Source organism: Actinomadura sp. NBRC 104425, from assembly GCF_030269545.1.
GTDB lineage: Bacteria > Actinomycetota > Actinomycetes > Streptosporangiales > Streptosporangiaceae > Spirillospora > Spirillospora keratinilytica.
In genome coordinates, this window is the sequence record NZ_BSTN01000019.1 from 1 (window position 1) to 56305 (window position 56305).

55 protein-coding genes and 1 pseudogene (1 of these 56 cut by a window edge) are annotated in these 56305 nt (G+C 73.5%); 21 read left to right on the forward strand and 35 right to left on the reverse strand.

The window, feature by feature from the left end:
• The first annotated feature begins 163 nt into the window (after positions 1 to 163).
• A complete protein-coding gene (locus QSK22_RS24265; protein WP_285496650.1) occupies positions 164 to 391 on the forward strand; it encodes a type II toxin-antitoxin system HicA family toxin in 228 nt (75 codons plus the stop codon).
• 366 nt (positions 392 to 757) lie between these two features.
• On the opposite strand, the gene QSK22_RS24270 is transcribed toward QSK22_RS24265, so the two are convergent.
• Entirely contained in the window at positions 758 to 1138 is a 381-nt protein-coding gene (locus QSK22_RS24270) for a helix-turn-helix domain-containing protein (protein WP_285496651.1), read from the reverse strand.
• Positions 1139 to 1294: 156 nt separating this feature from the next.
• Between QSK22_RS24270 and QSK22_RS24275 the strand changes: the two genes are divergently transcribed.
• Together QSK22_RS24275 and QSK22_RS24280 are read left to right on the forward strand one after the other, a co-directional pair.
• Entirely contained in the window at positions 1295 to 1591 is a 297-nt protein-coding gene (locus QSK22_RS24275; protein ID WP_285496652.1) for a GYD domain-containing protein, read from the forward strand.
• A 99-nt stretch (positions 1592 to 1690) separates the two neighbouring features.
• Complete coding sequence (locus QSK22_RS24280) at positions 1691 to 2650, forward strand: S1C family serine protease (protein ID WP_285496653.1); 960 nt, start codon at positions 1691 to 1693, stop codon at positions 2648 to 2650.
• Between the two features lie 103 nt (positions 2651 to 2753).
• Here the strand turns inward: QSK22_RS24280 and QSK22_RS24285 are convergent, their stop codons facing one another.
• The 4 genes from QSK22_RS24285 to hutH are packed head-to-tail and all read right to left on the reverse strand — an operon-like array spanning position 2754 to position 8566.
• The gene (locus tag QSK22_RS24285) at positions 2754 to 4103 is read right to left on the reverse strand and encodes a formimidoylglutamate deiminase (RefSeq protein ID WP_285496654.1); all 1350 of its coding nucleotides are present in this window, start codon (positions 4101 to 4103) and stop codon (positions 2754 to 2756) included.
• Positions 4104 to 4113: 10 nt separating this feature from the next.
• Complete coding sequence (locus QSK22_RS24290; protein WP_285496655.1) at positions 4114 to 5310, reverse strand: allantoate amidohydrolase; 1197 nt, start codon at positions 5308 to 5310, stop codon at positions 4114 to 4116.
• A gap of 4 nt (positions 5311 to 5314) precedes the next feature.
• Entirely contained in the window at positions 5315 to 6991 is a 1677-nt protein-coding gene (gene hutU, locus QSK22_RS24295) for a urocanate hydratase (RefSeq protein WP_285496656.1), read from the reverse strand.
• Positions 6992 to 7021: 30 nt separating this feature from the next.
• Entirely contained in the window at positions 7022 to 8566 is a 1545-nt protein-coding gene (gene hutH / locus QSK22_RS24300) for a histidine ammonia-lyase (RefSeq protein ID WP_285496657.1), read from the reverse strand.
• A 130-nt stretch (positions 8567 to 8696) separates the two neighbouring features.
• Between hutH and QSK22_RS24305 the strand changes: the two genes are divergently transcribed.
• Positions 8697 to 9470, forward strand: a complete 774-nt coding sequence (locus tag QSK22_RS24305) for an IclR family transcriptional regulator (RefSeq protein WP_285496658.1) — start codon at positions 8697 to 8699, stop codon at positions 9468 to 9470.
• 21 nt (positions 9471 to 9491) lie between these two features.
• Here the strand turns inward: QSK22_RS24305 and QSK22_RS24310 are convergent, their stop codons facing one another.
• From QSK22_RS24310 to QSK22_RS24330, 5 genes and pseudogenes are all read right to left on the reverse strand, one after another.
• Positions 9492 to 10349 carry a DUF2510 domain-containing protein gene (locus tag QSK22_RS24310; RefSeq protein ID WP_285496659.1) on the reverse strand — a complete coding sequence of 286 codons (858 nt, stop codon included), beginning with the start codon at positions 10347 to 10349 and terminating at the stop codon, positions 9492 to 9494.
• 196 nt (positions 10350 to 10545) lie between these two features.
• Positions 10546 to 11460 carry an ABC transporter substrate-binding protein gene (locus QSK22_RS24315; RefSeq protein ID WP_285496660.1) on the reverse strand — a complete coding sequence of 305 codons (915 nt, stop codon included), beginning with the start codon at positions 11458 to 11460 and terminating at the stop codon, positions 10546 to 10548.
• On the reverse strand, positions 11457 to 12224 hold the full coding sequence (locus tag QSK22_RS24320) for an ABC transporter permease (RefSeq protein ID WP_285496661.1): 768 nt from the start codon (positions 12222 to 12224) through the stop codon (positions 11457 to 11459). The genes QSK22_RS24315 and QSK22_RS24320 overlap by 4 nt, the downstream gene beginning before the upstream one ends.
• Positions 12221 to 12964: an ABC transporter permease gene (locus QSK22_RS24325; protein ID WP_285496662.1), complete on the reverse strand. Its 744-nt coding sequence runs from the start codon at positions 12962 to 12964 to the stop codon at positions 12221 to 12223. The genes QSK22_RS24320 and QSK22_RS24325 overlap by 4 nt, the downstream gene beginning before the upstream one ends.
• Before the next feature lie 80 nt (positions 12965 to 13044).
• A pseudogene (locus QSK22_RS24330) lies at positions 13045 to 13791 on the reverse strand (ABC transporter ATP-binding protein); the annotation flags it as partial.
• A 212-nt stretch (positions 13792 to 14003) separates the two neighbouring features.
• On the opposite strand from QSK22_RS24330, the gene QSK22_RS24335 reads away from it, so the two are divergent.
• Positions 14004 to 15551, forward strand: coding sequence for an aromatic amino acid ammonia-lyase (locus tag QSK22_RS24335; protein WP_285496664.1), 1548 nt, complete (start codon positions 14004 to 14006; stop codon positions 15549 to 15551).
• Positions 15552 to 15667: 116 nt separating this feature from the next.
• On the opposite strand, the gene QSK22_RS24340 is transcribed toward QSK22_RS24335, so the two are convergent.
• Positions 15668 to 16639 carry a LacI family DNA-binding transcriptional regulator gene (locus tag QSK22_RS24340; RefSeq protein WP_285496665.1) on the reverse strand — a complete coding sequence of 324 codons (972 nt, stop codon included), beginning with the start codon at positions 16637 to 16639 and terminating at the stop codon, positions 15668 to 15670.
• Between the two features lie 166 nt (positions 16640 to 16805).
• On the opposite strand from QSK22_RS24340, the gene QSK22_RS24345 reads away from it, so the two are divergent.
• Both QSK22_RS24345 and QSK22_RS24350 read left to right on the forward strand, forming a co-directional pair.
• Complete coding sequence (locus QSK22_RS24345; protein ID WP_285496666.1) at positions 16806 to 17714, forward strand: amidohydrolase family protein; 909 nt, start codon at positions 16806 to 16808, stop codon at positions 17712 to 17714.
• A complete protein-coding gene (locus QSK22_RS24350) occupies positions 17704 to 18246 on the forward strand; it encodes a cysteine dioxygenase (RefSeq protein ID WP_285496667.1) in 543 nt (180 codons plus the stop codon). The genes QSK22_RS24345 and QSK22_RS24350 overlap by 11 nt, the downstream gene beginning before the upstream one ends.
• Before the next feature lie 118 nt (positions 18247 to 18364).
• Here QSK22_RS24350 and QSK22_RS24355 read toward each other — a convergent pair whose 3' ends face one another.
• Positions 18365 to 19546 carry an acyltransferase family protein gene (locus QSK22_RS24355; protein ID WP_285496668.1) on the reverse strand — a complete coding sequence of 394 codons (1182 nt, stop codon included), beginning with the start codon at positions 19544 to 19546 and terminating at the stop codon, positions 18365 to 18367.
• Between the two features lie 147 nt (positions 19547 to 19693).
• Here QSK22_RS24355 and QSK22_RS24360 point away from each other — a divergent pair, with 147 nt between their 5' ends.
• Positions 19694 to 20458: an SGNH/GDSL hydrolase family protein gene (locus QSK22_RS24360; RefSeq protein WP_285496669.1), complete on the forward strand. Its 765-nt coding sequence runs from the start codon at positions 19694 to 19696 to the stop codon at positions 20456 to 20458.
• A gap of 67 nt (positions 20459 to 20525) precedes the next feature.
• Here QSK22_RS24360 and egtD read toward each other — a convergent pair whose 3' ends face one another.
• Genes egtD through egtA form a run of 4 tightly spaced genes read right to left on the reverse strand, consistent with a single transcriptional unit; the run spans position 20526 to position 24779 of the window.
• Entirely contained in the window at positions 20526 to 21476 is a 951-nt protein-coding gene (egtD, locus tag QSK22_RS24365; protein ID WP_285496670.1) for an L-histidine N(alpha)-methyltransferase, read from the reverse strand.
• A gap of 12 nt (positions 21477 to 21488) precedes the next feature.
• Positions 21489 to 22220 (reverse strand): ergothioneine biosynthesis protein EgtC, encoded by a 732-nt coding sequence (gene egtC / locus QSK22_RS24370; RefSeq protein ID WP_285496671.1) that lies wholly within the window; start codon positions 22218 to 22220, stop codon positions 21489 to 21491.
• The gene (gene egtB, locus QSK22_RS24375; RefSeq protein ID WP_285496672.1) at positions 22220 to 23551 is read right to left on the reverse strand and encodes an ergothioneine biosynthesis protein EgtB; all 1332 of its coding nucleotides are present in this window, start codon (positions 23549 to 23551) and stop codon (positions 22220 to 22222) included. The genes egtC and egtB overlap by 1 nt, the downstream gene beginning before the upstream one ends.
• Positions 23529 to 24779 (reverse strand): ergothioneine biosynthesis glutamate--cysteine ligase EgtA, encoded by a 1251-nt coding sequence (gene egtA / locus QSK22_RS24380; protein WP_285496673.1) that lies wholly within the window; start codon positions 24777 to 24779, stop codon positions 23529 to 23531. The genes egtB and egtA overlap by 23 nt, the downstream gene beginning before the upstream one ends.
• A gap of 201 nt (positions 24780 to 24980) precedes the next feature.
• Here egtA and QSK22_RS24385 point away from each other — a divergent pair, with 201 nt between their 5' ends.
• Positions 24981 to 26255 (forward strand): hypothetical protein, encoded by a 1275-nt coding sequence (locus QSK22_RS24385; protein WP_285496674.1) that lies wholly within the window; start codon positions 24981 to 24983, stop codon positions 26253 to 26255.
• A 19-nt stretch (positions 26256 to 26274) separates the two neighbouring features.
• Here QSK22_RS24385 and QSK22_RS24390 read toward each other — a convergent pair whose 3' ends face one another.
• Positions 26275 to 26550, reverse strand: a complete 276-nt coding sequence (locus QSK22_RS24390) for a hypothetical protein (protein ID WP_285496675.1) — start codon at positions 26548 to 26550, stop codon at positions 26275 to 26277.
• Positions 26551 to 26807: 257 nt separating this feature from the next.
• Here QSK22_RS24390 and QSK22_RS24395 point away from each other — a divergent pair, with 257 nt between their 5' ends.
• Positions 26808 to 27491 (forward strand): TetR family transcriptional regulator, encoded by a 684-nt coding sequence (locus tag QSK22_RS24395; protein ID WP_285496676.1) that lies wholly within the window; start codon positions 26808 to 26810, stop codon positions 27489 to 27491.
• Between the two features lie 7 nt (positions 27492 to 27498).
• On the opposite strand, the gene QSK22_RS24400 is transcribed toward QSK22_RS24395, so the two are convergent.
• Genes QSK22_RS24400 through QSK22_RS24420 form a run of 5 tightly spaced genes read right to left on the reverse strand, consistent with a single transcriptional unit; the run spans position 27499 to position 33957 of the window.
• Entirely contained in the window at positions 27499 to 28665 is a 1167-nt protein-coding gene (locus QSK22_RS24400) for a lipid-transfer protein (RefSeq protein ID WP_285496677.1), read from the reverse strand.
• Positions 28662 to 29963, reverse strand: coding sequence for an OB-fold domain-containing protein (locus QSK22_RS24405; RefSeq protein WP_285496679.1), 1302 nt, complete (start codon positions 29961 to 29963; stop codon positions 28662 to 28664). Before QSK22_RS24405 ends, QSK22_RS24400 begins: the two co-directional genes overlap by 4 nt.
• 11 nt (positions 29964 to 29974) lie before the next feature.
• Positions 29975 to 31147: an acyl-CoA dehydrogenase family protein gene (locus QSK22_RS24410; protein ID WP_285496680.1), complete on the reverse strand. Its 1173-nt coding sequence runs from the start codon at positions 31145 to 31147 to the stop codon at positions 29975 to 29977.
• A 13-nt stretch (positions 31148 to 31160) separates the two neighbouring features.
• Positions 31161 to 32288, reverse strand: a complete 1128-nt coding sequence (locus tag QSK22_RS24415; protein ID WP_285496681.1) for an acyl-CoA dehydrogenase family protein — start codon at positions 32286 to 32288, stop codon at positions 31161 to 31163.
• 1 nt (position 32289) lies between these two features.
• Positions 32290 to 33957, reverse strand: coding sequence for an AMP-binding protein (locus QSK22_RS24420; protein ID WP_285496682.1), 1668 nt, complete (start codon positions 33955 to 33957; stop codon positions 32290 to 32292).
• Positions 33958 to 34177: 220 nt separating this feature from the next.
• On the opposite strand from QSK22_RS24420, the gene QSK22_RS24425 reads away from it, so the two are divergent.
• Complete coding sequence (locus QSK22_RS24425; RefSeq protein WP_285496683.1) at positions 34178 to 34798, forward strand: TetR family transcriptional regulator; 621 nt, start codon at positions 34178 to 34180, stop codon at positions 34796 to 34798.
• Between the two features lie 12 nt (positions 34799 to 34810).
• On the opposite strand, the gene QSK22_RS24430 is transcribed toward QSK22_RS24425, so the two are convergent.
• Positions 34811 to 35164 (reverse strand): hypothetical protein, encoded by a 354-nt coding sequence (locus tag QSK22_RS24430; RefSeq protein WP_285496684.1) that lies wholly within the window; start codon positions 35162 to 35164, stop codon positions 34811 to 34813.
• Positions 35161 to 35457, reverse strand: coding sequence for a hypothetical protein (locus QSK22_RS24435; protein ID WP_285496685.1), 297 nt, complete (start codon positions 35455 to 35457; stop codon positions 35161 to 35163). Before QSK22_RS24435 ends, QSK22_RS24430 begins: the two co-directional genes overlap by 4 nt.
• A gap of 202 nt (positions 35458 to 35659) precedes the next feature.
• On the opposite strand from QSK22_RS24435, the gene QSK22_RS24440 reads away from it, so the two are divergent.
• The 4 genes from QSK22_RS24440 (at position 35660) to QSK22_RS24455 (ending at position 38894) form a co-directional block, all read left to right on the forward strand.
• Positions 35660 to 37033: an NsdA family TPR-like regulatory protein gene (locus tag QSK22_RS24440; protein WP_285496686.1), complete on the forward strand. Its 1374-nt coding sequence runs from the start codon at positions 35660 to 35662 to the stop codon at positions 37031 to 37033.
• Positions 37014 to 38156, forward strand: a complete 1143-nt coding sequence (locus tag QSK22_RS24445) for an NsdA family TPR-like regulatory protein (RefSeq protein ID WP_502872360.1) — start codon at positions 37014 to 37016, stop codon at positions 38154 to 38156. The genes QSK22_RS24440 and QSK22_RS24445 overlap by 20 nt, the downstream gene beginning before the upstream one ends.
• Before the next feature lie 2 nt (positions 38157 to 38158).
• The gene (locus QSK22_RS24450; protein WP_285496688.1) at positions 38159 to 38506 is read left to right on the forward strand and encodes an ASCH domain-containing protein; all 348 of its coding nucleotides are present in this window, start codon (positions 38159 to 38161) and stop codon (positions 38504 to 38506) included.
• 139 nt (positions 38507 to 38645) lie between these two features.
• The gene (locus tag QSK22_RS24455; RefSeq protein WP_285496689.1) at positions 38646 to 38894 is read left to right on the forward strand and encodes a DUF397 domain-containing protein; all 249 of its coding nucleotides are present in this window, start codon (positions 38646 to 38648) and stop codon (positions 38892 to 38894) included.
• Here the strand turns inward: QSK22_RS24455 and QSK22_RS24460 are convergent.
• The 10 genes from QSK22_RS24460 to QSK22_RS24505 form a co-directional block, all read right to left on the reverse strand.
• Complete coding sequence (locus tag QSK22_RS24460; RefSeq protein ID WP_285496690.1) at positions 38891 to 41035, reverse strand: bifunctional serine/threonine-protein kinase/ABC transporter substrate-binding protein; 2145 nt, start codon at positions 41033 to 41035, stop codon at positions 38891 to 38893. The genes QSK22_RS24455 and QSK22_RS24460 overlap by 4 nt on opposite strands.
• A gap of 56 nt (positions 41036 to 41091) precedes the next feature.
• Positions 41092 to 42126, reverse strand: coding sequence for an allantoicase (gene alc, locus QSK22_RS24465; RefSeq protein ID WP_285496691.1), 1035 nt, complete (start codon positions 42124 to 42126; stop codon positions 41092 to 41094).
• Complete coding sequence (gene allB / locus QSK22_RS24470; protein WP_285496692.1) at positions 42123 to 43466, reverse strand: allantoinase AllB; 1344 nt, start codon at positions 43464 to 43466, stop codon at positions 42123 to 42125. Before allB ends, alc begins: the two co-directional genes overlap by 4 nt.
• On the reverse strand, positions 43463 to 45790 hold the full coding sequence (gene pucD, locus QSK22_RS24475; RefSeq protein WP_285496693.1) for a xanthine dehydrogenase subunit D: 2328 nt from the start codon (positions 45788 to 45790) through the stop codon (positions 43463 to 43465). The genes allB and pucD overlap by 4 nt, the downstream gene beginning before the upstream one ends.
• Complete coding sequence (locus QSK22_RS24480; protein WP_285496696.1) at positions 45790 to 47139, reverse strand: 8-oxoguanine deaminase; 1350 nt, start codon at positions 47137 to 47139, stop codon at positions 45790 to 45792. Before QSK22_RS24480 ends, pucD begins: the two co-directional genes overlap by 1 nt.
• A complete protein-coding gene (locus QSK22_RS24485; protein WP_285496766.1) occupies positions 47136 to 47615 on the reverse strand; it encodes a (2Fe-2S)-binding protein in 480 nt (159 codons plus the stop codon). The genes QSK22_RS24480 and QSK22_RS24485 overlap by 4 nt, the downstream gene beginning before the upstream one ends.
• Positions 47615 to 48487 carry an FAD binding domain-containing protein gene (locus QSK22_RS24490; RefSeq protein ID WP_285496698.1) on the reverse strand — a complete coding sequence of 291 codons (873 nt, stop codon included), beginning with the start codon at positions 48485 to 48487 and terminating at the stop codon, positions 47615 to 47617. The genes QSK22_RS24485 and QSK22_RS24490 overlap by 1 nt, the downstream gene beginning before the upstream one ends.
• Before the next feature lie 9 nt (positions 48488 to 48496).
• Complete coding sequence (pucL, locus tag QSK22_RS24495) at positions 48497 to 49360, reverse strand: factor-independent urate hydroxylase (RefSeq protein WP_285496699.1); 864 nt, start codon at positions 49358 to 49360, stop codon at positions 48497 to 48499.
• Positions 49361 to 49364: 4 nt separating this feature from the next.
• Positions 49365 to 49871 (reverse strand): 2-oxo-4-hydroxy-4-carboxy-5-ureidoimidazoline decarboxylase, encoded by a 507-nt coding sequence (gene uraD, locus QSK22_RS24500; RefSeq protein WP_285496700.1) that lies wholly within the window; start codon positions 49869 to 49871, stop codon positions 49365 to 49367.
• A 232-nt stretch (positions 49872 to 50103) separates the two neighbouring features.
• Entirely contained in the window at positions 50104 to 50397 is a 294-nt protein-coding gene (locus QSK22_RS24505; RefSeq protein ID WP_285496702.1) for an FAD-dependent oxidoreductase, read from the reverse strand.
• A 107-nt stretch (positions 50398 to 50504) separates the two neighbouring features.
• Here QSK22_RS24505 and QSK22_RS24510 point away from each other — a divergent pair, with 107 nt between their 5' ends.
• On the forward strand, positions 50505 to 51665 hold the full coding sequence (locus QSK22_RS24510; RefSeq protein WP_285496704.1) for a steroid 3-ketoacyl-CoA thiolase: 1161 nt from the start codon (positions 50505 to 50507) through the stop codon (positions 51663 to 51665).
• A gap of 84 nt (positions 51666 to 51749) precedes the next feature.
• Here QSK22_RS24510 and QSK22_RS24515 read toward each other — a convergent pair whose 3' ends face one another.
• Positions 51750 to 51920: a hypothetical protein gene (locus QSK22_RS24515; RefSeq protein WP_285496705.1), complete on the reverse strand. Its 171-nt coding sequence runs from the start codon at positions 51918 to 51920 to the stop codon at positions 51750 to 51752.
• A gap of 83 nt (positions 51921 to 52003) precedes the next feature.
• On the opposite strand from QSK22_RS24515, the gene QSK22_RS24520 reads away from it, so the two are divergent.
• The 5 genes from QSK22_RS24520 to QSK22_RS24540 form a co-directional block, all read left to right on the forward strand.
• The gene (locus QSK22_RS24520) at positions 52004 to 52183 is read left to right on the forward strand and encodes a hypothetical protein (protein WP_285496707.1); all 180 of its coding nucleotides are present in this window, start codon (positions 52004 to 52006) and stop codon (positions 52181 to 52183) included.
• Between the two features lie 213 nt (positions 52184 to 52396).
• Positions 52397 to 53632, forward strand: coding sequence for a cytochrome P450 (locus tag QSK22_RS24525; protein WP_285496708.1), 1236 nt, complete (start codon positions 52397 to 52399; stop codon positions 53630 to 53632).
• A gap of 347 nt (positions 53633 to 53979) precedes the next feature.
• Positions 53980 to 55299, forward strand: coding sequence for a glycosyltransferase family 4 protein (locus QSK22_RS24530; protein WP_285496709.1), 1320 nt, complete (start codon positions 53980 to 53982; stop codon positions 55297 to 55299).
• Positions 55300 to 55373: 74 nt separating this feature from the next.
• Complete coding sequence (locus tag QSK22_RS24535; RefSeq protein ID WP_285496767.1) at positions 55374 to 56177, forward strand: class I SAM-dependent methyltransferase; 804 nt, start codon at positions 55374 to 55376, stop codon at positions 56175 to 56177.
• Positions 56167 to 56305, forward strand: partial view of a prenyltransferase gene (locus QSK22_RS24540; RefSeq protein WP_285496711.1) — the start only. 962 nt of this gene lie beyond the right edge of the window; the window shows 139 of its 1101 coding nt (coding positions 1-139); its start codon is at positions 56167 to 56169; its stop codon lies off the right edge, out of view. The genes QSK22_RS24535 and QSK22_RS24540 overlap by 11 nt, the downstream gene beginning before the upstream one ends.

The following is a 56305-nucleotide window of genomic DNA, read 5'->3' on the forward strand; positions in this document are numbered from 1 at the left end:
CCATCGCGTCCTCTCCTTCGATCTTGGTTTTCGGCTTCTCGAAGGATCACGCGATGGCCGTCTCATTTCACGACGCCACGCCCTCTGACCTGCATCAACTCGTACACCACCTCCGTGGACGCAACCCAGATCTCGTCCCGGTGAACGCACCTGACGCCGCCTGATGCCACCGGTTCCGACGCTACCGGGCGTTCAGGTGGTCAAAGCCCTGGAGCGGGCCGGGTTCGACCTGGTCAGAGTGACGGGGAGCCACCACCGTATGAGCCATCCCGACGGTCGGCATGTCACAGTGCCGGTCCATCGGGGCCGGGACATGCCGCGTGGTACTTTGCGGGCCATTATCCGAGATGCCGGAATGACGGTGGAGCAGTTTCTCTCGCTCGTCGAGTAGAAGGACTGTAGCTGCCGGACACCTCATCCTCTGTCGCCGGACGTCGCGTGCGTAGGGCCACACAGCAGGGTGCCCGATGGGCACAAAGTGGGTGCGGCGTTGAACGGAGAGCGGTTCGGCCGGAGTACTCACTTGTGAGAGTGAGGAGCCGCATGAGTCACCCACCGCACACAGATCGGCAGTACGGGCTGGGTACGGGCACCGCACGCAACGGCGTCCCGTACGGAGCGTTCGAGTCGGACCGGCCTCGCTTCCCGTCTCCCCCATCTACGTGGCCCCAGGACGATCCGTTCACAGATTCCGCGCCGCCGGACCCGTGGGCTTACGGCGAGTCCCGGCGTTCCCGCAGCGGGGTCGGGCTGCTGGTCATCGCGGCGGTGCTGGCGGCGCTGGTGGTCGGGGGGCTGGCCGGGGGCGTGGCCGGGCGGATGTTGGCGCAGGTGCCGGCGCCCACGGTGCCGCAGGCCGCGGCCGCGCCGGATGCCCGGGGCCGCGGAACATGCTGGTGGGCAGCGGCCGCCCGCCCGTGAGTTGCGCGATGTCGCGCAGCCGCAGGGCTTCGGCGAGGCTGAGCACGGTCGGCAGCTTGAGTTCCCTGATCTCCCCGCGCTCCACCGCCTTCACCCAGCGGGCGCTCTTGCCGACCAGCCCGCCGAGAATCTCGCGGCTCATGCCGCGCCGCCGCCGGAAGTACCGGACCCGCTGCCCCACCGACAGCTCCGGGTCGGCCGGATCGATGTCACGCATGAGCCCGCACCTTTCGAAGACCCGCCGCCTTCAGGCTACGAGCCGCCCCGCCCGCGCGTCAGGCCCTCACCACGCGGATCCGCACGCGGGGCTTGCTTGGTCGGGGGCGGGGTAGGAGCGGGTGGGCGAGCCGTCGTCCCTGGGGGGTGAGACGAGGTGCCGACTTATATTTCGCTGCTGAACTGGACCGATCAGGGGATTCGGGCCTACGAGGACACCGTGCAGCGGGCGGAGCTCTTCGCCGCGGCGCTGGAGGAGATGGGCGCCAGGCTCGTGGACCTCTACTGGACCGTGGGCCAGTACGACTTGGTGACGATCATCGAGGCCCCGGACGACGAAACGGCCGCCGCGGCGCTGCTGCGGAACGGCGGGGCGGGCAACGTCCGCAGCACGACTTTGCGGGCGTTCGGCCGGGACGAGGTGAACCGGGTCATCGCGAAGGCGAAGGGGTAGAACAGACCAGTTCCGGCGCATGGCGGCAGACGGGCGTCCGCCTCCGTTGAACGGAGAGCGGTTCGGCCGGAGTACTCACTTGTGAGAGTGAGGAGCCGCATGAGTCACCCACCGCACACAGATCGGCAGTACGGGCTGGGTACGGGCACCGCACGCAACGGCGTCCCGTACGGAGCGTTCGAGTCGGACCTGCCTCGCTTCCCGTCTCCCCCATCTACGTGGCCTCAGGACGATCCGTTCACAGATTCCGCGCCGCCGGACCCGTGGGAGTACGGCGAGTCGCAGCGTGCCAGGGGCGGGGTCGGGCTGCTGGTCGTCGCGGCGGTGCTGGCGGCGCTGGTGGTCGGGGGGCTGGCCGGGGGCGTGGCCGGGCGGATGTTGGCGCAGGTGCCGACGCCCACGGTGCCGCAGGCCGCGGCCGCGCCGGAGGGCGGTGCGGGCAGCGCGGGCGGTGATCTCAGTGCCGTGGCGGCGCGAGTCCAGGGCAGCGTGACGTCGATCGAGGTGCGGTCCGGCGGCAGGCTGAGCACCGGGTCCGGGTTCGTCATCGACCGGCAGGGGCGCGTGCTGACCAACGCGCACGTCGTCGAGGGCGGCGGCCGGGTCACCGTGGTGCTGGCCGACGGCCGCCGCGTCGCGGCGCGCGTGGTGGGGTCCGACCGCGCCCGCGACCTGGCGGTGCTGGCGATCCCCGCGGAGCAGAGCCCGGCGCCGCTGCCGTTCGGCCGCTCGTCGCAGGTGCGGGTCGGTGAGCCGGTGCTGGCGCTCGGCTCGCCGCTGGGCCTGCAGGGGACGGTCACCAGCGGCATCGTCAGCGCGTTGGACCGGGAGGTGCGCCTGGGCGAGGGCGGGGCCGCCGGAACCGCGCTGCAGACCGACGCCTCCATCAACCCCGGCAACTCCGGCGGTCCGCTGGTCAACGCGCGCGGCGAGGTCATCGGCGTGAACACCGCGATCGCGACGCTGATGCGGGACGGGACCGGCGGTTCCATCGGCATCGGGTTCGCGATCCCCGCCGACCGGGCCCGCGAGGGGGCGCAGCGCCTCATCGCCGGCTGACGGTTCGGGTGGTTCCGTGGGCATTTGAATCTTGCGGGGGCGACCCACCGCCGGATCGAGGCTCCGGCGCAGCGGTTCGGGCGGACGGTGGCGGCGCGCGGGGTCAGGCCCGCCGCGTGACGGCGGCGATGGCTGCGTCCAGGGCGGCGGCGACGTTCCCGACCAGCAGGTGGCGGCCGTCGCGGACGATCTCGCGGCCCGACACGACGACATGGCGGACGTCGGCGGCGGTGGCGGCGAAGACGGCGGCCTCGGCCAGGTGGGCGGGGCCGGCGCCGGCGGTGCGGGGCGAGTCGAGCGCGACCGTGACCAGGTCGGCGTACGAGCCGGGTTCCAGCCGCCCCGCCTCGGGCCAGCCGAGCCCGTAGTGGCCGTTCCAGGTGGCGGCGGCCAGCAGCGACCCGGCGGTCCAGTGGCCGCGTTCGCGGGTGCGCAGCCGTTCGTCCAGTTCGACGGCGCGGGCCTCTTCGAACAGGTCGATGACGGCGTGCTGGTCGGACCCGAGGCAGATCGGCGATCCGGCGTCGGCCAGGTCGCGGGCCGGGCCGATGCCGTCGGCCAGGTCGCGTTCGGTGGTGGGGCACATGCACACGCCGGTCGTGGTGGCGCCGAGCAGGCCGATGTCCTCGCCGGTGAGGTGGGTGGCGTGCACGGCGACGGTGCGGGCGCCGAGCGCGCCGCACTCGGCGAGCAGCCGGGTGGGGGTCATGCCGTAGGCGTCGCGGCACTCGGCGTTCTCGGCGGGCTGCTCGGACAGGTGGACGTGCAGCGGCGCCCGGTGCCGCCGCGCCCAGTCCGCCACGGCGCCGATCTGCTCGCGGGGCACGGCGCGCACCGAGTGCACGGCGGCGCCGACCCGGGCGTGCGCGCTGCCGGCCTTGCCGGTGTGGTCGTGCAGGCTGTCGACGCGGCGCGCCCAGTCGCCCGCGGTGCCGTCGCCGAAGCGCAGTTGGGCGCCCTGCAGCGGCCGGCCGATCCCGCCGGTCAGGTAGCAGGTGTCGAGGAGGGTGATGCGGATGCCCGCGTCGGCCGCGGCCGCGATGAGGGCCTCCCCCATGGCGTTGGGGTCGTCGTAGGGTTCCCCGCCGGGCCGGTGGTGCAGGTAGTGGAACTCGCCGACGCAGCTCACCCCGGCCAGCGCCATCTCGGCGTACACGGCGGTGGCCAGGGCGCGGTAGGTGCCCGGGTCGAGCCGTTCGGCGACCGCGTACATCCGCTCCCGCCAGGTCCAGAAGGTGCCGCGGCCGCCCTGGGCGCGGGCGCGCAGGGCGCGGTGGAAGGCGTGGGAGTGGGCGTTGGCCAGGCCCGGAAGCGTCAGACCGGGCAGGCGGCGGGCGTCCGGCGGGGCGGGGACGCCGGGTGTGATGCGGGTGAACCGTTCGCCGTCGGCCTCGAGGAGCACGTCGGCGGCGATGTGGTCACCGAGCCAGGCGAACTCGGCATGCCAGTACATAACAAATTCACTACCCGCGGGTGAGGTCGGCCAGTACCGCGGCGAGGGCCTCCACTCCGGCCAGGCAGTCGGACGTCTCGGCGTGTTCGGCGGGCGCGTGCGACACCCCGGTCGGGTTGCGGACGAACAGCATGGCGGCCGGCATTCGCGCGGCCAGGATGCCCGCGTCGTGCCCGGCTCCCGTGGGCAGCACCGGCACCCCGCCGAGGGCGGTGACGATCCGGTCGCGCAGTGCGGTGTCGAACCCGACGGTGTCGGTGTAGGACTCCTGTGACAGCCGGACGGCGACGCCGTGGGACGCGGCGGCGGCGCGGGCGGCGTCGTGCACGTCGGCGACGGTGCGGCGGACGGCGTCGTCGGACGGGCCGCGGGCGTCCAGCCACGCCGCGACCGACGAGGCGATGGCGTTCACCCCGCCCGGTGTCACGTCCACCTTGCCGACGGTGGCGACGGCGTCGTGGCGTTCGGCGGCCTCGCGGGCGGCCAGCACCATCCGCGCGAACGGCAGCATGGGGTCGCGGCGGTCGGCCAGGCGGGTGGTGCCGGCGTGATTGCCCTCGCTGGTGAAGTCGAACCGCCAGCGCCCGTGCGGGACGATCGCGCTCGCCGCGCCGACCGGCGCGTCCAGGGCCCGGCCCTGTTCGACGTGCAGTTCGACGAAGCAGCCGACGCGGCCGAGCAGGTCGTCGTCGCGGCCGATCGCGTCCGGGTCGAGGCCGTGGGCGGCGAGCACGTCGGCGAACGCTCGGCCGTCGCGGTCGCGCAGGGCGCGGGCACGGGCCGGGTCGATGGCGCCGGTGAGCAGCCGCGATCCCAGGCAGGCGACGCCGAAGCGCGCACCCTCCTCTTCGGCGAACACGGCCACGCCGACGGGTCGGCGAATACGCACGCCGCGTTCGCGCAGCAGGTCGACGGCGGCCAGCGCGGACACCACGCCGAGCGGCCCGTCGAACGCGCCGCCGCCGGGCACCGAGTCCAGGTGGCTGCCGGTCAGGACGGCCGGTCCTGCGGCGCCGTCGGGGCGCCACCAGGCGAACAGGTTGCCGTTGCGGTCGTGTTCGACGTCCAGGCCGCGGCGACGCGCCTGGTCCAGGAACCAGGCGCGGCACTCCAGTTCCGGCGGCGTCCAGGCGAACCGGTGGTATCCGCCGCCGTCCGGGTCGCGGCCGACCGGCAGCAGATCCGACCACATCTCCTCGAAGCCCACGCCGTCAGCCCTCGTTCCCGGGGGTCTCGTTCATGGGGATGCGGACGCCGCGTTCGGCGGCCACCTGGCGGGCGCGTTCATATCCGGCGTCGGCGTGCCGCATGACGCCGGTGCCGGGGTCGTTGGTGAGGACGCGTTCCAGTTTGCGGGCGGCCAGATCGGTGCCGTCGGCCACGCACACCTGTCCGGCGTGGATGGAGCGGCCGATGCCGACGCCGCCGCCGTGGTGCAGGGAGACCCAGGTGGCGCCGGAGGAGGTGTTGAGCAGGGCGTTCAGCAGCGGCCAGTCGGCGATGGCGTCGGAGCCGTCGGCCATGCCCTCGGTCTCCCGGTAGGGGGAGGCGACCGAGCCGCAGTCCAGGTGGTCGCGGCCGAGGACGATCGGGGCGCTGATCTCGCCGCGGGCCACCAGGTCGTTGAACACCGCCCCAGCCTTGTCGCGTTCGCCGTAGCCGAGCCAGCAGATCCGCGACGGCAGGCCCTGGTAGTGCACCTTCTCCCCCGCCATGCGAATCCAGCGGGTCAGCGGTTCGTTGTCGGGGAACAGGTCGCAGATCGCCTGGTCGGTGCGGGCGATGTCGCGGGGGTCGCCCGACAGCGCGGCCCACCGGAACGGGCCCTTGCCCTCGCAGAACAGCGGGCGGATGTAGGCGGGCACGAATCCGGGGAAGTCGAACGCGCGGGCGTATCCGGCGAGGCGGGCCTCGCCGCGGATGGCGTTGCCGTAGTCGAAGACCTCGGCGCCGGCGTCCTGGAATCCGACCATGGCCTCGACGTGCGCGGCCATCGACTCGCGGGCGCGGGCGATGAAGCCGTCGCGGTCCTTGTCGCGTTCGGCGGCCCAGTCGTCGAACGCCACGCCGCGCGGCAGGTACTTCAGCGGGTCGTGGGCGCTGGTCTGGTCGGTGACGATGTCGATGGGCGCGCCGCGGCGCAGCAGTTCGGGCACGATGTCGGCGGCGTTGCCGAGCACGCCGATCGACAGCGGTTCGCGCCGGTCGCGGGCCTGCTCGGCGCGGCGCAGCGCCTCGTCCAGGTCGTCCACGCGCACGTCGCAGTAGCGGTGCGCGACGCGGCGGTCGATGCGGGACGGGTCGCACTCGACGCAGATGGCCACGCCGCCGTTCATGGTGACGGCCAGGGGCTGGGCGCCGCCCATGCCGCCGAGCCCGGCGGTCAGCGTGATCGTCCCGGCCAGGGAGCCGCCGAACCGCTTGGCGGCGACGGCGGCGAACGTCTCGTAGGTGCCCTGCAGGATGCCCTGGGTGCCGATGTAGATCCAGGACCCGGCGGTCATCTGCCCGAACATGGTGAGGCCGAGCGCCTCCAGCCGGCGGAACTCCTCCCAGGTGGCCCACTGCGGCACCAGGTTGGAGTTGGCGATCAGCACGCGCGGCGCCCACTCGTGGGTGCGGAAGATCCCGACCGGTTTGCCGGACTGCACCAGCAGCGTCTCGTCGCCCTCCAGCGAGGCCAGCGACCGGACGATGGCGTCGAAGCAGTCCCAGTCGCGGGCGGCCTTGCCGGAACCGCCGTAGACGACCAGCTCGTCGGGGTGCTCGGCGACCTCCGGGTCGAGGTTGTTCATGAGCATGCGCAGGGCCGCCTCCTGGGGCCAGCCCTTGGCGGCGGTGAGCGAGGTGCCGCGCGGTGCGCGCACGGGCCGGGGACCAGCGGACATGGTGATCGCTCCTTGAGGAGTGGGGCCGGATCAGGCGAGGGGGCCGGTGACGGTTTCGGCGGCGGCGACGAGGGTGCCGTCGCGGACCAGTTCGGTCGCGGCGGCGATCTCGGGGGCGAGGTGGCGGTCGGGTCCGGGCGGCGGGACGCGGCGGCGCAGCGCGGCCACGGCGGCGCCGGTGGCGGGCCCGGGGCGCAGCGGGGTGCGCAGGTCCAGGGCGCGCGCGGCGGTGAGGATCTCGACGGCGACGACCTGCGCCAGGCCGTCCAGGGCGCGGCGCAGCTTGCGGGCGGCGTTCCAGCCCATGGACACGTGGTCCTCCTGCATGGCCGAGCTGGGGATGGAGTCGGCGCTGGCGGGCGCGGCGAGCCGTTTGAGCTCGGACACGATCCCGGCCTGCGTGTACTGGGCGATCATGTGGCCGGAGTCGACGCCGGGGTCGTCGGCCAGGAACGCCGGAAGCCCGCCGGAGCGGCCGCGGTCGAGCATGCGGTCGGTGCGCCGCTCGGACATCGACGCCACGTCCGCGACGGGGATGGCCAGGAAGTCCAGGACGTAGGCGATGGGCGCGCCGTGGAAGTTGCCGTTGGACTCCACCCGCCCGTCCGGCAGCACCACCGGGTTGTCGATGGCGGCGGCCAGTTCGCGGGAGGCGACCAGTTCGGCATGGGCGAGGGTGTCGCGGGCGGCGCCGTGCACCTGCGGGGAGCAGCGCAGCGAGTAGGCGTCCTGGACGCGGGTGCAGTCGGGGCCGCGATGCGACTCCATGATCTGCGAGTCGGCGAGCAGGGCGCGCAGGTTGGCGGCGGACACCGCCTGCCCCGGGTGCGGCCGCAGTTCCTGCAGGTCGGCGGCGAACACGCGGTCGGTGCCGAGCAGCGCCTCGACGCTCATCGCGGCGGCCAGGTCGGCGGCGGTCAGCAGGCGGCGCAGGTCGGTGATGGCCAGGACGAGCATGCCGAGCATCCCGTCGGTGCCGTTGATCAGCGCCAGGCCCTCCTTGGCGCCGAGCACGGCGGGTTGGATGCCCGCGTCCGCGAGCGCCTCGGCGGCCGGGCGGATGTCGCCGGACGCGTCCCGCACGGTGCCCTCGCCGATCAGCGCGAGCGCGACGTGCGCCAGCGGCGCCAGGTCGCCGGAGCAGCCGAGGCTGCCGTGCTCGTGCACGACCGGGGTGATGCCCGCGTTGAGCAGGGCGGCCAGGGTCTGCGCGGTGCGGGGCTGCACGCCGGTGCGGCCGCTGGCCAGGGTGCGCAGCCGCAGCAGCATCATGGCCCGCACGACCTCGCGCTCCACCTTGGGGCCCGATCCGGCGGCGTGCGATCGGACGACGTTGACCTGCAGTTTCTCGCGCAGCCCGGGTTCGATGTGCCGGGTCGCCATGGCCCCGAAGCCGGTGGACACCCCGTACACGGGGGTGGGGAGGGCGGCCAGTTCCTCGATGTGGGCGCGGGAGTCGGCCATCAGTTTCAGCGCCTCGTCCGACAGCGCCACCGCAGCCCCGTTCCGCGCGACGGCCACCACCTGGTCGAAGTCCAGCGGTTCCGGGCCGACCTCGACGACTGCGTCCCCCATGCCGAAATCCATACCCACCATTGGAGCGCGCCGCGCCCCGCCGCCCCAGAGCCGGGACGCCGCCTGTGTCTGGCATGCGAGACAATGGCGCCGTCCGGACGCCGCCGCCGCGTCCGGGAGGGGAGGCGCGATGGGCGAGCAGGTGCCGGCGGCGCGGCGGGCGATGGCGGTGCTGCGGCTGCTGGCGGCGTCCGCCGGTCCGCTCCCGGCGTCGGCGATCGCGCGCCACCTGGACGTGCCGCGGTCCAGCACCTACCACCTGCTGGCGGCGATGGCCGAAGACGGGTTCGTGACGTACCTGCCCGAGGAGCGGCGCTGGGGCCTGGGGGTGGCGGCGTTCGAGATCGGTTCGGCCTATCTGCGGCACGGGCCGCTGGAGCGGCTCGCCCGCCCGCTGCTGCGCCGCCTGGTCGACCGGGTCGGGGAGATCGCCCAGCTCGGCGTCCTGCACGGGGCGGAGACGCTGTACCTGCTGAAGGAGCAGCCGCCGCGGCACGAGACCCTGGTGACGGACGTGGGCGTGCGCATGCCCGCGCAGCTCACCGCCAGCGGCCGGTCGATGCTGGCGCACCTGCCCGCCGCGCAGGTGCGGGCGCTGTTCCCGGGGCCGGCGCCGTTCGTGCACCGGACGGGGCGGGGCCCGGCGTCGCTGCGCGAGCTGCGCCGGGTGCTCGCCGACGACGCGCGGCGCGGCTGGTCGTACGAGGACGGCTGGATCACCGAGGGCCTGGCGAGCATCGCCGCCTGCGCGTTCGACCACACCGGCCACCCCGCGGCGGCGGTCGCGGTGACGTTCCGCCGGGAGCGCCGCCCCGAGGAGTCGTGGCCGTGGCTGGCCGAACGCGTCCGCGCCACCGCCGCCGACCTCACCACCCGCCTCGGCGGCCGCCCGCACACCCGCTAGCGGGCCCTGCCGGAGAACCGGTCACCAGGTGACGGACATGATGGCGGCGACCTCTTTCCCAGGCGAGAACTCCATCTCCTTCCAGCCCAGCGGGTTGGCCCCCAGCCGAACCCGGTAGTAGGTGCGGGGCTCGGCGAATACCGCGCAGCACGGCTTGACGTCCCGTTTGCCGAGCACGGTGACCTGCACGTTCTTGAGCTGCTCCAGCTCCTGCGCGTCGGTCTGGCGGGCGATCTCCTGGAATGCTCCGAAGCAACTGGCGTACCCGGTGCGCTCCTGCAGCGCGCCCTGCAGTTCGCCCGGCATCTCCGAGCACAGGTCCTCGTCGCCCCTGCCCGCGGCCACCAGGACCTTGCGCGCCTCGGCGACCACGTCGTAGCTCGGCGCGGGCTTGGGTTCGGAGTCGGAGCCGTTGTCGCCGCGGAAGCCGCCCACCGTGGAGATGAGCAGCACAAACCAGATGATCGCCCCCACGGCGCGGTTGACGAGCCTGGGCTTGCCGGTGATCCGCCGCACGGCCCAGACGGCGGTCACGACGACGAGGAGAACCAGCAGCTCCCACCGGTGGGCCTGGATCTGCTGCTTGTAGGCCCACCACAGCACCCTGGGCAGGAGCACCAGGGCGAAGCCGCCGACGATGCAGCCGGGCAACCCGGCGGGCACGATCGGGAACGGGTTCACGGCGGGGTCGTCGGGGGCCGTGGGCACCGCCCGCGGCGGGCCCTCCCGCCAGAACTCCCCTGGAGGGGAGCCGGAGGGCACGTTGGGGTCGTGGGCGTATCCCCCCGCCGGGGTGCGGACCTTGTCCGTCCAGTACTGCCCGTTCCAATACCGGATGTTGCCCTGACCGTCGGGGTAGTCTCCGGCGGGCTGCGGCATCGTCCCTCCTTGACCTGGCGAGGACCGTCCGTGTCAGCGCGGTGACCGGACGCGTTGATCATCCTCCCCCTAAGATGACTCGCCCCGGGGACGAGTTCGGTAACGGATCGGCCGACGCGCCGACGCCCCGTGACACGCGAGAACCTCCTCGCCGGCCGTGCGGCGAGGAGGTCCTGTCAGCGGTGCCGGACGGCTGTCAGCCGAGGCCGTTCTTGGCGAGCCAGTCCTTGGCGACGGTGGCCGGGTCGGTCTTGTTCTCCGACATCTCGGCGTTCATCTGCAGCAGCCCGTCCGTGGTGAGCTTGGCCGACACCGCGTTCAGCGTGCTGCGGACGGTGTCGTTCACCTTGGACTTGTAGACGAGCGGCACGACGTTCTGCGCGCCGAACACGTTCTTGGTGTCCTGCAGCGCGACGAACCCGTTCTTCTTGATGGCCGCGTCGGTGGAGAACAGGTTGGCCACCTGCACCTGTCCCTTGCTCAGGTTGGACACGGTGATCGGGCCCGCGGTGTCCAGGGACTTGAACTCCTTGAATTTCAACCCGTACACCTGCTCCAGGCCGATCACGCCCTGCTTGCGGGTCTTGAACTCCGGCGGGCCGCCGAGCACCATGTCCCCGGCGACCGGCTTGAGGTCCTCGATCGTCTTGAGGTTGTGCTTGGCGGCGGTGTCACCGGTGACCACCAGGCTGTCCTTGTCCTCGGCGGGCGCCGGGTCGAGGATCTCCAGCTCCGGCGGCAGCTTCTGCTTGAGCGCGGCGTCCACCTCCTGGCCGGTGCCGGCCGGGTCGTCCTTGTCGACGTAGGCCAGCAGCGCCCCGTTGTACTCGGGGAAGACCTGGATCGCGCCGCTCTTGACCTGGTTGTAGTAGACCTCGCGGGAGCCGATGCCGAACTTGCGCTCGACCTTGACGCCCTTGGCCTCCAGGGCCTGCGCGTAGATCTCGCCGATCAGGCCGCTCTCGGGGAAGTCGGCGCTGCCGACGGTGATGGTGGTCCCGTCGCCTCCGCCGCCGCTCAGCGGGTTCTCGTCACCGCCTCCGCCGCCGCAGGCCGACAGGGCGAGCACGGCGGCGGCCAGCAGCGCCGCCCCGCGGATCATCCGGGTCATGGGAGGGTTTCCTTCCTCGCGGGCGGTGCGCTCGGCGCGCGCCGCTTCGTTCCTGGACGCTCTGGGCGGGGGCGGGGGGCCTGCGGGCGCACGCCCGGCGAGACCACGGCGCGGTACAGGGCGGCGAAGACCAGCTGGGTGGCGATCGCCAGCGCGATCACCAGGATCGCGCCGCCGGCCATGCTGTCGTAGTCCTGCCGGGAGTAGCCGTCGACGATGTAGCGGCCGAGCCCGCCGAGCCCCACGTAGGCGGCGATGGTGGCGGTGGAGATGATCTGAATGAGCGCGGTGCGCAGGCCCAGCAGGACCAGCGGCAGCGCCACCGGCAGCTCCACCCGCGCCAGAACCTGCCGTCCGGTCATCCCCATGCCCTCGGCCGCGTCCCGCAGCCCCGCGTCCACCTGCTGGACACCGGCGTAGGTGTTGACCAGCACCGGCGGAATGGCCAGCGCGACCAGCGGGATCAGGATCGGCACCAGGTCCCCGGCGGTCGTGACGATCACCGCGAGGATCAGCAGGCCCAGGGTGGGCAGGGCGCGCGCCGCGTTCGCCGACGACATCACCAGGAATCCGGCGACCGCGGCGGTCCGGCCGCGGCGCAGGTGGCCCAGTACCAGGCCCAGCGGCAGCGCGATCGCCACGGTGATGCCGAAGGCGAGCAGCGAGTACCACAGGTGCTCCAGCAGCCGCGTGGGGATGCCGTCGGGGCCCGACCAGCGGCCGGCCTCGCCGAACCAGCCCAGGGAGTTCCAGATGACGTTCACGCGGCGCCACCGCCCTTCGCCGCGGCCGCGCGGCGTGCGGCGCGTCCCCCGCCGCGCCCGGCCCGCGCCCAGGGGGTGAGCAGCCGCTGGACGAGCAGCAGGAGCAGGTCGGCGACCAGCGCCAGCAGGATGATCAGCACGATCGCCACGACGATCGGGGTGGTGAACCCGCCGCCGGGCCATTTCATCCCGGTGACCATGAGCTGGCCGAGGCCGCCGATGCCGATGAGGGCGCCCACGCTGACCAGGCTGATGTTGGCGACCGTGGCGACCCGCAGCCCGGCCATCACCACCGGCAGTGCGATCGGCAGCTCCACCCCGAGCAGCCGGCGCAGCGGCCGGTAGCCCATGGCCTCGGCGGACTGGCGGACGTGGTCGGGGACGGACCGCAGCCCGTCCACCACGCTCGGCACCAGCACCGACAGCGTGTACAGCGCCAGCGGGACGATCACCGTGGTGTAGGTCAGCTGGGTGAACGCCACGAAGATCACGAACAGGCCGATGGCGGGCACCGCGTACAGCACGCTGGTGGCGGCCAGCACCACCGGGTAGAGCCGCGACCAGCGCGCGCACGCCAGCCCGAGCGGCAGCGCGATCAGCAGGCCGAGCAGCACCGGGGTGAACGACAGCACCAGGTGCTCGCGGAACGCCTCGGCGATGGACCCGTCGAGGTTGCGGGAGATCCAGTCCCAGCGGACGAGCGGCTCGCCGTCGGCGGCGGCCGCACTGAGCGCGGTCACCGCCCCGCCGCCGCGGTCCGACCGCCTTCGTCCTCGCCGGCGGCGTCCCCGGCGGTGGCGGCCTCGGCGTCGAGTTCGTGGAAGAAGCGCAGGCGGCGGATGCCGCGCTCGCCGCCGAGGAAGTCGGTGACGAAGTCGTCGGCGGGCCGCTCCAGCAGCTCGTCGGGGGTGGCGTACTGGGCCAGCACGCCGCCGACCCGGAAGACCGCGATGCGGTGGCCCAGCTTCACCGCCTCGTCGATGTCGTGGGTGACGAACACGATGGTCTTCTCCAGGTCGCGCTGCAGCCGCAGGAACTCCTCCTGCAGCCCGGCGCGCACGATCGGGTCGACGGCGCTGAACGGCTCGTCCATCAGCATGATCGGCGGGTCGGCGGCCAGGGCGCGGGCGACGCCGACGCGCTGCTGCTGGCCGCCCGACAGCTGGGCGGGGTAGCGGCGGGCCAGCGCCGGGTCCAGGCCGACGCGCTCCATCAGCTCGTGCGCACGGGCGCGGGCCTTCTTCTTGTCCCAGCCCAGCAGGTACGGCACGGTCGCGATGTTGTCGATGATCGTGCGGTGCGGGAACAGCCCGGCCTGCTGGATGACGTAGCCGATGCCGCGGCGCAGCGTGGCGGGGTCGACACCGCGCACGTCCCGGCCGTCCACCGTGACGGTGCCCTCGCTGGGCTCGACCATCCGGTTGATCATCCGCAGCGTGGTGGTCTTGCCGCAGCCGGACGGGCCGACCAGCACGGTGATCCGCCCGGCCGGGATCTTCAGGTTCAGTCGGTCGACGGCGACCGTGCCGTCGGGGTAGCGCTTGGTCACGCCCGCAAAGGTGATCAATGTGGTCACGTCCTCGTGGGCGCCGGGGCGACGCCGCGGTCTCCGGTGGGTGTCTTCGTGCTGCTGGCGGCTGCCCGCTCCGTCGTGCTTTGCCGGGTTACGTCCTTACCTCACGGTAGTCAATCGACACCGGCGGAGCCATGGTCGGCTGACCGGCCCGCCCTCTCACCGAAGCATAGCTACCTGAAAACTAAAGAAAGTACCGTGAGGCCGTGGAAACCAGCCGAATCGTTATCGATGGGACATCTCTCACTTGTTCCCAGGTCACCCGGACCGCACGCGGCGATGTCGCGATCGCCGTGGCCGAAAGCGCTGTGGAACGTGCCACAGCGGCGTGGCGGGTGGCCCGGGAGGTGGCGGCCGCGCAGCCGGTGTACGGCCGCACCACCGGGGTCGGCGCCAACCGCGTCGTGGACGTGGAGTGGGAGGACGCCGACGCGCACGGGCTGCGGCTGCTGCGCAGCCACGCCGCCGGCGCGGGCCCGCTGGTCGCCCCCGAGATCGTCCGGGCGATGCTGACGGTGCGGCTCAACCAGATCGCCGCGGGCGGCTCGGGCGTGGACCCGGGCGTCCTGCAGGCCCTCGCCGACGTGCTCAACCTGGGCCTGCTGCCGCCCGTGCCGGTGTACGGGGCGATCGGCACCGGCGACCTGACCGCGCTGGCGTCCACCGCGCTGTGCCTGCTGGGCGAGCGGGCCTGGCTGGGCGGCGGCGCCGACGGCGGCACCGCGGCCGGCCCCGGCTTCACCCTGCGCTCGGCGGACGCGCTGGCGTTCATCAGCTCCAACGCGGCCACGCTCGGCGAGGCGGCGCTGGCCGTCACCGACCTGCGTGAACTGCTGGACGCCTCGATCGTGGTGGCGGCGCTGTCGCTGTTCGCGGTGCGCGGGTCGGAGGAGCCGTACGCCCCGGCCGTGCAGGAGGCGTGCCCGCACCCGGGCCAGCAGCGGGTCGCCGACGCGATGCGCACCCTGCTCGCCTACGACCAGCCGACCCCCGCGCGCATCCAGGACCCCTACGGCTACCGGGCGTTCCCGCAGGTGCACGGCCCGGCGCTGGAGGCCGCCGCCTACGCCGAGGACACGATCACCCGCGAGATCAACGCCCGCGCCGAGAACCCCCTGGTGGACGTGGCGGGCCGCACGGTCTGGCACAACGGCAACTTCCACACCGCCTACGTGGGGCTGGCGCTGGACTCGGTGCGGGCCGCGCTGTTCCAGACCATGGCGCTGTCGGCGGCCCGCCTGGGCACGCTCGCCGAGCCCTCGTTCACCGGCCTGTACCCGTTCCAGGGCGCCACGGAGGCGTCCTCGGGGATCATGATCCTGGAGTATGTCGCGCATTCGGCGCTGGCCGACGTGCGCCGTCTTGCCACGCCCGCCGCGCTGGGCAGCGCCGTGCTGTCGCGCGGCGTGGAGGAGCACGCGGGCTTTTCGACGCAGTCGGCGCGCGCCACCACCGACGCGCTCGGCGCGTACCGGATCGGGCTGGGCTGCGAGCTGGTCGCGGCCGTGCGGGCGCTGCGGATGCAGGGCCGCGCCCCCGCGGGCGGCCCGCTGAGGGCCGCTTTCGACATGGCCTGCGGCGTGCTGGACGCGCGCGTGGAGGACCGGCCCCTGGACACCGACATCGCGTCGGCGGCCGACCTGCTGCCCCGCCTGGCCCGCGCCCTGCGCCAGGCCACCGCGCCGCCGGGCACGACCCCGCCGCAGGACGGCCCGGTCGTCCCGCGGCCCCTTCCCGCGCACGACCCGCAGTAGCCGCAGCGCCGCTGCGACCGCCGGGCCGGAACCGGCCGCGCCGCGCCGAGGCGCCCTGCGGACCAGGCGGCGTGCGCCGACCCGCACCATGCGGAGTGCGGCCGGGCCACTGGCGGTCATGCGGTCGCAGGAGCCGTGGATTCGCGCACGCGCAGGGCGGGCTCGCAGACGACGCGGCGGGCGGGCGAGCGCTCCTCGATGACGTCCACCACCAGGCGGACCGCGGTTTCGACGATGCCGCCGATGTTCCAGTCGACGGTGGTGAGCGGCGGCGTGAGCAGGGCCGACATCGGGTGGTTGTCGTAGCCGCACACGGCCACGTCGCCGGGGACGGACAGGCCGAGCGCGCGCGTCGCCGCGTACACCCCGTAGGCGATCACGTCGGAGAAGCAGAAGACCGCCGAGGGGCGGCCGGGGCCCTCCAGCACCCGGCGGGCGGCGTCGGTGGCCTCGGCCAGCGACTGCTGCGCCACGACCACCTCGACCTCCAGGTCGAGCCGCCGGGCCTCGGCGTTGACGTGGACGTCGGCGGGGCGGTCGGGGGTGCTGGCGCGGGTGGGGGTGAACACCGCGATGCGGCGGTGCCCGAGCATGCGCAGATGCTCCAGGGCGAGGGTCACGCCCCACCGGTTGTCGAACACCACCTCGCCCTGGGAGTTGCCGCCCGCCAGGGCGTCGCCGATCGACACCACCGGCAGCGTCTCGGCCAGCTCGGCCCACAGCGGCGCGGACGGGTCGAGCGGCTGGACGATCAGCCCGTCCACCCGCTGGTCGCGCAGCTGCCGGGCCAGTACCAGCTCGCGCTGGGGGTCGCCGACGGCGTCCACGATCAGCGCGTAGCGGTCGCGGGCCAGCAGGGCCCGGCCGATGCCCACGGCCAGGGACTGCTGCCAGTAGTCCTCCAGCGACCCGCACAGCAGCCCGACCATGCCGGTGCGGCCGCTGGCCAGGGCGCGGGCGATCGGATGCGCCTCGTAGCCGAGCTCCTCGGCCGCCGCGCGCACCCGCTCCTGGGTCTCCTCCGACGTCTGGATGCCGCGCAACGCGTACGAGACGGCCGCAGGCGACAGCCCCGTCGCCTGCGCCACCTCTCTGATGGTCGCGCGCTTGCGCCTGTCTGGCACACCCCAACCCTAGAGGGCGGCGCCGACAGTCCCAGGTCCCAACTTGACGCGCCAATGGCTGAACCGGTTCACTGAAGCGGTTCAGTGATGCGGTTCAGTAAATCCGAGACAACCTCGGGGGGAGTCGCGCATGCCCGGCGTGGACGTGCACCAGCATCTGTGGGGCGCTCCTTTGATCGAGGCCCTGCGCGCCCGCCGCACCCCGCCCCGGCTCGACGGATGGACGCTTCACCTGCACGGAGAGCCGCCGTACGAGGTCGATCCGGCCGACCACGACCCGGCCCGCCGCGCCGAGCTGGCCGCCGCCGACGGCCTGGACTCCGCGTTGGTCTCACTGTCCTCACCCCTGGGCATTGAATGGCTGCCCCCTGAGCACAGTCGGCCACTTGTGGACGCCTACCACGACGGCGCCGCCGCGCTGCCCGAGCCGTTCCGCGCCTGGGCGGCCGCGTGCGTGCGGGAGATCGACGCCGACGCGCTCGACCGCGACCTCGACCGCGGCTTCGTCGGGCTCCAGCTGCCCGCCGACGCGCTGGCCGACGCCGCCGGCTACGCCCGCTGCGCGCCCCTGCTGGACGTGCTGGAGCGGCGCGGCCTGCCGCTGTTCGTCCACCCCGGCCCGGCTCCCCGCATCGACGGCGACGTCCCGGCGTGGTGGACGGCGCTGGTGCCCTACGTGCAGCAGATGCACGCCGCCTGGTTCGCGTTCCGCGCCTACGGCCATCCGCGCCATCCGCGCCTGCGGGTGTGCTTCGCGCTGCTGGCCGGGCTCGCCCCCGTGCACGGCGAGCGCCTGGCCGCCCGGGGCGGCGGCCGGGGCGACGTCGATCCGGACGCCTTCGTCGAGACCTCCTCCTACGGGCCGCGCGCCGCCGACGCCGTGGTGCGCGCGCTCGGCGTCGACGTCGTCGTGCACGGCTCGGACCGCCCGTACGCGCTGCCCGCCGACCTCAAGCAGGGGGACGCGGCCCGGCACGCCTTCCGCGTCACCAACCCGTACCGACTGCTGCATGGAAAGGAGCGAGCACATGCCGTCTGAGGCACTGCTGACCCCCTCGTCCCCCGGTGCCTCGTCCTGTCTGACGAGCCTGCCCGCCAGGACGCTCGACAAGCGCGAGCTGCGCACCCTGGTCGATGCCCTGGCGCAGGAGCCCGGACTGTGGCGGCATCACGTCGCCTTCTCCGACGAGCAGCGGCACTACGCCTCGCTCCACCGCGACGAGTACGTCGACGTGTGGCTGCTGTGCTGGACACCGCAGAACGACACCGGCTGGCACGACCACGACATCTCCTCGGGGGCGGTGCGCGTCGTCTCGGGCGCCCTGGAGGAGAGCAACCCGCGCATCGGCGGCGACCACGTCCGCACGGTCGTCACCGAGGGGCAGTCGTTCTGCTTCGGGCCCGACCACATCCACCGCATCACGGGCGTGGCCGAGGCCAGCGTGTCCATCCACGCCTACTCGCCGCCGCTGTGGCGGCTGGGCCAGTACTCCATCGGCCGCGACGGCGTGATGCGCCGCGTGTCCGTCAGCTACGCCGACGAGCTGCGTCCCCTGGACGCCCCCGCCTGATTCCGCGTTGGAGGGGGCGGGCCGTCCGATCCCCGCTCACTCGGCCGGAGGGCCCGCCCCTTGCCTCTCCCAGCGCCAGCTAACCGGGAAACGTCACAGCGCCCGGTCCGCCCCGCGGTCAGCCCGCGCCGCCGGGCCGCCCGGCGGTGCCGACCAGGTCGGCGTCGGCGGGGCGCGGCGCGGGGACGGCGGGCGGCGCCCCGTCCGCCGGCCCGTCCGCCGCCCCATCCCCCGGCCGTGCCGGTTGCTCCCGCTCCGGCACCGAGCGCAGCGCGGCCAGCGAGTCCTTCAGCCGCCGCCGCAGCCAGGCCTGCCCCGGACGCTCAACCAGCCGGTACATCGCGTAGGCGGCCAGCAGCGACACCGCCGTGACCAGCGCCAGGGCCGTCCAGCGGTCCAGGGACGGGTAAGCGCGGTCCAGCAGCGGCAGCGCGATCTGCGAGTGCGTCAGGTACAGCGGGTAGGTCAGGGCGCCCAGCACGGTCAGCCCGCGCCAGCGCAGCCACGACAGCCGCCCGGTGGCCACCAGGATCATGACGAGGAAGATCCCGGCGACGGCGGCCGACGCCACCGTCTCGTCGGCGCCCTTGAACGCCACGTCGGTGCGCCATGCGGCCCAGTGCGTCGCCAGCAGCCACGCCGCCGCCACGTACCCCCACAGCAGCAGCGTCGGCCCGAACCGGTGGATCAGGTACAGCGCCATGCCCGCGATGAAGTACGGACTCCACGTCGGCACCAGCATGACCTGCAGGAACTTGTTCTCCGCCTCGTCGGCGAACACCCCGAGCAGCAGCCAGGCGGCCATGAACACCAGGCAGGACCGGTAGGTGATGCCCCGGGCGGCCAGCAGCGCCACCAGGAAGTAGAAGTGCAGCTCGACCCAGAGCGTCCAGTAGACCGCGTCCACGTTCGGCAGGCCCAGGCCGCCCTGCAGCATGGTCAGGTTCGGCACGACCAGCCCCGGCACCCCCTTGCCGAGGCCGAACACCAGGTAGATGACCGCGCCGAGCAGCACGCTGGCCCAGTAGGCGGGCATCAGCCGGGTCACCCGGGAGATGCCGAACTCGCCCGGCCCGCGGTTCCACGCGCTCATCAGGATGACGAACCCGCTGATCATGAAGAAGAGGTCGACACCGAGATAGCCGTACCGGGTGAACTCGCCCAGGCCGGGGAACACCTCCCGGGCGGGCTCCGGCCAGGGGCCCGAGCCGCCGAAGCCGGTGAAGTGGTACAGCACCACCGCCATGGCCGCGGCGAAGCGCAGCAGATCCAGTTCCCGCAGCCGGTCGCGTCGATTCACGACGGGGAAGGCTGGCGGCGGCGGGTGGCACGTCCGCGTCGGCCAAATGAGCCGCCGGTGAACGCCACGTGTCGGGTAAGACCGCCCCTCCGGAGGCGCGCTCCTCAGTAGTATTCGGTGCGTCCCCGGAGAAATGGTGGTCACTTCATGACATCTCGCCGCGCCCGCCGCGGCGCGGCGATCGCCACGCTGTGCCTCGGCTCCCTGCTGGCGACGGGCTGTGGCGCGTTCTCCGAGCCGAGCCGCCCGAACGCCGCCGCCACGGCCGGGTCCTCGGCGTCGGCGTCGGCCGTGCCGCGCGCGCCAGTGGTCATGTTCCTCGGCGACAGCTACACGGTGGGCGAACGCGGCAGCCTCGTCGAGAACGCCTACCCCTCGGCGGCCGCGCGGCTGCTCGGCTGGCAGGTGATCGTCGGGGGGCGCGCCGGCACCGGATTCGTGCAGGGCAGCTCCGCCCGCACCCCGTTCGGGGTGATGTTCGAAAGCCAGCTCGGCTGGCGCCCGGCCCCCGACCTGCTGATCATCTCCGGCGGGCACAACGACGCGCGCATCCCGAACGTGCAGGTCGGCCCGCCCGCCCGCGACCTGCTGACCCGGGCGCGGCAGCGCTGGCCCGGCACCCGCATCGTGCTGATCGGGCCGCTGTGGGGCAACGACTCGCCCCCGGCCGCCGCGCTGACCGTGCGCGACCAGCTGCGCACGGTCGCCCAGCAGATGAAGGTGCCGTTCATCGACCCGATCGCCGAACGGTGGATCACCGGCAACCGCGCCGAGGGCACCGGCAACGCGGCGGTCTTCATCAAGAAGGACGGGGTGCACCCGACCCCGGAGGGCCACCGCTACATCGCCGCGCGCCTGGTGCAGGACCTGCGCCGCCTGCACCTGGCCAACCCCTCCCGCGCGACCGCCTGACGACGCGCGACGCCCCCCGGCCCGTCCGGTGCGGGCGGGCCGGGAGCGGCCAGGCCAGGTGGAACGGTCAGGCGGGGCGGGCCAGGGAGAGCGAGAAGTCGCCCGCCGGGTCGGTCCAGAACTCGGCAAGGGCCAGGCCGGCGGCGCGCAGCTCGTCCTCCAGGCGCTCCCGGCGGAACTTGGCGGAGATCTCGGTGCGCATCTCCTCGCCCGCCGCGAACGACACCGCCAGGTCCAGCCCGCCGATCCGCACGTCCTGGTCGCGGGCCGAGCGCAGCCGCATCTCGATCCACTCCCGCTCGGCGTCCCACAGCGCGACGTGCTCGAAGGCGGCGGGGTCGAAGTCGGCGTCCAGCTCCCGGTTGACCACGTGCAGCACGTTGCGGTTGAACTCGGCGGTGACCCCGGCCGCGTCGTCGTAGGCGCGCACGAGGCGGTGCTCGTCCTTGACCAGGTCGGCGCCCAGCAGCAGCGCGTCCCCGTCGGCCATGCCCGCGCGCAGGCCGCCGAGGAAGCCGACGCGGGCGCCGGGCGGCATGTTGCCGATCGTCCCGCCGAGGAAGGCGATCAGGCGGCGCCGCCCGCCGGGCAGCAGATGCAGATGCTGCTCGTAGTCGGCGACGACGGGGCGCACCGCCAGGCCGGGGTGGTCGGCGGCGATCTGCCCGGCGGCCTCGGCGAGGAAGTCGCCGCTGACGTCCACCGGCACGTAGGAGCGCAGCGTTCCGTCCAGCGCCGCCAGCAGCAGCCGGGTCTTCTCCCCCGATCCGGCGCCCAGCTCCAGCAGCGTCTCGGCGCCGGTGGCGGCGGCGATGGCGGGCGCCCGCGCGGTGAGGATCTCCCGTTCCCGCCGGGTCGGGTAGTACTCCTCCAGCCGGGTGATCTCCTCGAACAGCGCGCTGCCGCGCTCGTCGTAGAACCATTTGGGCGGCAGCGACTTGGGGGTCGCGGTCAGCCCGTCGTGCACGTCGCGGCGCAGCGTCTTGGCCAGGTCGTCGGCGGTCAGGTACCGGTCCACGGGCGGCTCCCTTCACAGGGGGGTGACGCGGACCCCGGAGGCGGGGTCGGCGGTCACCAGCGATCGGTCGGGCACGGCCTGCCATCCGGACCCGTCGAGCGGTTCGGACGACAGCGTCACCGCGTCGGGACTGGCCCGGACGTGCAGGCAGTCGCCCCAGGTGGTGGCGGCGAGCGCGGTGCCGTCGGCGGCGAGCAGGTTGTAGCGGCCGGGGGCGAGGGCGGTGACGGTGCGCACCACGGCGGCCAGGCCCTCGGCGAGGGACGCGCCGCCGCGCCAGTGGCGGGCGGCGATGGCGAACAGCAGGGCCGAGTCGACGGCGGCGCGCGCGTCGGGCACCGGGGACAGGTCGCCGGCCAGTTCGCGCAGCTTGGCCTCGACTCCCGCGAACCCCTCCACCACGCCGTTGTGGCTGAACAGGCGGGGGCCGTCCCGGAACGGCTGGGCGCCGCTCTCGTCCACGGGGAAGCCGACGGTGGCCGACCTTATGGCGGCGACCGCGCATCCGGACGTCACGACGCGGGCGACCTCCCGGAAGGACTGGTCGGTCCAGATGGGCTGCGCCCTGCGGAACCGGACGGCCTCCCCCGCGTGGTACCAGCCGACGCCGAACCCGTCGGCGTTCAGCAGGTTCCCCTGGGTCATGCGCGGTGCGTACGACTGGCGCTCCAGCGAGTGCTCCCCCTCGTACATGAGCGAGTGCAGCGTCACCGGCGTCCCGAGGTAGCCGACGTGCCGGCACATCAGGCGCCCTCCGCGTCGCGGGCCAGGCGGAACCCGGTGAAGATCTGGCGGCGTATGGGGAAGTCCCAGTTGCGGAAGGTGCCGCGTACGGCGAGGGGGTGCGTGGCCCAGGAGCCTCCGCGCAGCACCTTGTAGTCGTGGCCGAAGAACACCTCGGAGTACTCCTTGTAGGGGAACCAGCGGAATCCGGGGTAGCCGTGGAAGTCGGTGGACGTCCACTCCCACACGTCCCCCAGCATCCGCCGCACCCCGTACGCGGACGCCCCGGACGGGAACGACCCCGCGGGGGACGGACGCAGCATGCGCTGCCCCAGGTTGGCTCTGCCCTCCTCGTACACGTCGCCCCAGGGGTAGCGGCGGGAGCGGCCGGTGTCCGGGTCCCAGCGGGCGGCCTTCTCCCACTCGGCCTCGGTGGGCAGCCGCTTGCCCGCCCACCTGGCGTAGGCGTCGGCCTCGTACCAGCACACGTGCTGGACGGGCTCGTCCATGGGCACCGGTTCCACCTTGCCGAAGCGGCGGCGCAGCCACCGGCCGCCGTCACGCGTCCAGAACGCGGGGGCGCGCTTGCCCGTGGTGCAGCGCCACTCCCAGCCCTTGGGGTGCCACCACCGGGGGTCGTCATAGCCACCGGCCTCCATGAAGGCGAGGTAGGCGGCGTTGCTGACGGGCTCGGTGTCGATGTAGTACGCGGGCAGGTCGACGATGTGTCCGGGGCGTTCGTTGTCGTAGGCCCAGGGGTCGTCCGAGGTGCCCATCTCGAACGGGCCCGCCTCGATGAGGACCTCGTCGGCCGGCGCGGTGTCACGGGCGGGGGCCGGTGCCTGCGGCGGGTCGAGCAGGGCGGGGGCGCCCTTGCGCAGCTGGTGCGTGGCCAGCATGGTCTCGTCGTGCTGGTGCTCGTGCTGCACGACCATGCCGTAGACGAACCCTCTCGCGGTCAGCGGCTCGGCACCGTCGAAGCGCACCGCGTCCAGGGAGTCGAGCACCTTGGCGCGGACGGCGGCGATGTACTCGCGGGCTTCCCTCGGGGGCAGCAGCGGGAGGCTGGGGCGTTCCGCACGGGGGTGCTCGAACGCGTTGTACAGGTCGTCGATCTCGGGGCGCATGGCCTCGACCCCGGCGGCGGCGCGCAGCAGCCACTGCTCCTCGTAGTTGCCGACGTGCGCCAGGTCCCAGACCAGTGGGGACATGAGCGGGGACACCTGGGCGGTCAGCTCGGGCTCGTCGAGCGCCTCGGTGGTCAGGCCCAGGCTGCGGTCGCGCGCCGCTTCCAACTCGGCGGCGACGAGTTCTTTGAGGGCGTGTTCGTCAAGCGAGCTCAGCGGAGGCACGGCGGGTTCCTTCACGGGTCGGTGCGCCGGGGCGCAGGGGCGGACGGGAGGTGCCGGCGATGTCGTCGGCGGGGCATCGGCCGCGGTCGACGTAGCGCGCGGTGTACTCCTCCACGAGCGGGACCAGGTGGCGGGCGCCGAGCCGGGGCAGGGCGTCCAGCGCGGCGTGGAAGCAGGTGCGCGCGGCCCTGGCCAGGGCCGGGTCCGCGAGCGCGTGGCGGGCGGCGGTCTCCCACCGGTCGGCGACCGGTTCGACGGCGGCCTCGGCGGCGGCGGAGGCGCGCGGGTCGTCCAGCAGGGCGGTGGCGACGGCGACCGGGACCGCCCAGTACTCCCCCGGCAGCGCGTCGATCATGCGCAGCTCCAGCCAGCCGCGCGGCCGGACCGGCGGGAACAGCGTGGACAGGTGGTAGACGAGGTCGTCCAGCTCCGGTTCCCCCTCGGCCAGCCACTCGCGGAAGGTCATGCCGGGGTCGGCCACCCAGTCGCCGGCGGCGGTGCGCACCACCATGACGCGGGCGTCCAGCGCGTACCGGGCCCATGCGTCGGCGGGGTCGGCGTCGGCGCCGGGCCGCAGGACGGGCAGGGTGCGGCACGGGTCCAGCTCCGTCCAGACGGCCTGCCGGGTGGAGCGCAGGCCGGTGCGGCGGCCGTTGCGTATCGGGGAGTTGGCGAACGCGGCGACGAGGACCGGGCCGAGCGCGTGTGCGAGCCACCACCGCCGCGCCGCGGCGGCGGTGTCCGCGCCGATGTCCAGGCTCACCTGGACGGACGCGGACGTGCACATCATCGTCATGCCCGCGTCGGTGAAGCCGCGGCGGTCGAAGTAGCTGCGCATGCACCGGTAGCGCGGGTGCTCGGCCTGGAACACCGGGCGGCGCGCCGGGTCGATGCCGTGCCCGGCCAGGACGAGCCCGGCGGGTGCGAGCGCGCTGCGGACGTGCGCGATGTCGGCGGCCAGGCCGCGGTGCGCGGGGCCGAGCCCGGAAAACGGCGCCGAGCTGAGCTCCAGCTGCCCGCCCGGCTCGTAGGTGATGCTGCTGCCGCGCGGCGGCGGTCCGGCCCGGTCGAGCAGGGCGCGCAGCCGGGCGGGCGGCACCGGCGCGCCGGGCGCGGCGCGGTCGAGCACCAGCCACTCGGTCTCCGCGCCGACCGTGCCGGGCGGTCCCTTCTTGAAGCAGACGCCGCGTACGTACTGGTGGACCTCGTCCACGGTCAGGCCGGCCACGGGATACCCCCAGGGGTCGAGACGGTCCTTCGGCGACGGTCTCCAAACCTTCCCCGGTGAACCGGATCACATATCCGGCAATCTTGAGAAAGTTAGGGAAACAATCCCAATTACCCACCCAGTCGCTGATTGCACTAGAGTCCCGTTTCCCACCGTTTTGTCCTGCCTGGGGGTGTCGGCCCAGGTCACGACGGAGGAATGATGCGCGCGGACCCGGGAGCCCTGTACGACGCGCACGCCGCCCGGCTGTACGCCTACTGCTGGTCGCTGGTGGGCGACCGCGCGGCGGACGCCGTCACCAACACGTTCGTGGCGACGGTGCGCCACCCGCCGCGCGGCGACACGGTGCTGTGGCTGTACGCGCTGGCCCGCTCGGCCTGCATGGAGCTCGGCGCCCTGGGCGGACTTCCGGACGGCGCCTTCCAGGGCCGACCGCCGTCCGCGCGGCCCGCCGCCTCGCCGGGCGACCCGCTGCTGCGCGCCGCCGCCGGCCTGCGCGCCGACCACCGCGAGGTGCTGCTGCTGTCGGCCGGCGAGTGGCTGGAGATCGACGACATCGCCCGGGTGGTGGGCGTCGCCCCCGACACCGCGCGCGGGCTGCTGCACGCCGCCCGCACCCGCCTGGAACGCGCCGTCCTCGACGCGCTCATGCGCGCCCCCGCGGGCACCCCGGAGCACCTGGAGCTGATCGGCGCGTTCGAAAAGGGCGGGCTGCCGCGGCTGCTGGCCCGCCGCGTACCGGACCGGCCGCCGCGCGAGCTGCGCGAACGCGTGCTGGCGGCGTGCGAGGTCGAGGCGCGGCGGACGCTGCCCGCCGTCACCGCCGGCGGTCCGCTGGTCGTCATCGGCGGCGAGGCCGCGTCCGAGGCCGCGTCCCCGGGCGCCCGCCGCTCCACGGCGAGGAAGAAGGCCAAGAGGGTCGGCGCCGCCGCGAGCCTGGCCGCGGCCGCCGCCGCGGCGGTGGGCATGCTGATCTCGTGGCCGGTGGGCAAGGGCGGAGGCTCGGCCAAGCTGGTGCCGACGTCGGGCAGCGACCGCGCGGAGGCGGGCTCGACCCGCCCGACGGACGGCTCCTCCGGCGGCGCGTCCGACGCCGCGCGCTCGGGCGCCCTGAGCACCGGCCCGCTCACCCAGAGCAGCCGCCCGGCGGCACCGTCGTGGACGGGCAGCGGCACGTCCGGCGCGACCGCGGCTCGGAGCGGCGGCACACCCTCCCGCGGAGGCGGCGCGTCGGCCACGCCCGACGAGAAGCGCCGCACGACCGGCAAGCCGTCCGCTCCGGGATCGACGTCGCCGGGCACACCGACCGCCACCTCGTCGCCGCCCACGCGGACGCCGACGCCGTCGGGGACGCCGACGTCCGCCGAGCCCGCGCCCGGGGTTCCGTCGTCGAGCCCGCCGCCCGCCGCGTCGCCCGAACCGTCGGCCGCCCCCACGCCGACGTCCAACCCGACGCCGAGCCCGGGCGAGGACTGAGCCCCGGCCGGCTCAGGCGTCAGCGGGCGCCTTCGATGCGGCCCATCACCAGGCGCGGATGGAAGTAGCTGATCGGCACGCGTTCGCTGTCGGTGACGCACACGATCCGGTAGCCGTTGCGGCCGTCTTCGTCGGGGGTCTGGAAGTCCTCGGGCGCGAACGCGCCGCGCCGCTCCATCTCCTTGAACCAGCGGCCGAGTGCGTACACGTCGGGGAAGGACTCCTGCCCCATGCCGCGCTTGCCGAGCGTGTAGGTGACCTCGAAGGTGCACCCGTCGGGGGGGTAGTCCGTCATATCCGCCCCTCGCCCCGGCAGACCCCGCACGTGTGGCCCTTGTGCGTGCCCGTCCCCTGGCATCCAGGGCAGGGACGCGTGGGCGGTTTGCTGTGCTTGCCCAAGGCTTCTGCCCCCCTCCGTTTCGGCGGCCAAGTCTATGACGGGCGCGCGGCGGAGCAGGCGGCTTCCGGACGGCCGGCCGGCATATCCCGTTCATGCCGCACCGGCCCGAGTTCCACTGGCGTGATGCACGACGGGAATGCCACACTTCGCTCATGACCGCGACCGCCCCCGAGGCCCACCCCGCCGGTCTGCAGGTCCGCCCCGCCCGCCCGGAGCCGGTCGGGCGCCGCGAACGCAAGAAACAGCAGACCAGAAAGGCCCTGGTCGACGCCGCATTCCGGCTGTTCGCCGAGAAGGGGTTCGACGCCACCACCGTCGACGAGATCGCCGAGGCCGTCGAGGTGTCGTCGCGCACCTTCTTCCGCTACTTCGCCTCCAAGGAGGACGTGGCGCTGACCTTCCAGGAGGAGCAGCACCACGCCATCATGCGGATGGTGGCCGAGCGCTACACCGACGAGCCGATCATGACGGCGCTGCGCCGCATCGCGGTCGAGGCCACCCGCGCGGCCGAGCGCGGCGAGCTGGGGTTCGACCCGGCGCGCTTCCGCTGCCTGCTCGACCTGACCGCCGGCAGCGCCACGCTCATGGCGGGCAGCCTGGAGCTGGCGCAGAAGAAGCAGGCCGAGATGACCCGGCTGGTCGCCGAGCGGATGGGCACCGACCCCGCCGTGGACATGCGGCCGCACGTGGTCGCGGCCGCCACGGTGTCGGCGTTCCGCGCCGCCGCAGAGGCGATGCGCTCGCCGAAGATGGGCTACGAGCGGATGTCCGACGCGGTCGACGACGCCTTCGCCGTCCTGGAGCAGGGCCTGAACTTCCCGCCCGCGCGGTCCTAGCCCGGGCTCACCGCAGGGCGCTCAGCACCAGGCCGCTCGTCGGGACGCCGGTTCCGGCCGTCACCAGCACGTGCCCGACGCCGTCCACCTGGTTCACCGCGGTGCCGCGGATCTGCCGCACGGCCTCGGCGATGCCGTTCATCCCGTGGATGTAGGCCTCGCCCAGCTGGCCCCCGTGGGGGTTGACGGGCAGCCTGCCGCCGAGCTCGATGCCGCCGTCGCGGACGAAGTCCGTGGCCTCGCCCCGGCCGCAGAACCCCAGCTCCTCCAGCTGCATCAGGACGAACGGGGTGAAGTGGTCGTACAGGATCGCGGTGCGGATGTCGGCGGGCGTCAGGCCGGACTGCCGCCACAGCGCCGCGCCGACCCGGCCCATGGCGGGCAGCGACGCCAGGTCGCCGCTGTAGAAGCCGAACATCATCATCTGGTCCGGGCCGGTGCCCTGCGCGGCGGCCGTCACCACGGCGGGCGGGTGCGGCAGGTCCCTGGCGCGTTCCACCGACGTCACGACGAGCGCCACGCCGCCGTCGGACTCCTGGCAGCAGTCCAGCAGGCGCAGCGGGTCCACGATCCACCGGGACGCCTGGTGGTCCGCCAGCGTGATGGGGCGCCCGTGGAACCACGCCTTGGGGTTGGTGGCCGCGTGGCGCCGCATGGCCACCGCCACGCGGCCGAAGTCTTCGCCGGTCGCGCCGTACTCGTGCATGTAGCGGCGGGCGTGCATGGCCACCCACGCCGCCGGGGTGGCGAACCCGTACGGCAGGTGCCAGGAGAACTCCAGCCCGGTGGAGTCGGCGCGGCCGGAGCGGGCGGCCTGCCCGAACCGGTGCCCGGAGCGCTCGTTGAACGCGCGGTAGCACACCACCGCGTCGGCCTGCCCGGTCGCGACGGCCATCGCGGCGTGCGCGACCGTGCCGCACGCGGCGCCGCCGCCGTAGTCGACCCGGGAGAAGAACCGCAGCCCGGGGATGCCCAGCTCGCGCTGCACGGCGATCTCGGAGCTGGTGTCGGCGGTGTAGGTGACCAGGCCGTCCACGTCGGACGGCGCCAGCCCGGCGTCGCGGATCGCGGCCAGGCACGCCTCGACGGCCAGCCGCAGCTCCGACCGCCCCGACTCCTTGGAGAACTCGGTCGCGCCGATGCCGACGACGGCGGCCCTGCCCGACAGGCTCACACGCCCTCCTTGAGCTTGACGGTCGCGGTCACGTGGTCGCCGAGGCTCACCGCGCCGCGCACCTTGAGCGTGGTCGCGTCCACGCGTTCGGCGTACAGGCGCAGGGTGTCGCCCGCGTAGGCGGGGACGCCGAGCCGCACGGCGATGCCGCCCAGCGTCGCGCCGGGGGCGGCGGCCAGGGCGGCGCGCTGCACCAGGCCCATGGTCGTGAGGATGTTGAGGAAGATGTCCTTGGTGCCCTGGGCGCGGGCCAGCGCGGTGTCGTGGTGGACGGGGTTGAAGTCGCGCGTGGCCAGGGCGGTGGCGATGACGAACGTGGGCGTCAGCGGGATCTCCAGCAGCGCCGGTTCGCCGGGGTCGCAGGGCGGTTCGTCGTCGGGGGCGTCGGCGGGGATCCACTGCGGCAGCGTCAGCTCGTCGTCGACGTTCTCGAACACGACGCGGACGGGCATGCCGACCGTCACCTCGCCCGGGTCGCAGCGCAGGACGTTGCCGACGACCCGCACGCCCTCCTCCAGCTCGACCACGGCGACGACGAACGGCGGCGTCCGCCCGGGCACGGGCGGATGGTGGTGCACCACGTAGCTGTGCACGCGGCCGCGTCCGCTCGCCACCACGTGGTCGCGTTCGAGCGAATGGCAGGACGGGCACATCGGCCCGGGCGGGTGGCGCAGCATGCCGCAGTCGGCGCACCGCTGGATGCGCAGCTCGCCGGCCTTGGCGCCCTCCCAGAAGAACGCGGTGTCCGGGCTGGTCACCGGCCTCATGACGGGCGCGTTCTGGGCGCGGCGGCGCCCGCGCGGCCGGAACTTCAGCACGCGGAACAGCATCTCGGCCACGCGCCGGCCGTCTTCGCCGTACCAGGTCTGGTACCAGGTGACGAAGTAGCCTTCACCCATCGCGGTGCGCTTCGGGCCGGTCAGGCCGCCGAACCGCATCGCCGGGCGCAGGTGCTCGCCGACCCGCACGTACCGGTCGTAGGTCTGCTCGCAGTTGGTGGCGACCACGCCCGTGTAGCCGTGGTCGTCCAGCATGCGCAGCACCTCGTCGGCCGCAGAGCCGCCCCTTTCGGAGACCAGGCCGGGCATCGACCACACCTGGATCATCGCGGGCGGTGCGAACCGCGACCAGTCGCCGGTGTCGCCGAGCGCCTGCGTCCAGTTGCGGATCATCGCGGCGTTGACGGGGTCGGGGCAGGGCTGCCCGGGCCGCTCCCCGGCGGCGGCGAGCCGCCGCGCCGCCTCGGTCAGCCGGTCGTGCACGGACGGCTCCGCGGCCGCCTCCTGCGTCGTCGTCATCGGTGGACCTCCTAGCGGGGGGCGCGCGGCAGGCCGAGGCCGAGCATCGCGATGAGCTCGCGCTGCACCTCGTTGACGCCGCCGCCGAACGTCAGCACCACCGCGCCCTTGACGCCGTGGTCGAGCACGCGCATGAACTCGGCGGTGTCCGGGTCGCCGGGGTCGCCGAACCGGGCCAGCGTGTCGCCGACGATCCGGCCGACCTCCTGCATCCGCTCCGAGCCGTAGATCTTGGTGGCGGACGCGTCCGGGGCGGCCAGCCAGCCCAAATTCTGGTTCGCCGCGACCTGCCAGTTCAGCAGCTCGTTGACGCGCAGGTAGGCGTGCACGCGGGCGACGGCGCGGCGCACGTCCGGATGCTCGATCAGCGGCCTGCCGTCGCGCCCGGCGGCGGTGCGGGCCCAGCGGACGAACCGGTCGTAGGTGTGGCCGATGTTGCCGGCCGGGCCGAGCGTCACCCGCTCGTGGTTGAGCTGGTTGACGATCAGGTCCCAGCCCTTGTTCTCCTCCCCGACCAGCATCCCGACCGGGACGCACACGTCCTGGTAGTAGGTGGCGTTGGTGTGGTGGCGGCCGTCCATGGTGACGATCGGCGTCCACGAGAAGCCCGGATCGCGGCAGTCCACGATCAGCATGGAGATGCCCTTGTGCTTCTTGGCGTCCGGGTCGGTGCGCGCCGCCAGCCAGATGTAGTCGGCGTAGTGCGCGCCCGAGGTGAAGACCTTCTGCCCGTTGACGATGTAGTGGTCGCCGTCGCGGACCGCCGTGGTGCGCAGCGACGCCAGGTCGGTGCCCGCGCCCGGCTCGCTGTAGCCGATCGCGAAGTGGCACTCCCCCGCCAGGATGCGCGGCAGGAACATGCGCTTCTGCTCGTCGGTGCCGTACTGCAGCAGCGTCGGCGCCACCGTGTTCAGCGTGATGATCGGGTACGGGACCTCGGCGCGGGCGATCTCGTTGGCGAAGATCTGCTGCTCGACCGGGCCGTAGCCGCGTCCGCCGTACTCCTCGGGCAGCGCCACGCCGAGCATGCCGTCGCGGCCGAGCCGCCGGCAGTGCTCCATGTACGCGGTGCCGAACGGGTCGTCGGCGATGGCGGCGCGCTGCTCGGGGGTCAGGCAGCCCTGGAAGTACTCGCGCAGCTCGGCGCGCAGTTTCTTCTGCTCGTCGGTGAGGTCGATGAACACGGGTGACGCTCCTTCAGTTCCCGGCGGTGACGGCCGGCTCCTCGGCGCCGACAAGCGCGCCGAGCGCGTCGAGCTGGTCGTCGGCGCCGCCGAGCAGGTGGCAGACCTGCTTGCCCCAGGCGAACCGGCGGTGCAGCGGATAGGTGACGTCCAGGCCGATGCCGCCGTGCAGGTGCTGGCAGGTGTACAGGGCGCGCGGCACCGGATCGCAGGCGTTGTACGCGGCGACCGCGAGCACCTCGTCGGTGTCGGGCAGCGACTCGGCGAACCGCCACACGCCCGCCCACATGGCCACGTCCACCGCGCGTTTGGCGATGTAGACGTCCCCGACCTGCATGGTGACGGCCTGGAACTGCGCCAGCGGCCGGCCGAACTGCTCGCGCGTCTTGACGTGGTCGGTGGTCAGCCGCAGCGCGCTGTCGATGACGCCGGAGGCGATCGCGACCGCCCCGGCGACGGCGGCGCGGCGCAGCGTCCGCCAGGCCTCGCCGCCGGTGCCGCCGCCGAGCAGGGCGTCCGCGCCGACCCGCACGCCCGCCAGCCCGACCCGCGACAGCGGCTCGGTGGTCGCCGACGGCTGCGTGGTGAGCGACACCGCGTCCGGTGCCACCAGGAACACCTCGACGTCGCCGCCGTCCAGGCGGGCCGGGACGAGGATGCGGGAGGACTCGGCCGCGTACGGCACGAACGTCTTCACGCCGTCCAGCACGTAGCCGCCGCCGTCGCCGCGGGCGGTGGCGGTGACCGTCCCGGACGGGCCGGGCTCGCGGAACGCGCCGGTCAGCACCGTGCCGCCCTCGCCGAGCGGTTTGAGCAGCGCACGCTGGGCGGCGGTGCCGTGCCGCGCGATGGGGACGGCCGCCAGCGCGAGCGCCGCGTACAGCGGCACCGGCGCCGTGTGCGCGCCCGCCTCCCGCAGCAGCACCGCCATCTCGACGGGGCCGAGCCCGGCGCCGCCCGCGTCCTCGGGCAGGCACACGCCCAGCAGCCCGGCCTGCGCGAGCGCCTTCCAGGTGGCCGCGTCGTAGGGGGCGCCGCTTTTCTCGAACGCCTCCAGCCGCTCGCGGGACGCCTCGCGTCCGAGTACGCCGGCGGCGAGGTCCCGCAGCTCCCGCTGGGTCTCGTCGAGATCGAAGTCCACGTCAGTCGCTTCCTTTCGGCGAGGGCTCGGGGTCCAGCAGGTGGAGGCGGCCGCGCCGGGCGAACTCGGCGCGCAGGGCTGCCGCGTCGTCCGGGGTCATCCGGCGGTAGGCCAGGTCCCGGCCGGGCCGCCACCACACCGGGTCGCCGGTGCGCCAGCCCTCCCGGGCCAGCCGCCGCTTGAGGATCTTGTTGGACGCGGTGGCGGGCAGCTCCCGCGCCACCCGCACGTACCGGGGCGCCCACTTGGGGCTCATGTCGGCGCGGCCGCGCAGGTAGGCGGCGAACGCCTCGGGGTCGAAGTCGCCGGAGTCGGTGACCAGGGCCGCCATGACCTGGTCGCCGGACGCGGCGTCCGGCACCCCGTACACCGCCACCGCCCGCAGCCCCGGCAGGTCGGCGAGAACGCGTTCCACCTGCACGGCGCCGAAGTTCTCCCCGTCCACGCGCAGCCGGTCGGCGGTCCGCCCGGCGAAGAACACGTGGCCGTCGGCGTCGGCGTAGGCGAGGTCGCCGCTGTAGAACATGCCGTCGCGCAGCCGGTCGGGGGCGTCGTCGTTGTAGTAGCCGTCGAACAGGCCGAGCCCGCCGGTGTTGACCAGCTCGCCGATGGCCTCGTCGCCGTTGACGAGCCGTCCGGACGCGTCGAACCGGGCGGGCGGGCACTGCGCGCCGGTCTCCGGGTCGAGGATCTCAACGCCGTCGCCGAGGCGGCCGAGCGCGCCGGGCGGGCCGTGCGGGTCGGGGGTGAAGGCGATCGCGGTCTCGGTGGAGCCGTAGCCGTCCACCACGCGGCAGCCGAACCGGTCGGCGAACGCGCGCTGCTCGGCCGGGGCCGCCTCGTTGCCGAACGCGACGCGCAGCGGGTTGGCGGCGTCGTCGGGCGCGGGAGGCACGGCCAGCGCGTACGACAGCGCCTTGCCGACGTAGTGCAGGTAGGTGCAGCCGTACGCGCGCACGTCCGGCAGCAGCCCGGACGCCGAGAACCGGCGGCGCAGCACCAGCTCGGCCCCGGCGGCCAGCGCGGGCGCGTAGGCGGCCATGACCGCGCCGGAGTGGAACAGCGGCATCGGGCAGTACACCACGTCGTCCGGCGTGAGCAGGCGTTCGGCCAGGTTGCGGCCGGGGACGGTGACCTTGCGGTGGGTGACGCGCACGGCGCGGGGGCGGCCGGACGTGCCCGACGTGAAGATCAGCATGAGCAGCGTGGTGTCGGTGACACCGGTGACATCGGGCAGGGGCGCACTGGCGTGCCGCGAGAGCCGGTCGGCATACGGCCCGCCGTCGGCGTCCAGCACGGGAAGCCCGGTCGCCTCACCGACGGCGGTGGCCGTGGCGGCGTGCGCGGACTCGGTGACGATCAGATCGCAGTCGGCGCGGCCCGCGTCCCCGGCCAGTTCGGCGGCCGACCGGGTGGTGTTCAGCGCGACCAGCACCGCCCCCGACAGCGCCGCCCCGCCCAGCAGGAACACCAGCTCCGGGACGTTGTCCAGCAGCACGCCCACGTGCACCGGCCGCCCGGCGGGGTGCGGCTCGGCGGACAGCCAGGCGGCCCGGACGGCGCACTCGGCGACCGCCTGCCGCCAGGTCCAGGCGCGCCCGTCCTCGGCGCGACGCAGGCCGGGCCGGTCGTCGGCGGCCCGCGCCGTCAGCATCGCCGCCACGGTCACCTGCCCGCCCGCCTTTCGCCCGTCCGGACCACACGGCGCAAATTAGAACAGATTCTAGTTATTGTCCAGAGTCCCGGCCGGGCACCCCGTTCACACCGCCCACCGGGCACCCCGCCGGAAGGTTCGCACAGCCCGGTGCAACGAATCAGATAACACGTTCTCGCCGGAAGGTAAGCTGGGCCCGCACGACGCGAGGGGACCGCGAGGAAGGGAAGCGACCGTGACCGCAGAGCCGACGACCACCGACGACAGCACGGCCGGTGCGGGTCGGCAGGGCGGCCGCTCCCGCAGCCAGTTGCAGCGCCGCCGCCGCATCGTGCAGGCCGCCGCCGCGCTGGCCTCGCGCGGCGGCGTGGAGGCCATGCAGATGCGCACCGTGGCCGAACGCGCGGGCGTCGCCCTCGGCACCCTCTACCGCTACTTCCCGTCCAAGATGGACCTGGTCGTGGCCGTGGTCAGCGAGGAGCTGGACCTGCTGGAGGGCAGCGTGGAACGCCGCCCGCCCCGCACCGACTCCCCGCCCGGCCGCACGGTGGAGGTGCTCATGCGCGCCACCCGCGGCCTGATGCGCGAACCCGAACTGGCCGACGCGCTGATCCGCTCCCTGCTGCTGTCGGACGTGCGCACCGACATCGGCGACCGCCTCGCCGCCCTCCTGCTGCGCGCCGCCGCGGGCCCGGGCGCCGACATCCCCGACGACGACCCGCGCCGCGTCGTCGTCCGCGCCCTGACCAGCGTCTGGACCATGGAGATGATCGAGATGCTGCGCGGCCGCGCCACCGCCGAGGAATCCCAGGCCCGCCTGGAGATCGCCGCAGCCCGCCTGTTGCACGACTTCTGAGCCGCGCCGCGCTCACCACCTCTCGTCGTCCAACTGGACGAAGGCACCCGCAAGACGGCGCCACCACGGCGGCCGCGGCGCCTCGTGCCGCCCGTACACCGGCGCGCGCACGTCCGGCGTGCGCACGTCCGCCGGGCGCGGTGCCGCGATGACGGGCCGCGGCACCGCAGGCCACCCGGCCCGCGCGGCCTCCAGGCACCGGCCGAGTTCGACGGGGTCGTGGGCCTCCACCAGATGGGCCCGGCCGGACGCGTCCTGCACCAGGCCCCACAGCTTGCCGGTGTGCTCCCCGCGCCACACCTGCGCCTCGGGGAACCGGGCGCGCAGCACCGCGAGCGCCTGGTCGGCGTTCCACCCGGCGGTCACCGCCGGGCCCCCGCGTCCCCCTGCCGCCGGGCGAGGTGCGCGAACACGTACAGCGCCGCATCGTCGGTGTGCCTGCCGTCGGCCTCGGCGATCGGCTCGCCGCGCGACGTCCAGAACCACAGCCTGCCGCCGTCCTCGGGCCGGGGGCGGCACGTGATGGTGTCACGGGCGTCCGGGTCGCCCTCGACCGCGACGCAAAGCCCGTCCGCGCCGCGCTCGACCACGAGTCCGCGTTTGGCCAGCCGCAGGCTCAGCGGCCACAGCGGGTCATGCGTTTCCGCACGCTCGTCCATAGTGGGTTTCCCTCCTGCCGTCCTCGTCTTCGCGGGCGGACGGTCTCGGTCGCCTCCCACGGCGGACCCGGCCGGCCACCCCGCGTCCGCACGGCAGATTCAAAGCGCTGCGAACCCGTCACGGAACGTAGACAATGGCAGCACCTCCGGGGACATCCCCGCACTGTCCCCGGCCACCCCGAACGAAAGGGTGTGAGGTGCCATGGAGCAGGAGCGTCCGGCGTGGGCCGAGCGGCTGCGCAACGAGCGCGAGTCGCGCGGCTGGGGAACGTTCGAGATGGCGCGGCAACTACGCCAGGCCATCGGGATCACCAGCCACCCCTCGAACAAGGTCAAGGCGCTGGCCCGGCAGATCGTCCGCCACGAGAACGGTTACGTGTACCCCCGGGACTGGGTCACCGCCTACGCCAGGGTGTTCGACATCCCCGAAACAGAACTCCGCCCCCCACCGAAGACAAATCCCCCTCAAACGGGCGACGATGGTGGACACCCATCCACCTCGACGCAAGGGGGTGGCCCGACGAAACGCCGAGACGCCCTGAAACTCGGAGCCGCCGTCGCCGTCACCCCCGAGGTCTTGCACAAAGTCCTCCCGGACACCGCAGCCGAGGCGATGGAGTTCACCCGACGCGCCAACACCACGGCCGTCGGACACGGCACGTTCGACCACCTGGAATCGGTCATCGTCGCTCTCGACCGCAAGTACAACATCGATCCACCCGCCGAGCTGTTCAGTACCGCGCACACCTACCGGAACCGGGTCGCCGACCTCATCGAGGGGCCGCGGACGCTCAAGGAAGCCCGTGAGCTCTACGTCTGCGCGGCGTGGTTGTCGGAGATGCTCGCCTGGCTGGCGCATTGCCTTGGTGATCCGCTCGCCGCCGAAGCCTGGGCGATCGACGCGTTCCACCACGCCGACCAGGCCGGGCACAACGAGTTGTGCGCGTGGGCCTGTGACGCCATGGCCTCGGTCGCGATCTACCACGACCAGCCCGCACGAGCCATCGCCGCAGCCCGGCGGGGTGTCGCCAAGGCACCCGGACGGCACCCACTGGCGGTCCATCTGCGCACTCAAGCGGCCCGCGCCCATGCCAGGCTGGGCGACCGGGAAGCGTGCGAGGAGATGTTCCGGCAGGCCCGCGACCTGCACGAGCGGCTTCCGACGCGCGCTCCGCTCCGGCTCGCCCTGGACACAGCCGACCTGGCACCCTTCGCCATCACGGGCCATGTGACACATGCGTATCTCTGGCTAGGCGACGCCGAGCAAGGCGACTTCCTCCGCGCCAAGCAGCACGCCCAAGCCGCCATCGACACACACTTGGCCTTGCCCGCCGGGTCACGTTCGCCCATCCGGGAAGCCATGGCCCACATCGACCTCGCCATCGCACTGGCCCACCTGGGAGAGCCAGAAGAGGCCGCCGCTCTGGGACAGCAGGCACTCACCACCGCACGCCGGGTAGATCCGGTACAGCGGCGGGCCGAGGATCTGCACCGGGTACTCAGCGACCGCTACCGCAAGCTGACCGTCGTCCAGGACTTCCAAGAGGCGTATCGACATCACCGACCGGCGAGGTGACGATGGCGACGCGGTCGCGTCCGCGCGCGGTATCCACGAAGCCGGTTCGTCCGGAAGGGGTGGGCAGATGAAACGCCGAGTCGCCCTCGGGCTGGGAGTGGCCGCCGCCGTCGCCCCCAAGGTGCTGCCCAGGGTCCTTGGAGACACCGCAGCCGAGGCGATGGAGTTCACCCAGCGTGCGAATGCCACCGCCCTCGGACGCGACACGTTCGCCCACCTGGAGTCCGCGCTCGCCACTCTCGACCGCCGCCAGAATTTCGATCCGCCTGCCGACGTGTTCAACAGCGCACGCGCCTACCGCGTTCGGGTCGCCGAACTCATCGACGGCCCGCGAACCCCGGAGGAGTCCCGCGAACTGTTCGTCTGCGCGGCCTGGCTGTCGGAGATCCTCGCGTGGATGGCGCAATACCTGGGTGATCCGCTGGCCGCGGAGGCGTGGGCGACCGACGCCTACCACCACGCCGAACAGGCGGGGCACGACGTGCTATGCGCGTTCGCCTCCGACGCCTTGGCCTCGATCGCCATCTACAGCAACCAGCCCGCTCGCGCCCTTGCCGCGGCGCAGCGCGGGATCGCCAAAGCACCGGCGCGGCACCCGCTGTCGGTTCGCCTGCGCACCCAGGCAGCCCGCTCTCATGCCCGGCTGGGTGATCGGGACGGGTTCCAGGAGATGTTCCGGCAGGCCAGTGACCTGCACGAACGCCTTCCGGCTCGTCCGCCGCTCCGGATCGTCATGGAAACCGGATCGCTGGCCGCCTTCGGCATGACCGGCCATACCGCGGAGGCGTACATCTGGCTCGGGGACACCGAGTGGGGCGATTTCGCCCGCGCAAGGCATCACGCTCAGAACGCCCTTGACATCGAACTGGCGTGGCCCGACCAGTCGAAGTCGCCAAGCCGGACGGCCATGGCCCGCCTCGACCTGGCCCTGGCACTGGCCGGACTGGCGGAACCAGAGGAGGCAGCGGAGCTGGGACGGCAGGCGCTCAACACCTCGCGCCTGCTGGCGGCGGTGCGGCGGCGGGCCGGGGAGCTTGATCGGGTGCTCAACGAGCGGTATCGCGGGCTGGGTGCCGTGCAGGATTTCCGGGAGGCGTACCGGAACAGCCGAACGGTGAGGTGACGATGGGTGGCGCGGTCAAGTCCGAGCTGAATATTCGGGCGCCGTATCTGAAGCTGATCAAGGACGGGGTGAAGACCGTCGAGGTTCGGGTCGGGTATCGCAGTATGCGCAGGATCCGGGCCGGGCAGGAGTTGACGTTCGTGTCCGGTGACGAGCGCGTGCCGACCCGGGTCACGCGGGTGACCGAATACGCTTCGTTCGAGGCGATGCTCGACCGGGAGGATCCTCGGGCGATCGGGGGTGATGTCGGGGAGGACCGCGCGGAGTTGCTGAGGGTCATCCGCGGCATCTACCCGCCGGAGAAGGAGAGGCTCGGCGTACTGGCTATAGAAATCGAACTCCTCGGCTAGTTATTTCCCCCCCAAGTGGAGCAAAAGGGGTGCGAGGCGGGGCCGGGTACACGTGTCGGTGGGTGAAGGAGCGGGCACGCAGGGGTGGGCCGGGCTAGCCTGGGTGCCGTCCCCCACCCCGGATGGAGAAGGTGTGCCAGTGACCGAGCAGCAGCCGGTGCTCAGCGACGGCGTCATCATCGAGTTCATCGATGGCAAGGACGTGCCCGTCGACCACAAGGAATTCGGTGAGCGGGCCGTGGTGATGCGCGACGCCAAGAACCCCGACGGCCCGATTCTGTACTTCACCGAGGCCGAGTGGGACGCCTTCATCGCCGGCGTCAAGGACGGCGAGTTCGACGACCTCCTGGAGGAGGAGCCGCCGCAGGAGCAGGCCCAGCAGGATTAGGAGATCCGCGCGGTGCGGCTGTCGCCCAGCAGGACGAACCGCCCGCTGCGCACCTGGTAGGCGTAGACGACGGCGTCGATGATCTCGCCCTTGGCGGTGAACCGGATCCGCTGGGTCACCCCCTGCCGGTCCATCGTGCCGAAATAGGCGTTGATCTCCTCGCCGGTGCGCTTTCCCGCGGCCAGCGCGTCCAGGACGGCGTTCGCCGCGTCGTAGCCCTCGGCCGCGAACGTCTCCGGCTGCGCTCCGCCGTTGGCCTTGGCGTACCGCTTCAGGAAGTCGGCGTATTGCGGGGTCACCACCGTGGTCGCGCCGGGGTTGAGACAGGAGCAGGTGAGCACCGCGCCCTCGGCCGCCGTTCCCGCCAGGGTGGTCAGCTGGGGGTCGAACGAGCCGTCGGTGAGGTAGAAGCGGGCGCTCACGCCCTCTTGGCGCGCTTGTTTGATCAGCGGCGCGGCCTGCGGGTAGAGGCCGCCGTAGAACACCGCGTCGACGCCCGAGCGCTTCATCTCGCGGACGAGGGCGGAGAAGTCCTGCGCCTGCTCGGGGACGCGTTTGCGCAGCACATTCACCGAGCCGGTCTCCAGCCGGGTCTGGAAGACGTTGGCGGTGGTCCGCGCGTAGAGGGTCCCGTCGTCGATCACCATGACGTTGTTCGGGGGGCCGGATCGCAGCGCCAGGTCGGCGAGGGCGACGGCGGACGCGTCGGTGTCGGGCACGACGGTGTGCCAGTATTGCCAGCCCTGTTCGGACAGGCTCTCGGCGGTGGCGCCCGGCGAGACGCTGGGCACGTGGTACTGCTCCAGCAGCGGTGCCATCCGCTGGGCCTCGCCGCTCAGCGCGGGCCCGACCAGCGCCTGCACCTCGTCATCGGCGATCCGGGGCGCCACCGCCGCCGCGCCCTCCTCCCTGCCCTTCGTGTCGTACTCCACCAGCCGCGCCCGCACCCGCGGGCCGCGGGCGTTGTACTCGGCCACCGCCAGCCGGGCGCCGGCGAGCATGGGCCGGCCGAGGTGAGCGCTATCGCCCGACAGGGGGCCGACGAAGCCTAGGGTGACGGTCGTCCCGCCGCCGCTCCCGCCGTTTTCGCCGCCGCGCAGCAGCGGGGCCACCGCGAACGGCAGGATGATCGCCGAGGCGGCCAGCGGGATGGCGGCGATCAGGGCGGATCGCCGCCGGCGGCGCGGGCGGCGTGCGGGCGGCACGGTGTCCGGCGGTGACACCTGCGGCGGCGGAGAGCCCGCGGGCACGTTCTTGATCACTTCGGTCAGCCGGGTGGTGACGAGGGTCGCGCCGCGTTCCAGCGGATCGCCGGAGCCGGACGGGGAGTGCGCGCCGACCAGGCCGAGCAGGCGCAGCAGCACATCCTGGGCGGACGGGCGGCGCTCGGGAGCCTTGGCCAGGCAGGCGCCGACGATCTCGGCCAGCGGCCCCGGCAGCACGCCGACGTCGGCCTCGGCGTGCAGGACGCGGTGCATCACCGCCGGGACCGAGTCCCCGCCGAACGGGGGACGCCCGGTGGCGGCGAACAGGAGGGTGCCGCCCCACGCGAACACGTCGGTCGCGGGGCCGATCGCGCTGCCCGCCACCTGCTCGGGCGCCATGTAGGCGGGTGTTCCGACGACCTGGCTGGTGACGATGGCGGTGTCGTCGCCCAGGGCGCGGGCGATGCCGAAGTCGATGACGCGCGGGCCCCCGGCCCCCATCAGCACGTTCTGCGGTTTGAAGTCGCGGTGCACGACCCCGGCGCGGTGGATGGCCGCCAGCGCCGTGGCGGTGCCGATCGCCAGCCGCAGCAGCGCGGAGTCGTCCATCGGCCCCTCGTCGCGGACCAGCGCGGCCAGCGACGGCCCGGACACGAACTCGCTGACGATGTAGGGCCGGTCGCCGTCGACGTCGGCGTCCAGCACCCGCGCCGTGCAGAACCCGGCGACCCGCTTGGCGACCTCCAGTTCCCGCACGAACCGGGAGCGGGCGGCGGGGTCGCGGCTGAGCCGGGCGTGCAGCAGCTTGACCGCGACCTGCCTGCCGTCCGCGTCGCGCCCGAGGTAGACCGCGCCCTGGCCGCCCTCGCCGAGCCGCCCGGTCAGCGTGTACGCGCCCAGCCGGGTCGGGTCGTCCGGAAGCAGGGGTTCGGCCATCGGGTCCTCCAGGGCGCGTCGCGACTTGCCATCTGTTCGACGCGCACCGGCCCGGTTCAGTTGGTCAGTTCGTGCCAGCGGGCGGTGAGGAGGCGTTCGCCGTCGGGGGTGAGGTCGCCGAACAGGCGCAGGCGGGCCAGGCCGCCGTCGGGGTGGATGTCGACGCGGACGTGGGTGACCTCGCGGTCGCCGGGCAGGCGGAAGCGGTGCCGCCCGTCGGGCTGCACGCGGGTGCGGGCAAGGAGTTCCCGCCAGGCGGACGCGTCGTCCAGGGAGGCGCGGCGGGCGTCCAGTCCCCACAGCGCGACGGCGCCGGGCGCGTTGTACCGCAGGTTGCTGGTGTCGATCTCGGCGAGGCGGATCACGCCGGGGGCGGCGAGCCGGACGACCGCCCATTCGTTGCCGGGTTCGCGGCGCCGCGCGGTCTCCCACCCTTCGGACTGGTTGCGGGCCGGCCCGGGGTGCAGCATGTTGTCGGGCGCCGAGTAGAACCCGTTGGAGCAGGCGACGACGCGGCCGCCGTTCTCCAGCGCGGCCAGGTCGATGGTGAGGCCGGTGAGCAGCCGCGGGTCGGGGACGACGTCGCCGTGCACGCGCAGCCGGGCCACGCCGCCGTCGGGGTGGATGTTCAGCCGCACGTGGGTGAAGCGCCGCTCCACCCCCGCGACGGTGAACTCGTGCGCGGTGTCGCCTTTGAGCGGGCTCATGGGGACGATCTCCACCCAGTCGGCGGCGGCGACCTCGTCGGGCGAGGGGTGGCCGTCCACCGCGCACGCCTCCACCGACGCCTGCGGCGGGAAGTTGCCGGTGAAGTGGGCGGTGTCGATGACGACGCCGCGGATGACGCCGGGCAGGCCGAGCCGGACGACCGCCCAGTCGTGCCCGAGCCGCCCGTCCGGGCCGGGGCGGCGCCGCGCGGTCTCCCAGCCGTCGTACTCCTGCCCCTTGGCGCCGAACGTCTGCGGCCGGAACACCGGGGCCCACGGGTTGATCAGGTTCTCCTTGGCGGCGAACGACTCGTCGCTGGCGGCGATCACCGAGCCGCCCAGGGTCCGTACGGCCAGGTCGGGCAGGGCGGTGGCGTCGCTCACGGGCGCACCCTGGTCAGCAGTTCGCCGCGCGGCGTGCCGTCGTCGACGAGCACGCCCCGCACCCAGGTGGCCCGGACGACGCCGCTCAGCGTGCGTCCCGCGTACGGGGTGACGGGGTGGCGGTGCCGCAGCCGGTCGGGATCGACCATGAACGTCCGGTCGGCGGCGAACGCGACCAGGTCGGCGTCGTGCCCGACGGCGATGCGGCCCTTGCGGGCGTCCAGGCCGGCGAGCGCGGCCGGCTCCTCGGCCATCCAGCGCGCCACCGCGTCCAGCCCGTGCCCGCGGGAGGCGGCGGCCGTCCACATCACGGGCAGGGCGATCTGCAGGGAGGAGATTCCGCCCCACGCGGTGCGGAAGTCGCCGCGTTTGAGTTGCGGCGTGCAGGGCGAGTGGTCGGACACCACGCAGGAGATCACGCCGTCGGTGAGCGCTCCCCACAGCTCCTCGCGGTTGGCCTTGTCGCGGATGGGCGGGCAGCACTTGAACGAGGTGCCGGTCACGCCGGGGACGTCCTCGGGCGCGAGCGTCAGGTAGTGCGGGCAGGTCTCGGCGGTCACCGGCAGCCCGTCGCGCTGGGCGTCGGCGATCGGTTCCAGGCAGGCGGCGGCGGACAGGTGCAGGATGTGCGCGCGCACGCCCGTCTCCTCCACCAGGCGGATCACCCGTTGCACGGCGGCGCGTTCGGCGTCCGGCGGGCGGGACGCGGCGAACGCGGCGAAGTCGGCGCCGCGCGGCTCGCCCAGCGCGTCCGGGTCCTCGGCGTGCACGGCCACCAGCCCGCCGAGCATGGCGATCTCGGCGAACGCCTCGCGCATCTGCCGGGGCGTCAGCGGCGGGAACTCCGGCACGCCCGAGTCGCAGGTGAAGCACTTGAACCCGAACACGCCCCGCTCGTGCAGGGGCCGCAGCTGCGGCAGGTTGCCGGGGACGGCGCCGCCCCAGAACCCCACGTCCACGAAGCACTGGCCGGCCGCCGTCTTGCGCTTGACCGCCAGGGCGTAGGGCTCGGTGGTCGGGGGCAGCGAGTTGAGCGGCATGTCGATCAGCGTCGTCACGCCCCCGGCCGCGGCGGCGCGCGTGGCGCTGGCGAAGCCCTCCCATTCGGTGCGTCCCGGCTCGTTGACGTGCACGTGGGTGTCGACCAGGCCCGGCAGCAGCGCGACGTCGCCGAGATCGACCTCCTCGGCGGCGGCGAACGGGGCGTCCAGGGCTCCGATCGCGGCGATCACCCCGTGCCGCACGGCCACCGCGGCCGCCCGCTCCCCCGTCGGCAGCACCGTCCGGCGGGAGCGGACGACCAGATCGTACGGTTCGTTGACCTCGGTCACTGTGTTCACGCGGCACCCCCTGGCAGGGATATCTCCTCAGGACGGACGGGTACTCGTGTGAGCGGCCGGCCGGTCGCGTCCCGGATGGCGGCGACGATCGCGGGTGTGGACGACAGGGTGGGCGGCTCGCCCGCGCCGCGCAGCCCGTAGGGGGCGTGCGGATCCGGGTATTCGACGATGTCCAGCCGCATCGGCGGCATGTCGAGGATGGTGGGGATCAGGTAGTCGGTGAACGACGGGTTGCGGACCCGGCCGCCGGTCACCTGGATCTCCTCCATCAGCGCCAGCCCGAGCCCCTGCGCGGTGCCGCCGTGGATCTGGCCCTCCAGCGCCTGCGGGTTCATGATCTTGCCGACGTCCTGGACGGCGGCCAGCTCCACCACCTTGACCAGGCCGAGTTCGACGTCCACGTCCACCACGGCCCGGTGCACGCACAGGGCGAGCTGGTTGTGGCTGTCGCCCTGCCCGGTGACGGGGTCCATCCGCTGCGTGGGCCGGTGGTGGTACTCGCGGGTCGCCTCGATGGCGTCGCCGCCGAGGATCTCCTCGATCGACGCCACGACCTCCGCGTCCCGCGCCACGATCTTGCCGTCGCGCACCGACAGCCCGGACGCGTCGAGCCCGAGCCGCCGCCCGGCCCGCGCCAGCAGCTCGGCCCGCACGGCCTCGCAGGCGGTCTTGACGGCGCCGCCGGTCATGTAGGACTGGCGGGACGCGCTGGACGACCCGGCGTCCCCCACCCGGTTGTCGGCGGGGTGGATCGTCACCCGCTGCACGCCCAGCTCGGTGCGGGCGATCTGCGCCTGCAGGGTGACCAGGCCCTGCCCGACCTCGGCGGCGGCCGTGTGCACCAGCGCGGCCGGCTCCCCGCCGATCACCTCCAGCCGCACCCGCGCCGTGGAGTAGTCGTCGAACCCCTCGGAGAAGCAGATGTTCTTCAGGCCGACGCCGTAGCCGACGCCGCGCACGACGCCCTCGCCGTGCGTGGTCTGGGACGCGCCGCCCGGCAGGTCGCGGATGTCGGGGGACGGGCCGGGCGGCGGTGGCATCGGCATCGCCTCCAGCCGGTCCAGCAGCTCGGCCAGCGGCGCCGGGGAGTCGATCACCTGGCCGGTGGCCAGCCTGGAGCCCTGGCGGACGGCGTTGCGGCGCCGCACCTCCAGCGGGCCGATCCCGCAGGCCGCGGCCAGTTTGTCCATCATCGACTCGTAGGCGAAGCACGCCTGCACCGCGCCGAACCCGCGCATCGCGCCGCACGGCGGGTTGTTGGTGTACACGCCGTACGCGTCGATGCTGATGTTGGGGATCTCGTACGGGCCGACGCCCAGCGAGGCCGCGTTGGCGGTGACGTTCAGCGTGGAGGAGGTGTACGCGCCGCCGTCCAGCACGATCTCCACGTCGGCGTACAGCAGGCGGCCGTCGCGGGTGGCGCCGTACTCGTACCGCATCAGCGCCGGATGCCGGTGCACGTGCCCGAAGAACGACTCGTACCGGTTGTAGGACATCTTCACCGGACGGCCCGTGCGCAGCGCCAGCATGCCCGCGTGGATCTGCATCGACAGGTCCTCGCGTCCGCCGAACGCGCCGCCCACGCCCGCCAGCGTCATGCGGATCTGGTCCTCGCGCAGCCCCAGGCACGGCGCGATCTGCCGCAGGTCGTTGTGCATCCACTGGGTGGACACGTACATGTCCAGGCCGCCGTCCTCGGCGGGCACGGCCAGCCCGGATTCGGGGCCGAGGAACGCCTGGTCCTGGATGCCGACCTCGTACTCGCCCGACACCACGACCTCGGCCCGCCGCTTGGCCTGCGCGACGTCCCCCACGCGGACGGGCTGGTACCGGCAGATGCCGCCGCGCTCCTGCACCCGGTTGCCTTCGGGGTCGGCGATGACGGCGCGCGGGTCGGTGACCGGTTCCAGCACCTCCCACTCGACCGCGATCTTCTCCATCGCGCGGCGTGCGATCTCCGGGTGGTCGGCGGCGACCAGCGCGACCGGCTCGCCCTGGTGGCGGACCTCGCCGATGGCCAGCACCGGCTGGTCCCGCGTGCCGTCCAGCCCGTACACCTTCTCGCCGGGGACGTCCTCGTGCGTCAGGACGGCGTGCACGCCCGGTGTGGCCAGCGCGGGGCCGATGTCGATCGAGGCGATGCGGGCGCGCGGGTGCGGGCTGCGCAGCGTGGCGCCCCACAGCATGCCGTCCATCCACAGGTCGGACGCGTAGGCGAACTCGCCGGTGACCTTCAGGGTGCCGTCGGGCCGGGGCGGGCTGTCCCCCACCCCGCCGAGGCCGGGCGCGGCGATCCGGCCGGGGCTGCGCGGCGGCGCGGCCATCACACCACCTCCTCGGCGAGCGCCATGAGACGGCGGTGGGCGTCGGCGCCGCGGCGGGCGGCCTCGTCCTGCGGGACGGTGACGAGCACGCCGTCCTCGACCACGGTGCGGCCGCCGACCAGCAGGCGGGCCAGCGGCGGCGTCTGCCCGAACACCAGCGCCACCACGGGGTCGTCGACGGCGGCGTGGAAGCCGTCCACCCGCCACAGCGCGATGTCGGCGAGCCGGCCCGGCTCCAGCGTGCCGAGTTCGTCCTGGCGGCCCAGGCAGCGGGCGCCGCCGAGGGTGGCCATCTCCAGGGCCTGCCGGGCGGTCAGCGCGGTCGGCCCGTACCGGGCGCGCTGCATGTAGACGGCCTGCCGCAGCTCCCCGGCCAGCGGCACCAGTTCCGCCGACGCCGCCCCGTCCACGCCCAGCCCGACCGGTGCGCCCGCCGCCAGCAGGTGCGCTACGCGGGCGATGCCGGCGCCGAGCCGCGCGTTGGAGCTGGGGCAGTGCGCCGTTGCGGTGCCGGTCTCGGCCAGCCGCGCGATGTCGGAGTCGTGCAGGTGGACGCAGTGCGCCAGCCAGACGTCGGAGCCCAGCCAGCCGATGGAGTCCATGTACTCGACGGGCGTCATGCCGAACTGCTGCTTGGTGTGCTCTTCCTCGTCGAGGGTCTCGGCGAGGTGGGTGTGCAGCCGGACGCCCTTGGCGCGGGCCAGCCCGGCCGCCGCCACCAGCAGCTCCTTATTCACCGAGAACGGCGAGCACGGCGCGACCGCGACGCGCAGCATCGACCCGGGCGAGGCGTCGTGGTACCGGTCGATCGCGGTCTCGGTCTCGGCGAGGATCGTGTCGAGGTCCTCGACCACCTCGTCCGGCGGCAGGCCGCCGTGGGAGCGGCCGCGGTCCATGGAGCCGCGGCACGGGTGGAAACGGACGCCCACCTCGGCCGCCGCCTCGATCTCGGCGGCGAACAGGTCGCCGCGCCCCTTGGGGAACACGTAGTGGTGGTCGGTCGTGGTGGTGCACCCCGACAGCGCCAGCCAGGCGAGGCCCGCGCCGGCCGCGCCCTGCACCACCTCGGCGTCCATCCGCGCCCACACCCGGTAGGACGCCACCAGCCACTCGAACAGCGTGCTGTCGACGGCCAGGCCCTGGGTCGCCCACTGGTACAGGTGGTGGTGGGTGTTGACCAGGCCGGGGGTGGCCAGGCAGCCGGTGCCGTCGATCCGCTCCGCGCCGTCGATGCGCGGCGCGGGCCCGGGGCCCACCGCCGCGATGCGGTCGCCGTCGATGACGATGTGCCCGCCGGGATGCTCGTCCCCCGCCACGGTGACGACGTAGGCGTTCTCGATGACCTTCATCGGGCGGCCGCCTTCCGCCGCGCGGCCAGCCGCACCGCGTCGAGGATCTTCTCGTATCCGGTGCAGCGGCACAGGTTGCCCGCCAGCGCCTCGCGGATCTGCGCGTCCTGCGGGTCGGGCACGCGGCTGAGCAGGTCGTGCGCCTGGACGACCAGCCCCGGCGTGCAGAACCCGCACTGCACGGCGCCCGCCTCCACGAACGCCTCCTGCACCGGATCGAGCCGCTCGCCGCCCCGGTCGGCCAGCCCCTCCACGGTGCGGACGCGGCGCCCCTCCACCTGCCCGGCGGCCACCAGGCAGGCGCACACCGGCACATCGTCCAGGTGCACCGTGCACGACCCGCATTCGCCCTGCTCGCATGCGTTCTTGGAGCCGGGCAGGCCCAGCCGCTCGCGCAGCACGTACAGCAGGCTCTCGCCCTCCCACACGTCGTCGACGGTCTGCGCGCAACCGTTGACGGTGAAGTTGACCCGCATCACGAGGCCCTCCGTCCAGCCACGTAGTCGTTCCAGGCCCAGCTCAGCGTGCGGCGCGCCAGGACCGCCAGTGCGTGCCGGCGGTAGCGGGCGGTGCCGCGCACGTCGTCGATCGGGGACGCCGCGGCGGCGGCCAGCTCGCCGAACCGCCGCGCGACCGCCGGGTCCAGCGGCCGCCGCCCCGTCCAGTCCAGCTCGGCCGACGCGAACTCCTCGGCGGCGGTGGCGCGGCGCGGCGTCGGCGCCGCCGACCCCAGCCCGGTGCCGACCCGGCGCCGCTCGGGGTGCAGCGCGACGGCGAACGAGCACACCGCGATCACCATGGCGTTGCGGGTGCCGACCTTGGCGAAGTACTGGGGGCCGCTCGCCGGGGCGATCCAGAACGCCCGGATCAGCTCGTCGTCGCGCAGCGCGTTCGCCTTGACGCCGGTGAAGAACTCCGCCGCCGGGATCATCCGCACGCCGCGCCGCGCCGACTCCACCTCGATCTCGGCGCCGCCCGCCAGCAGCGGCGGATGCCCGTCCCCGGCGGGCGAGGCCGCGCCCAGGTTCCCGCCGATCGTGCCGCGGTTGCGGATCTGCGGCGACCCCACCGTGCGGGACGCCTGCGCCAGCCCCGGCAGCCGGTCGCCCAGCTCCGCGATGAGCCGCGCGTACGGCACCCCGGCGCCGACCCGCAGCCGCCCGTCGTCGGCGACGTCCCACTCGGCCAGCTCCTTCACCGGGTTCAGGTCGAGCAGCGCCTCGGGGCGGCGCACATCGAAGTTGATCTCGACCATGACGTCCGTGCCGCCCTGGATGGGCACGGCGCCGGGCCGCTCGGCCTTGGCGGCCAGCGCGTCCGCCCAGCTCGCCGGACGCAGGAACTCCATGCCCCTCCCTTAGCTCCAGGCCCCCGGCGCCGTCGGGACCGCGTCGTCCAGGACGGTGCCCTCGATCAGCCCGTACGGGCGGTCCGCGGCGAAGAAGACCTCGTTGTCGTTGTCCATGCCGAACGGCGTCAGGTCCACCGCGAAGTGATGCTTGTTCGGCATGGACAGCCGTACCTCGCAGATCTCCCCGCACTCGGCCAGCACATGCCGCCCCATCTGGTACAGCGTCTGCTGCAGCGACAGGCTGTGGGTGCCGGCGAACGCCTCCAGCAGGCACCTTCTGGCCCGCTCGTACGACCGCCCCCATGCGGCGTCGGTGCCCCGGTGCCGCCAGCGCGCCGTCACCGACGTCGCCAGGATCCGGTCGCGGGTGGGTTCCAGGGTGGTGTACTCGTCGCGGATGAACCCGTGGAACTCGCTGCCGGTGGAGTTGAGAACCACCAGGTCCGTCAGCCCCGACACCACCGACTCGCGCCCGCCCGGCCCGTCGCTGTGGACGAGCGCCGTCCTGACCTCCCGGCCCGACCTGACGAACGAGTGGGGGCCCTGGCGCTCCCAGGCGTACTCTGCGATCTCGACCCGGGCGTGCCGGATGGTCGGCTGCGAGGCGACGAAGTGCCGGGCCAGCAGCAGCCCGAACTCCTCGATCTCCCCGACGCCGTGCTTGCGGGCGAAGGCGAACACGGTGTTCTTCTGCGAGTCCGTCGGCAGGACCGCCGAGTTGTCGCCCGTCAGGTGCACCGCGTCCATGTCCCCCGACAGCGAGATGCTGACGTTGAGGTCCCTGAGGTGATGCGTCTCGCCGTCCCTGCTGACGTGGACGACCCGCGTCTCGGCCTTGCCGTACCGGTTCGGCCCCAGAACGATCGCCACCGGCCTACCCTCCTCCCAGCAGCTTCGCCAGCCGCAACTCGGTGATCTTCGCCAGCTCGTCGCGGACCACCGCCCGCTCGGACTCGGGGTCGTTGGCCAGCCGGGTGCGCAGCGCAGCCAGCATCTCCGCCGCGCTGCGCCCCGTCGCGCAGATCAGGAACACGTGCCCGAACCGCCGCTCGTACTCCCGGTTGCCTTCGACGAGAGCGGCCTTCAGATCGTCGTCGGCGCCCGCCATCCCGGCCTGCTCGTTGCGCGACCAGGCCGCTTCCCGCGACGCACCGCCCGCGCGCTCGCCGATCCGGGGATGGGCCCGCAGCGCCTCCTCGATGTCGCCCCATTCCAGGCCGTCCATCGCGTCGGCGGTGGCCGCCCACAGCGCCGCCCGGTCGGCGAACGGCCGCTTCGCCGCCACCTGCGCCGCCCACCGCCGCGAGGCGCAGCACGTGCGCAGCTCGGCCTCCGCCTCCGCCCGGGGCAGCCCGTTCAACCGCCGCAGACCAGGATCCACCGGCACCTCCCGACGTGTGGGTGCTGTCCCCCGAGTACACACACCTCATGCCGCCGGGTCGAGATCCGGTTCCCCCGAACACCGCCGCCGCCTCGCACCGGAATTCGTACGTTTCTACAAACCGCGGAGCGTTAGGCGTGCCACAGGGCGACGATCGGCCGGGTGGCCAGCCGGGAGGGTACGGCGCGCAGCATCGCGTCGCGCAGCCACGCGGCGGCGCCGGTCTGGGAGGTCAGCCGCGACTGCCGGCCGCCGCCCGCATCATGCGGTTGGCGCTGGGCCTGCGTTCGGCGTCGTCGCGCAGGAGACGTCGGACGACGTCCCCCGGCTCGGCTCCGGCCAGGTGGCGGGTCAGCGCGGCCGCATCCTGGAACGCCTGGCCGGCGCCCTGGCCGAGGTCGGGCGGCATGGCGTGCGCAGCATCGCCGAGGTGAAGCTTATAGTAATTGAGTAGTAACGTACAGTATGCATCCAGTTGGCGGGCGCCTGCGATGCACCCATATCCGGTGCCCAGGGCGCTGGACACGGTTCGGGAGGGTGGGGCCTGGTCGTGGAGGGTCTGGTGGGGGAAAGTGGAACAGGTTACAGTCTGGGTGAATCCGGTTCGGGACGTTGCGTCTGGGAGGCACCGCTATGGGCAGGCCGGTGATAGTCGAGGCGGTGCGCACGCCGCTGGGCAAGCGCAACGGGTGGCTGGCGGGGCTCAAGGCGCAGGCCGTCCTGGCGCACGTGCTCAGGGCGGTCGTGGAGCGGGCGGAGGTGGACGCGGCCGAGGTGGAGGAGGTCTTCGCCGGGTGCGTCACGCAGGCCGGCGAGCAGGGCGGCCATGTGGGCCGGTACGCCTGGCTGTACGCGGGGCTGCCATGGCAGACGGGTGTCACGACCATCGACGCGCAGTGCGGGTCGGCGCAGCAGGCGGTGCACCTGGCGGCGGCGCAGATCGCGGCGGGCACCGTGGACGTGGCGATCGGGTGCGGCGTGGAGGTGATGAGCCGGTCTCCGCTAGGCAGCAACGTGCTGCCCGCCAAGCCGCGTCCGGACGACTGGTCGATCGACATGCCGAACCAGTTCGAGGCCGCCGAGCGGATCGCGCGGCGGCGCGGGCTGACGCGGGACGACCTGGACGCGTTCGGGGTCCGCTCCCAGCAACGGGCCGCCAAGGCATGGGCGGACGGCCGCTTCGACAGGGAGATCGCCCCGATCGACGCGCCCGTGCTGGACGAGAACGGGCAGCCCACCGGGCAGACGCGCACGGTCACCCGCGACCAGGGGCTCAGGGAGACGACGCGCGAGGGGCTGGCCCGGCTCAAGCCCGTCCTGGGCGAGGGGGCGCTGCACACGGCGGGCACGTCCTCGCAGATCTCCGACGGGGCGGCGGCCGTGCTGCTGATGTCGGAGGAGAAGGCCCAGGCGCTGGGGGTGCGTCCGCGCGCGCGCATCAGGGCCCAGGCGCTGGTGGGGGCCGAGCCGTACTACCACCTGGACGGGCCGGTGCAGTCGACCGAGCGGGTGTTGGCCCGCAGCGGGATGACGCTCGGCGACATCGACCTGGTGGAGATCAACGAGGCGTTCGCGTCCGTGGTGCTGTCCTGGGCGTCGGTGCACCGGCCGGACATGGACAAGGTCAATGTCAACGGCGGCGCCATCGCGCTCGGGCATCCGGTGGGCGCGACCGGGGCCCGGTTGGTCACCACGGCGCTGCACGAGCTGGAGCGCCGGGACGCCGCGACCGCGCTGGTCACCATGTGCTGCGGCGGGGCGCTGTCCACGGCGACCGTCCTCGAACGCCTCTGAGCCGGTGCGGCCGCAGCATCCGGGCGGGGGGCTGTAGAGCGTTCCGGTGCCCATCCCCGGCAATCCGCCGGCGTACACGCCGGTCTACGTGCTGGAGAGCGTGCGCGGCCCGGTGCTGGTGGACGAGAACACGAGGACGCCTGGGCGGTGCTCGGCGAGGGGCTCGGCGACTTCCTGGCGTCGCTGCGCCGTGTCGCCGGGCTGCCCGCGGCCGAGCGTGCCGGAGGTGCTGCCCGCCCAGCAGTCCCGCTTCACCGGCCTGGCGGAACGCGCCCGCGCGATCATCGGGCACCACGAGGACCGGCTCGCCGAGGTCGCCGCTGCTGGGCGCCGAGCCGGTGACGCTGTGGCAGGTCGCGGCGGGCCTGCACCGGCGTTCGCCATGGGAGGCGATGGGCTTGGCGGACCGGGAGATGGCCGCGGGCGAGGCGGCTGCGCACCTGCGCACCCTGGAGCGGCGCGGGGTGGCCCGGCGGGACGGGGCGGACGCCCCGATCCGGTTCGTCCGCGCCGCCTGATTCGCCCGACCTGAGCACCGCCGAGGTTCCCTCTGCGCGGCGACGTGCCCGGATGCGACGCGACTCTCTTCCGTGAGACGCTTGATGAGACTCCCGTCTCATGTTAGAACCGGTTCTAGCCAGCAAACCAAGCAAGCGTTCGATCATGGGTGTGGCCGGCGTCCCCGCGACGGCGCCCGCCGCCCCACCCCGACACCCGCTCCGAGGACGGCCATGGCCCCTGAGATCAACGTCATCGATCCCGGCGTCTACGAGAACGGCGGAGTCCCGCACGAGCAGTTCGCCTGGCTGCGCGCGAACGACCCGGTGCACTGGCATCCCGACCCCTACGAGGGGGTGCCGGGGTTCTGGGCGATCACCCGGCACGCGGACGTGGTGCACGTCTCGCGGCATCCGGAGCTGTTCTCCTCGCACACGCGCACCGCGATGTTCGAGGAGTTCACCGACGAGGACATCGCCCTGTACGGGACGATGATGCTGTTCCAGGACCCGCCGGACCACACCCGGCTGCGCGCCATGGTCAACCGCGGCTTCACCCCGCGCATGATCGGCAAGCTGGAGCAGCACATCCGGGACGTCTGCCACCGGCTCATCGACGAGGCGGTGCCGCTCGGCGAGTGCGACTTCGTCGAGCACTTCGCCGCGCCGCTGCCGCTGTACACGATCTGCGAGCTGCTCGGCGCGCCGCTGGAGGAGCGCAAGCAGATCTTCTACTGGTCCAACAAGCTGGTGGCCTTCAACGACCCCGAGTTCATCGGCGACCGCTCCGACAGCATCCGGTACGCCGCCGAGTTCCTGGCCTGGGCGGCCGAGCTGGCCGAAAAACGCGAGTCCGATCCGCGCGACGACATCGTCACCAAGCTGCTGCAGCCCGCGCCGGACGGCAGCCGGCTGAGCCTGTCGGAGTTCCAAATGTTCGTGCTCATGCTGTCGATCGCCGGGAACGAGACCACGCGCACCGCCACCGCGGGCGGCATGCAGGCGTTCTTCGAGCGGCCCGAGCAGTGGGAGCGGCTGAAGGCCGACCGGAGCCTGCTGCCGTCGGCGGTGGAGGAGATCGTCCGCTGGGTGTCACCGATCAACCAATTCCGCCGCACCGCCACCACCGACACCGAAGTCGGCGGCAAGACGATCCGCGCCGGCGACAAGGTGGTGCTGTTCTACCCGTCGGCGAACCGGGACGAGGCGGTGTTCGACGACCCGTTCGCCTTCGACATCGGCCGCGACCCCAACCCGCACCTGGGCTTCGGCGGCGGCGGACCGCACTACTGCCTGGGCACCCACCTGGCCCGGATGAACCTGAAGATCATCTTCGAGACGATCCTGGACCGGGTGCCCGACATCGCCCCGGCGGGCGAACCGCGCCGGCTGCGGTCCAACTTCATCAACGGCTACAAGGAGCTGCCCGTCCGCTTCACTCCCCGCCCCGCCGCAACGCCTAGGAAGTGACGGGCGCCCCGGCATCGATCCGGCCCGATCCCGGCGCCCACGTGCCCGCCGGCAACCCGCACCGGCGCCCGATGCGCCCGTCTCGCCCGCTTGGAGCCGGATGTGCTCTTCGAAACGCTCTTGGACGCTATGCCTAATACTGAACCGTCCGGTAACCTCCGCAGACTAAGGTCTAGTTCAACAAACGGGATAAAGGAGATGCCGGTCCGGGTTCGCGAGGTTCGCGAGGTCCAGGAGGCGTCGGCGCGTGGCTGAGGCGGCCGCGCGGCCACGGCGCCGGCACACGGCCGAGGCATCGCCCAGGGTCCCCCCTACTGGACGGGAGTGGTGCGTGAGCAGGGGCTGGCGTGGCTGAGGCAGAGCAGGCACCGCCCCGGGAGCAGGGCGGTCCGTTGCGCGTCGCACTGCTCTCCTACCGGAGCAAGCCGCACTGCGGCGGCCAGGGCGTGTATCTGCGCCATCTGACCCGCGAGCTGGTCGACCTGGGGCACACCGTGGAGGTCTTCTCCGGGCAGCCCTATCCGGAGCTGGACCGGGACGAGATCGTCCTGACCAAGATCCCCAGCCTGGACCTGTACCGGGACGACGATCCGTTCCGCACCCCGGCGCTCGGCGAGTTCCGCGACTGGATCGACGTGCTGGAGTTCGCCCACATGCGCACCGGCGGCTTCCCCGAGCCGCTGACCTTCAGCCTGCGGATGCTGCGCGAGCTGCGGCGCCGCCGCGGCGACTTCGACGTGGCGCACGACAACCAGGTGCTCGGCCTGGGCAACCTCGGCATCCCCCGGCTGGGCCTGCCGCTGGTCACCAGCATCCACCACCCGATCAGCGTGGACCGGCGGATCGAGCTGGAGGCGGCGCACGGCTGGCTGGAGCGGTTCGGCAAGCGCCGATGGTACGGCTTCGTGGCGATGCAGGCGCAGGTGGCGCGGCGGGTCGGGCCGGTGCTGACCGTCTCGGAGTCCTCCAAGGTGGACATCGTCAAGGACTTCCGGGTCGATCCGCGCGACATCGAGATCCTGCCGCTGGGCGTGGACACCCGGATCTTCCACCCGCGCGGCCCGCGGGTGCCCGGCCGGATCGTGGCGATGGCCAGCGCGGACGCGCCGATCAAGGGCGTGGACGTGCTGCTGCGCGCGGTCGCCAAGGTCGCCACCGAACGCGACGTGCACGTGGTCGTGGTCAGCCGCCCGCAGCCGGACGGCCCCACCGAGCGGCTGGTGCGGGAGCTGGCGCTGGGCGAGCGGGTGCGGTTCGTCAGCGGCATCGGCGACCAGGAGCTGGGCGAGCTGCTGGCGTCCGCCGAGATCGCGGTGGTGCCGTCCCGGTACGAGGGGTTCTCGCTGCCCGCCGTCGAGCACATGGCGTCCGGGACGCCGCTGGTGGCCAGCCGCGCCGGGGCGCTGCCGGAGGTGGTCGGCGACGCGGCCGTGCTGGTGCAGCCGGGCGACGACGAGGAGCTGGCCGCCACGCTGCGCCGCCTGCACGACTCGCCCGCCGAGCGCGCCCGGCTGTCCGAGGCGGCGCTGGCGCGGGTGCGCGAGCGGTTCGCCTGGCGGGCGGTGGCGCAGGCGACGGTGGAGCACTACCGCGCCGCGATCCGCCAGCACCGCTACCTGCGGCTGGCCGCCGCCGCGCGCCGCCGCGACAGACGCCGGCGGCGGTAGCCGGCGCCCGTCCGGGCCCGCACACCGACTGAGGGACGGCCGCGCGCGGTCCCCCGTACGGAAGGAGCACGACCCTGCTGACCGTGGATTTCCAGCGGTTCCGCGTCACCCCCGGAGAACGGGTGCTGGACATGGGATGCGGCGCCGGACGGCACGCGTTCGAGCTGTACCGGCGCGGGGCGCACGTCGTCGCCTTCGACCTGGACGCCGACGAACTGGCCGGGGTGGAGAAGATGTTCGGCGCGATGCGCCTGGCGGGCGAGGCGCCCGAGGGCGCCACCGCGCGGACCGTCCAGGGCGACGCCCTCGACATGCCCTTCCCCGACGACCACTTCGACAAGATCATCGCGTCGGAGGTGCTGGAGCACATCCCCGACGACATGCGCGCCATGCGCGAGCTGCTGCGGGTGCTCAAGCCCGGCGGGCACCTGGCCGTCACGGTGCCGGCGTGGCTGCCCGAGCGGATCTGCTGGGCGCTGTCGGAGGACTACCACACCGCTCCCGGCGGGCACGTGCGCATCTACACCCGCGCCGAGCTGGAGGCCAAGCTGAAGGCCACCGGTTTCCGGGTGCACGGCCACCACCACGCGCACGGCCTGCACTCCCCCTACTGGTGGATCAAGTGCGCGGTGGGCGTGAACAACGACGACCACCCGCTGGCCAAGGCCTACCACCAGCTGCTGGTGTGGGACATCATGAAGCGGCCGCTGCCGACCCGGCTGGCCGAGCGCGTGCTGAACCCGCTGATCGGCAAGAGCGTCGTCGTCTACTTCACCAAGCCCGCCGACCAGGGCTCCGCGGCGGCGGACGGTGCGCGAGGCGGCGCCGGCAGGGTCTCCGGCGAGGACGCCGGTCGGGAGACCGCCGATGCCGTCTGAGGCCGTCCCGTCGGTGCCCGGCGTGGTGACCGCCGACGACATCGTCGCGACCGCGCGCAGCATCGTCGCCCAGCAGGAGCCGTCCGGCGCCATCCCCTGGTTCGCGCCGCTGGACGGCGTGCCCGGCC

What these genes read in the sequence shown, in the direction of transcription:
- QSK22_RS24265 (WP_285496650.1), top strand. Translation starts at nt 164, where the DNA reads ATGCCACCGGTTCCGACGCTACCGGGCGTTCAGGTGGTCAAAGCCCTG.
- QSK22_RS24270 (WP_285496651.1), bottom strand. Translation starts at nt 1,138, where the DNA reads ATGCGTGACATCGATCCGGCCGACCCGGAGCTGTCGGTGGGGCAGCGG.
- QSK22_RS24280 (WP_285496653.1), top strand. Translation starts at nt 1,691, where the DNA reads ATGAGTCACCCACCGCACACAGATCGGCAGTACGGGCTGGGTACGGGC.
- QSK22_RS24285 (WP_285496654.1), bottom strand. Translation starts at nt 4,103, where the DNA reads ATGTACTGGCATGCCGAGTTCGCCTGGCTCGGTGACCACATCGCCGCC.
- hutU (WP_285496656.1), bottom strand. Translation starts at nt 6,991, where the DNA reads ATGTCCGCTGGTCCCCGGCCCGTGCGCGCACCGCGCGGCACCTCGCTC.
- hutH (WP_285496657.1), bottom strand. Translation starts at nt 8,566, where the DNA reads ATGGGGGACGCAGTCGTCGAGGTCGGCCCGGAACCGCTGGACTTCGAC.
- QSK22_RS24305 (WP_285496658.1), top strand. Translation starts at nt 8,697, where the DNA reads ATGGGCGAGCAGGTGCCGGCGGCGCGGCGGGCGATGGCGGTGCTGCGG.
- QSK22_RS24310 (WP_285496659.1), bottom strand. Translation starts at nt 10,349, where the DNA reads ATGCCGCAGCCCGCCGGAGACTACCCCGACGGTCAGGGCAACATCCGG.
- QSK22_RS24315 (WP_285496660.1), bottom strand. Translation starts at nt 11,460, where the DNA reads ATGACCCGGATGATCCGCGGGGCGGCGCTGCTGGCCGCCGCCGTGCTC.
- QSK22_RS24345 (WP_285496666.1), top strand. Translation starts at nt 16,806, where the DNA reads ATGCCCGGCGTGGACGTGCACCAGCATCTGTGGGGCGCTCCTTTGATC.
- QSK22_RS24350 (WP_285496667.1), top strand. Translation starts at nt 17,704, where the DNA reads ATGCCGTCTGAGGCACTGCTGACCCCCTCGTCCCCCGGTGCCTCGTCC.
- QSK22_RS24360 (WP_285496669.1), top strand. Translation starts at nt 19,694, where the DNA reads ATGACATCTCGCCGCGCCCGCCGCGGCGCGGCGATCGCCACGCTGTGC.
- egtC (WP_285496671.1), bottom strand. Translation starts at nt 22,220, where the DNA reads ATGTGCCGGCACGTCGGCTACCTCGGGACGCCGGTGACGCTGCACTCG.
- QSK22_RS24385 (WP_285496674.1), top strand. Translation starts at nt 24,981, where the DNA reads ATGCGCGCGGACCCGGGAGCCCTGTACGACGCGCACGCCGCCCGGCTG.
- QSK22_RS24390 (WP_285496675.1), bottom strand. Translation starts at nt 26,550, where the DNA reads ATGACGGACTACCCCCCCGACGGGTGCACCTTCGAGGTCACCTACACG.
- QSK22_RS24395 (WP_285496676.1), top strand. Translation starts at nt 26,808, where the DNA reads ATGACCGCGACCGCCCCCGAGGCCCACCCCGCCGGTCTGCAGGTCCGC.
- QSK22_RS24405 (WP_285496679.1), bottom strand. Translation starts at nt 29,963, where the DNA reads ATGACGACGACGCAGGAGGCGGCCGCGGAGCCGTCCGTGCACGACCGG.
- QSK22_RS24435 (WP_285496685.1), bottom strand. Translation starts at nt 35,457, where the DNA reads ATGGACGAGCGTGCGGAAACGCATGACCCGCTGTGGCCGCTGAGCCTG.
- QSK22_RS24440 (WP_285496686.1), top strand. Translation starts at nt 35,660, where the DNA reads ATGGAGCAGGAGCGTCCGGCGTGGGCCGAGCGGCTGCGCAACGAGCGC.
- QSK22_RS24450 (WP_285496688.1), top strand. Translation starts at nt 38,159, where the DNA reads ATGGGTGGCGCGGTCAAGTCCGAGCTGAATATTCGGGCGCCGTATCTG.
- QSK22_RS24460 (WP_285496690.1), bottom strand. Translation starts at nt 41,035, where the DNA reads ATGGCCGAACCCCTGCTTCCGGACGACCCGACCCGGCTGGGCGCGTAC.
- pucD (WP_285496693.1), bottom strand. Translation starts at nt 45,790, where the DNA reads ATGGCCGCGCCGCCGCGCAGCCCCGGCCGGATCGCCGCGCCCGGCCTC.
- QSK22_RS24480 (WP_285496696.1), bottom strand. Translation starts at nt 47,139, where the DNA reads ATGAAGGTCATCGAGAACGCCTACGTCGTCACCGTGGCGGGGGACGAG.
- QSK22_RS24485 (WP_285496766.1), bottom strand. Translation starts at nt 47,615, where the DNA reads ATGCGGGTCAACTTCACCGTCAACGGTTGCGCGCAGACCGTCGACGAC.
- QSK22_RS24490 (WP_285496698.1), bottom strand. Translation starts at nt 48,487, where the DNA reads ATGGAGTTCCTGCGTCCGGCGAGCTGGGCGGACGCGCTGGCCGCCAAG.
- QSK22_RS24510 (WP_285496704.1), top strand. Translation starts at nt 50,505, where the DNA reads ATGGGCAGGCCGGTGATAGTCGAGGCGGTGCGCACGCCGCTGGGCAAG.
- QSK22_RS24525 (WP_285496708.1), top strand. Translation starts at nt 52,397, where the DNA reads ATGGCCCCTGAGATCAACGTCATCGATCCCGGCGTCTACGAGAACGGC.